General features: G+C 44.5%; 37 protein-coding genes and 3 tRNA genes. 23 read left to right on the top strand and 17 right to left on the bottom strand.

Annotated features, from left to right (window positions below; translation table 11 throughout):
• Positions 1-383: 383 nt before the first annotated feature.
• On the top strand, positions 384-1,961 hold the full coding sequence (locus I2I33_RS18635) for an ATP-binding protein (RefSeq protein ID WP_087422709.1): 1,578 nt from the start codon (positions 384-386) through the stop codon (positions 1,959-1,961).
• A gap of 125 nt (positions 1,962-2,086) precedes the next feature.
• Here I2I33_RS18635 and I2I33_RS18630 read toward each other — a convergent pair whose 3' ends face one another.
• The 4 genes from I2I33_RS18630 to I2I33_RS18615 form a co-directional block, all read right to left on the bottom strand.
• Positions 2,087-2,680, bottom strand: a complete 594-nt coding sequence (locus I2I33_RS18630) for an aminotransferase class IV (RefSeq protein WP_087422674.1) — start codon at positions 2,678-2,680, stop codon at positions 2,087-2,089.
• A gap of 280 nt (positions 2,681-2,960) precedes the next feature.
• Positions 2,961-3,950, bottom strand: coding sequence for an aminodeoxychorismate synthase component I (locus I2I33_RS18625; protein WP_407712233.1), 990 nt, complete (start codon positions 3,948-3,950; stop codon positions 2,961-2,963).
• Between the two features lie 14 nt (positions 3,951-3,964).
• The gene (locus I2I33_RS18620; RefSeq protein ID WP_087422675.1) at positions 3,965-4,720 is read right to left on the bottom strand and encodes a lysophospholipid acyltransferase family protein; all 756 of its coding nucleotides are present in this window, start codon (positions 4,718-4,720) and stop codon (positions 3,965-3,967) included.
• Positions 4,721-4,722: 2 nt separating this feature from the next.
• Positions 4,723-5,949: an MFS transporter gene (locus I2I33_RS18615; protein WP_087422676.1), complete on the bottom strand. Its 1,227-nt coding sequence runs from the start codon at positions 5,947-5,949 to the stop codon at positions 4,723-4,725.
• 110 nt (positions 5,950-6,059) lie between these two features.
• On the opposite strand from I2I33_RS18615, the gene I2I33_RS18610 reads away from it, so the two are divergent.
• Positions 6,060-6,659, top strand: coding sequence for an anthranilate synthase component II (locus I2I33_RS18610; RefSeq protein ID WP_087422677.1), 600 nt, complete (start codon positions 6,060-6,062; stop codon positions 6,657-6,659).
• A gap of 129 nt (positions 6,660-6,788) precedes the next feature.
• Here the strand turns inward: I2I33_RS18610 and I2I33_RS18605 are convergent, their stop codons facing one another.
• The 3 genes from I2I33_RS18605 to I2I33_RS18595 all read right to left on the bottom strand — a co-directional run bounded on the left by I2I33_RS18605 (position 6,789) and on the right by I2I33_RS18595 (position 10,124).
• Positions 6,789-8,456: a B12-binding domain-containing radical SAM protein gene (locus tag I2I33_RS18605; protein ID WP_087422678.1), complete on the bottom strand. Its 1,668-nt coding sequence runs from the start codon at positions 8,454-8,456 to the stop codon at positions 6,789-6,791.
• Positions 8,457-8,659: 203 nt separating this feature from the next.
• Positions 8,660-9,508 carry a mechanosensitive ion channel family protein gene (locus I2I33_RS18600; RefSeq protein ID WP_087422679.1) on the bottom strand — a complete coding sequence of 283 codons (849 nt, stop codon included), beginning with the start codon at positions 9,506-9,508 and terminating at the stop codon, positions 8,660-8,662.
• Between the two features lie 22 nt (positions 9,509-9,530).
• Positions 9,531-10,124: an ACP phosphodiesterase gene (locus I2I33_RS18595; protein ID WP_087422680.1), complete on the bottom strand. Its 594-nt coding sequence runs from the start codon at positions 10,122-10,124 to the stop codon at positions 9,531-9,533.
• Positions 10,125-10,270: 146 nt separating this feature from the next.
• Between I2I33_RS18595 and I2I33_RS18590 the strand changes: the two genes are divergently transcribed.
• Entirely contained in the window at positions 10,271-10,801 is a 531-nt protein-coding gene (locus tag I2I33_RS18590) for a C40 family peptidase (RefSeq protein ID WP_087422681.1), read from the top strand.
• A gap of 226 nt (positions 10,802-11,027) precedes the next feature.
• Here the strand turns inward: I2I33_RS18590 and I2I33_RS18585 are convergent, their stop codons facing one another.
• From I2I33_RS18585 to I2I33_RS18575, 3 genes are read right to left on the bottom strand one after another with little or no spacing between them, the layout of a single operon-like run.
• Positions 11,028-13,478, bottom strand: a complete 2,451-nt coding sequence (locus tag I2I33_RS18585; protein WP_087422682.1) for a DsrE/DsrF/DrsH-like family protein — start codon at positions 13,476-13,478, stop codon at positions 11,028-11,030.
• Positions 13,479-13,497: 19 nt separating this feature from the next.
• Complete coding sequence (gene trxA, locus I2I33_RS18580; protein WP_087422683.1) at positions 13,498-13,800, bottom strand: thioredoxin; 303 nt, start codon at positions 13,798-13,800, stop codon at positions 13,498-13,500.
• A 59-nt stretch (positions 13,801-13,859) separates the two neighbouring features.
• A complete protein-coding gene (locus I2I33_RS18575; protein ID WP_087422711.1) occupies positions 13,860-14,156 on the bottom strand; it encodes an ArsR/SmtB family transcription factor in 297 nt (98 codons plus the stop codon).
• Between the two features lie 211 nt (positions 14,157-14,367).
• Here I2I33_RS18575 and I2I33_RS18570 point away from each other — a divergent pair, with 211 nt between their 5' ends.
• The 8 genes from I2I33_RS18570 (at position 14,368) to tpx (ending at position 19,904) form a co-directional block, all read left to right on the top strand.
• Positions 14,368-14,784, top strand: coding sequence for an EamA family transporter (locus I2I33_RS18570; protein ID WP_087422684.1), 417 nt, complete (start codon positions 14,368-14,370; stop codon positions 14,782-14,784).
• Positions 14,781-15,455: a response regulator transcription factor gene (locus I2I33_RS18565; protein ID WP_087422685.1), complete on the top strand. Its 675-nt coding sequence runs from the start codon at positions 14,781-14,783 to the stop codon at positions 15,453-15,455. The genes I2I33_RS18570 and I2I33_RS18565 overlap by 4 nt, the downstream gene beginning before the upstream one ends.
• Entirely contained in the window at positions 15,452-16,504 is a 1,053-nt protein-coding gene (locus tag I2I33_RS18560) for a sensor histidine kinase (protein WP_229128377.1), read from the top strand. Before I2I33_RS18565 ends, I2I33_RS18560 begins: the two co-directional genes overlap by 4 nt.
• Positions 16,505-16,562: 58 nt before the next feature.
• Positions 16,563-17,315 (top strand): methyltransferase family protein, encoded by a 753-nt coding sequence (locus I2I33_RS18555; protein WP_087422687.1) that lies wholly within the window; start codon positions 16,563-16,565, stop codon positions 17,313-17,315.
• Positions 17,316-17,413: 98 nt separating this feature from the next.
• Positions 17,414-18,271 carry a PhzF family phenazine biosynthesis protein gene (locus I2I33_RS18550; protein ID WP_087422688.1) on the top strand — a complete coding sequence of 286 codons (858 nt, stop codon included), beginning with the start codon at positions 17,414-17,416 and terminating at the stop codon, positions 18,269-18,271.
• Between the two features lie 694 nt (positions 18,272-18,965).
• Positions 18,966-19,039 (top strand) — tRNA-Arg (locus I2I33_RS18545).
• Entirely contained in the window at positions 19,025-19,234 is a 210-nt protein-coding gene (locus tag I2I33_RS20560; RefSeq protein ID WP_410492007.1) for a DUF6790 family protein, read from the top strand. Before I2I33_RS18545 ends, I2I33_RS20560 begins: the two co-directional genes overlap by 15 nt.
• Before the next feature lie 166 nt (positions 19,235-19,400).
• Positions 19,401-19,904, top strand: coding sequence for a thiol peroxidase (tpx, locus tag I2I33_RS18540; protein ID WP_087422689.1), 504 nt, complete (start codon positions 19,401-19,403; stop codon positions 19,902-19,904).
• 45 nt (positions 19,905-19,949) lie between these two features.
• On the opposite strand, the gene I2I33_RS18535 is transcribed toward tpx, so the two are convergent.
• Together I2I33_RS18535 and I2I33_RS18530 are read right to left on the bottom strand one after the other, a co-directional pair.
• Positions 19,950-21,326, bottom strand: a complete 1,377-nt coding sequence (locus I2I33_RS18535) for a tryptophanase (protein WP_087422690.1) — start codon at positions 21,324-21,326, stop codon at positions 19,950-19,952.
• A 250-nt stretch (positions 21,327-21,576) separates the two neighbouring features.
• Positions 21,577-22,881, bottom strand: coding sequence for a DEAD/DEAH box helicase (locus tag I2I33_RS18530; protein WP_087422691.1), 1,305 nt, complete (start codon positions 22,879-22,881; stop codon positions 21,577-21,579).
• A 235-nt stretch (positions 22,882-23,116) separates the two neighbouring features.
• On the opposite strand from I2I33_RS18530, the gene I2I33_RS18525 reads away from it, so the two are divergent.
• Complete coding sequence (locus I2I33_RS18525; protein WP_087422692.1) at positions 23,117-23,365, top strand: DNA-binding protein; 249 nt, start codon at positions 23,117-23,119, stop codon at positions 23,363-23,365.
• 149 nt (positions 23,366-23,514) lie between these two features.
• Positions 23,515-24,693: a class I SAM-dependent rRNA methyltransferase gene (locus tag I2I33_RS18520; RefSeq protein ID WP_087422693.1), complete on the top strand. Its 1,179-nt coding sequence runs from the start codon at positions 23,515-23,517 to the stop codon at positions 24,691-24,693.
• Positions 24,694-24,725: 32 nt separating this feature from the next.
• On the opposite strand, the gene I2I33_RS18515 is transcribed toward I2I33_RS18520, so the two are convergent.
• Genes I2I33_RS18515 through I2I33_RS18505 form a run of 3 tightly spaced genes read right to left on the bottom strand, consistent with a single transcriptional unit; the run spans position 24,726 to position 28,613 of the window.
• Positions 24,726-26,120, bottom strand: coding sequence for a TlpA family protein disulfide reductase (locus tag I2I33_RS18515; protein ID WP_162613879.1), 1,395 nt, complete (start codon positions 26,118-26,120; stop codon positions 24,726-24,728).
• A gap of 19 nt (positions 26,121-26,139) precedes the next feature.
• Positions 26,140-27,219 carry a TlpA family protein disulfide reductase gene (locus I2I33_RS18510; RefSeq protein ID WP_087422695.1) on the bottom strand — a complete coding sequence of 360 codons (1,080 nt, stop codon included), beginning with the start codon at positions 27,217-27,219 and terminating at the stop codon, positions 26,140-26,142.
• Between the two features lie 29 nt (positions 27,220-27,248).
• Positions 27,249-28,613 (bottom strand): TlpA family protein disulfide reductase, encoded by a 1,365-nt coding sequence (locus I2I33_RS18505; RefSeq protein WP_087422696.1) that lies wholly within the window; start codon positions 28,611-28,613, stop codon positions 27,249-27,251.
• A 168-nt stretch (positions 28,614-28,781) separates the two neighbouring features.
• Between I2I33_RS18505 and I2I33_RS18500 the strand changes: the two genes are divergently transcribed.
• The 8 genes from I2I33_RS18500 (at position 28,782) to I2I33_RS18465 (ending at position 41,669) form a co-directional block, all read left to right on the top strand.
• The gene (locus tag I2I33_RS18500) at positions 28,782-29,357 is read left to right on the top strand and encodes an RNA polymerase sigma factor (protein WP_087422697.1); all 576 of its coding nucleotides are present in this window, start codon (positions 28,782-28,784) and stop codon (positions 29,355-29,357) included.
• Positions 29,358-29,501: 144 nt separating this feature from the next.
• A complete protein-coding gene (locus I2I33_RS18495) occupies positions 29,502-29,756 on the top strand; it encodes a hypothetical protein (protein WP_140402631.1) in 255 nt (84 codons plus the stop codon).
• Complete coding sequence (locus tag I2I33_RS18490; protein WP_087422698.1) at positions 29,737-30,870, top strand: FecR family protein; 1,134 nt, start codon at positions 29,737-29,739, stop codon at positions 30,868-30,870. Before I2I33_RS18495 ends, I2I33_RS18490 begins: the two co-directional genes overlap by 20 nt.
• A 120-nt stretch (positions 30,871-30,990) precedes the next feature.
• Positions 30,991-34,635 (top strand): SusC/RagA family TonB-linked outer membrane protein, encoded by a 3,645-nt coding sequence (locus I2I33_RS18485; protein WP_162613880.1) that lies wholly within the window; start codon positions 30,991-30,993, stop codon positions 34,633-34,635.
• 75 nt (positions 34,636-34,710) lie between these two features.
• Positions 34,711-35,742: a hypothetical protein gene (locus tag I2I33_RS18480; RefSeq protein ID WP_087422700.1), complete on the top strand. Its 1,032-nt coding sequence runs from the start codon at positions 34,711-34,713 to the stop codon at positions 35,740-35,742.
• A 17-nt stretch (positions 35,743-35,759) separates the two neighbouring features.
• Entirely contained in the window at positions 35,760-39,194 is a 3,435-nt protein-coding gene (locus I2I33_RS18475) for a SusC/RagA family TonB-linked outer membrane protein (RefSeq protein ID WP_087422701.1), read from the top strand.
• A 19-nt stretch (positions 39,195-39,213) separates the two neighbouring features.
• Positions 39,214-40,713, top strand: coding sequence for a RagB/SusD family nutrient uptake outer membrane protein (locus I2I33_RS18470; RefSeq protein ID WP_087422702.1), 1,500 nt, complete (start codon positions 39,214-39,216; stop codon positions 40,711-40,713).
• Between the two features lie 11 nt (positions 40,714-40,724).
• Positions 40,725-41,669, top strand: a complete 945-nt coding sequence (locus tag I2I33_RS18465; RefSeq protein WP_087422703.1) for a hypothetical protein — start codon at positions 40,725-40,727, stop codon at positions 41,667-41,669.
• Between the two features lie 58 nt (positions 41,670-41,727).
• Here I2I33_RS18465 and glmM read toward each other — a convergent pair whose 3' ends face one another.
• Positions 41,728-43,110 (bottom strand): phosphoglucosamine mutase, encoded by a 1,383-nt coding sequence (gene glmM, locus I2I33_RS18460; RefSeq protein ID WP_087422704.1) that lies wholly within the window; start codon positions 43,108-43,110, stop codon positions 41,728-41,730.
• A gap of 131 nt (positions 43,111-43,241) precedes the next feature.
• Complete coding sequence (gene gcvH / locus I2I33_RS18455; RefSeq protein WP_087422705.1) at positions 43,242-43,616, bottom strand: glycine cleavage system protein GcvH; 375 nt, start codon at positions 43,614-43,616, stop codon at positions 43,242-43,244.
• Between the two features lie 299 nt (positions 43,617-43,915).
• Between gcvH and I2I33_RS18450 the strand changes: the two genes are divergently transcribed.
• Positions 43,916-43,989 (top strand) — tRNA-Asp (locus I2I33_RS18450).
• 19 nt (positions 43,990-44,008) lie between these two features.
• Positions 44,009-44,085, top strand: a tRNA-Asp gene (locus I2I33_RS18445).
• The last annotated feature ends 182 nt before the right edge of the window (positions 44,086-44,267 follow it).

Below are 44,267 nucleotides of genomic sequence, written 5' to 3'. Positions count from 1 at the left end.
ATAAAATCACTATATTTGTGAATAAAATTTAATAATAATAATGGCATACCTGTAGAATTTTATGCACGTGTATAAAGGGATGATCTGGCTATTTCTGGGGAAAATTTAAAGGGGGGCAATTTAAGTTGGATTCTAGGGGTCAATTACATTGGAATTTCCAGGCTGAAAGGAATTTAGAATTTAAAATTTAAAATTCCACTTTTAGTTTTCACTTTTCCAACTACCCCCTCTAACTCCCCCTTGCACAGGGGGAGCCGGAGGGGGTAGTTAAAACGCCAGCCCCGTGCGGCTGGAATCTAAAATCTAAAATTAGTAAATTCTTTTATCTCCATCATAACCAAGTTTTTCGTAACTTCGCGTAAAAGAAAACAAACATGGCAACCATGAATCAACCACCATCCTTCCCCCGCAAAATGCCCATCGGCATACAGAGTTTCGAGAAACTACGTCGCGAAAACTACGTGTATATCGACAAGACAGAAATCATGTACCGCCTCGTCAGCACCTCGAACCCTTATTTCCTGAGCCGTCCCCGACGTTTCGGCAAGAGCCTCATGCTCTCGACCATGGAAGCCTACTTCCTTGGCAAGCGCGACCTCTTCAAGGGCCTCGCCATCGAGCAACTCGAAACGGAATGGAACACCCACGCCGTGTTACACCTCGACCTCAACGCCGAGAAATACGACTCGCCCGAACGGCTGCACGACATGCTCGAATTCCAGCTCCGGGGATGGGAAGAAACATATGGAACGGGAGGCAAGGGCATCACCCACTCCGCCCGGTTCATGGAAGTCATTCAAAAAGCGTACGAGAAAACCGGGCGCGGCGTGGTCATCCTCATCGACGAGTACGACAAACCGCTACTCTACAGTTTCCACGACGAGGCATTACAGAAAGCCTTCCGCGAAACGCTCACCGCCTTCTACACCGTGCTGAAAAGTACCGACCAGTGGCTGCGATTCGTGTTCATCACCGGTGTCACCAAGTTCGCCCAGATGGGAATATTCAGCAACCTCAACCAGCTGGTTGACATCAGTCTCACCCGACCTTACGCCACCCTCTGCGGCATAACACTCGAAGAGATCGAGGCCAACTTCGAACCGGAAATCGAGCAATTGATGGAAAGCCACGATCTCCCCCGCAAGGAACTGTTAGAACAGTTAACCCGCCGCTACGACGGTTACCGTTTCTACGAGGAGAACGTTCCCAACGTGTTCAACCCGTTCAGCCTGTTGAGCGTGATGACTTTTCACGCTTTCAAGAACTACTGGTTCGCCACGGGTACTCCCACCTTCCTCACCGAGATATTGAAAAAGACCGACTTCGATCTGCGGGAACTCGACGGCATAGAAGTCTCTGCCGCCTCCCTCTCCGACGACCGAGCCAATATCAACAACCCCATCCCCATGATCTACCAGAGCGGCTACCTCACCATCAAGAAATACGACAAGGAATTCCAAATATACACCCTAGGATTCCCCAACGACGAGGTGAAATACGGGTTCTTGAACTTCGTCACCCCGTTCTACACCCCCGTGGCCGAAACCGACACGAGTTTCTATATCGGCAAATTCATCCGGGAACTACGAGAAGGTGATCCCGACGCCTTCCTCACCCGCCTGCGGGCCTTTTTCGCCGGGATTCCCTACGAGCTGAACGACCGCACGGAACGCCACTACCAGACGATCTTCTACCTCGTTTTCAAACTCATGGGACAATTCTCCGAGGCTGAAATACGAAGCGCCAAGGGACGAGCCGATGCCGTCGTGAAAACCGCCGACTACATCTACGTCTTCGAGTTCAAGCTCGACGGCTCCGCCGACCAAGCCCTCGCCCAGATCGACGACCGGGGTTACCTCATTCCCTACACCGTTGACGGCCGGAAACTCGTCAAAATCGGTGTCAACTTCGACCCCGCCCAAAGAAACATCGGGGAGTGGAAAAAGGAAAATAAAAACTAAAAACTACCCCCTCTAACTCCCCCTTACACAGGGGGAGGACACGCTCCATTGTTACATTGTAGCGCTTTCTTGCGTCCGTTTCTCCCCCTTTCCAAGGGGGAGCCAGAGGGGGTTCAATCTAAAATCTAAAATCTAAAATCCAAAACCTCCACCTCATCCTCCAACCCAATCATCGCATTCACCAGCAACGCCCGCCGAAAACAACGAATATCCTCCACCCGGATCGGGCACGCCTGAATCCTCCCCTCATCCAACAAACTCTGCCGCCTAGTCCCCTCAAGCAAACAAGTCTCCGGCGTGTAAAGGCCGCCACCCGCATCCTCGAACACCACGTTCGTAAAAGAAGTATCGGTCACCCACCCGTCACGCACGATCAACACGTCATCACACTTCCCCCGCTTTTCCAGCAAACGAGCAAACACCGACCGATCCGTCGATTTGTAGCGGTAGTCCACGCCATCCCCGTTCACCAGTCGCAAACTCCTGATCCGCCTCATCACGTAAGGCTGAAAACTCACCTCCCGGACCTCCGAATCATACACCACCCGGCACTTCACCAACCCGGAACACATCGCAGCCGGAACAACCATCCGCCCGACCTCCCACGCAAGAGGCTTCCCAAAAAAGGCCTCCACCGTCGCCCTTGCCCTTTGTTCGTGGGCTTCCAGATTATAAAACTGCCCGTCCAGCACCTTGATCGTCTCGATAAAACGCTCCATAACAAATTTATTTAGAAACTTATATACAAATTCATAGCAAATTAACTCCCTCCCGGCTTCGCCGTACTCCCTCTATAAACAGAGGGAGAGCTAAGTAACTCTCCGTCTTTAGGATGAAGTACCAGCTCCTCCTCTGTTCTCCCTCCCCATCCCCCCTTCGGGGTACTTCCCCTCGGGCAGGGGAAGAAGGAGGTGGCACGAAGTGACGGAGGAGTTTGAGCATGAAAACAAACATGACCTTCATATACTACAAAGTGGTATATAATTACCTTTATTAAAATTACTTATCGAACGGAAGATACACCTTTGCCAGCACCTCCTCGTACTCCGCCCGGCAATCACTATTAATCGTGATTCCCCCGCCACTACGGAAATAATACCGCCCGTCACGCACCTCTATATAGCGAATCATCACCGCCGAATCCAGCCTCTTCCCGTCAAAATACCCGAAGACACCCGTGTAAAACCCTCTCCGTTCACCCTCCGCCCGGGCAATAATACGCAACGTCGAAGGTTTCGGCGCTCCCGAAATAGACCCGGCAGGCAACATCCCGAAAACCACCTCCCCCAAACGGGAATAATAATCCCCCGTCAACCGTCCCGTCACCTCCGAACTCACTTGGAGAATCTCCCCCCGGCTCACCCGCAAACGATCGATATACCGGAAACGCCGCACGCCCACCCGTTCCGCCACCCGGTTAAGATCATTCCGGATCAAATCCACGATCGTGTTATGCTCCGAACGCTCCTTGTAATCCTCCAGAATCACCCGCCCCGCATCAGGCACCGAGGCATCAATCGTTCCCTTCATCGGGTAAGAAGAAATCACCCCCTCATCCACCCGCACGAAAATCTCCGGCGAGAAACAGACAAATCGCCCCGGAACCAACAAACGGTAAGGCGACCAGGCCCGGTGGAAAATCTCTTCCAACGTCCAGTCAGTCTCCAACCCCGTCGCCACCGTCAGGTTCAACAAAAAAGAATCGCCACGAGCCAATCCCTCCCGCACCACGGCAAACTTCTCCCGGTAAACCTCGAATGCCACCGGATTCGGAGAAAACACTTTTTCCGACACCTCCCCCGGCATCCCTTCCCCCACCGGGGAATTAGTGACACCTCCGGCCTCGAAAAGAATCTCTTGCTGTCCCAGCGGATCGGACACGAAAAAGCCTTCCGACAACTCGAAATCAACACCGAACAAAAACGGTTCCCGCCGGGCTCCCGCCTCATTCATGCACGCCCGGACCTCGTTAGCAGTAATCATATTCATAACCCAAAAAACGGTCAGTACCCCCGACCCCTCACGTAAAAGAAATGTTTTAAAAACAAAGGTTGCTCCTCACCCGGAGCATTATAAAAACTCTCCAAGAAACGATTGAACGGTTGCCGTCCCTCTGCGGCATAACGCACCGCATCGTCAGTAATATCCTCGAAAGTAATCGTCACGTCACGCCGAGGCACGAAAAACAACAAGTTCGCCAACACGTAAAAAATCCCTTTCAAATAAGTCCACGCGAAATTCGGTGAACGCCCCGTCTTGGCTCTTGACCACATGCTCCCCCACAAACCCCGTATGCGCATACCCACGACACGCGTTCCCTGCGGCAACTGGCAGCACACCTGCCAAGCCCCCTGTTTGTTCCCCACACGCTCCAACCCGCTATTCGTCAACTGCCCGGCCGGGTAAAGCAACACGTTATGCCCCGCCGCCAAAGCATCAATCACCACCCGGTTCAGCCCCGCCACGATCTCCACCCCCCGGCGGCTCTTCTCCAAATCCGGTACCCGCACCGCATTCATCAAGTGCAATACCTGAGCCACCACCGGGATCTTAAAATACCCTTCCGTCACCAACGGCGACACATCCACGTAACGTAACAACTGAGAACAAACAATCTGCGGATCGACCGACGCCTGATGATTAGGCAAAAACAACGTTGCCCGCCGCTCGGCCAGTAACCCCGCCCCCTCAAGGCGCACCCGGTAACGGGCGCTCAAAACGCCCCGGTAAAAGGCCGCCACTACCTTTTTATAACCCATATCTAATTCTTTAGTCTAAACTTCTTAAACCTTACCCTCACCTCCTCCACGCACGAGAACAAAATAATCGTGATCGCGAACGTCAGCACGGCAAGAAAAATAAACACGTACTTCGTGTCGAAAAACATCGTCATTCCCCCGAAACACCCCGATGCCATCAACATGAACAGAAAAGTGATCAAGTTCGAGTAAGCCAGCATATCCCCCAGCTCCCGCCCCTTCACGTTCGCTTGAATCCAAGCATCCAGCGGTACCTTGAACATCCCGCTGAAAAACGCAGCGAAGAACACAAGTATTCCGAACGTCACCCCGTGAGCATCAAAAACGAATATCGCCAGCAACGTCAATCCCGTCGTGATCCCTCCATACGGCACCAATCCCAACTCCACGTCCCGACGGGACAACACCCCGGCAAGATAACATCCCGCCCCGATTCCCACGGCAGCCAACGACATCACGATACCCGTCTCCGAATCGTTCATCCCCAAATCCGAACGGCAGTACACGATAAGCACCATTTGGATCATCGAACCGATAAACCAGAACGTGGCCAGTCCCACAACCACCAGATTCAACCCCTTGAACGCCAACGCCCGCACGAACATATCTTTCACAAACTTCACGGGATTCAACGTCTCGTGGCTCTCCTTCATCGGTTCGCTCTCGTTCGCTCGAATCGTCAGACTCGACAACCAACCGAACAACGCCACCCCGAACAGGATCACGCACAGCACCGGGATCGTCACGCTCTCCGACAAAAAGGCCGCCATCAACGTCCCTGTCAGAATACCCACGAAAGCGAACATCTCCATAGCCCCGGAACCGTAAGAAATCCCCTCTTCACCCCCGATGTCACGAATCAGCCCGTACTTCGAAGGAGAAAACAGCGCACTCTGCAATCCCATCAACAAAATGGATGACAACACCAGTCCCGTCGAGTGCGTCAGGAACCCGGCCGCAGCTACGACCATAATCAGCATCTCGGCAAACTTCGCCCAAACCACAATCTTTCGCTTTTTATATATCTTCGCCAATCGTCCCGCCAACGGGGAAAACAGCAAATACGGTATCACCAATGCCGCCGATGCCAGCGTCACCACCATCGACTCGTTCTCCTTCCCCACCCAAGCAATGCAAATAAAACACGCCAACGTCTTCAGGAAATTATCATTCAAAACTCCCAGATAATTCGTGAAAAACAGGGAAAACCAATTCTTTCTCTTCGCCATAATCACAACTTATATGATAAAACACAACAGCCAAAAGTAGTTTATTTTCCCCCGAATTCCTACTTTCGCGGGAGAAAACAGGTCATCAACCTCACAAAGAAAGCCACGGCATGGAGAATTCAAAAATAAAAAATATACTTGTCATTGATAATCATGACTCGTTCGTCTATAACCTCGTCCAAATCCTCCGGGAAAACGAACACTGCCAATTCGACATCGTTTATAACGACCAAATCGACTTTTCCTCGCTCAGCCGCTACGACAAGATCCTATTATCTCCCGGACCGGGAATTCCAGCCGAGGCCGGAGAACTTCTCGCACTCATCGAGCATTGTAAAACCACTCACGACATCCTCGGTGTATGCCTCGGCCATCAAGCCATCGCCGAATCCTTCGGTGCCAGCTTGCAACAACTGCCTCTCCCCAAACACGGCCACGAAAGTCCCCTCACAATCGTCGATCCCACCGACATTCTCTACCACGGCCTCACCTATCCCGTGCAAGTAGGACGGTACCACTCATGGATCGTGAACCCTCACACGCTCCCCTCATGCCTCCGCATCAGCGCCCTCGACGAAGAAGGTCACATCATGTCCTTCTACCACACAACCCTCCCCATCCGAGGCGTTCAATATCACCCCGAATCCATCATCACCCGCCAAGGCTGCCAAATGATTAATAACTGGATAAACGAAGAAAAGAGTTTATAAGGTTTATAAGGTTCATAAAGTCACGGGTGTCCTTCGGACAATGTTTTAAGGCAGTTCAAGCTGCCGTTGACAAAGCGCCCCGCAGGGGTCCATAAACCTTATGAACCTTATAAACTTTATGAACCCCAATCATTTGCCCCCGCAACCGGAATCTAAAATCCCCTCATTTTTTTTCCCCACGTACAATGGCCTTGACGCCGATTTTCCCCGATCGAAACCGAACCAGAATTCCTCCTTTTTCCCCGGTAAATGATATACCCGCATCACACTCTCGTATTCCCCCATCACGTTCACCACATCCCCCGGAACCTCTTTACTCCACGGTTTCAGCCGCTTACTCGGTTCCTTAGCAAAAGGAATCCCCGCAACAATCCATGCGACCGAAATATCAGTCAGAAACATCGGGTACCGTTCCTCGCAAAACTCGTACAGTAACGCCCCCCGTCGTTCCAAACTAAGCGGTTGCTCCAACAACTCCCGTTCCTCCATCCAGCGCAGAAAATCCGACAGGAAACATTCATCATGCCCGATCAACTTACGGGTCACCTCCTGCCATGCCAAAGCATTATAAAAACCATCAATCAAACGAGACAACAACCGGGCTTGACGCAAATCGGCCACCGACATCGCTTTCGTCTGCAACACCTCGTACGGCACGTCCGGGGAATAGACAATTCCCAAAGCCTCTGCCTCCGCACGCATTGCCGTTCCGGGTAATAATTTCAACAACTCCAACTGGATCTCTCCCGTTCCGAAACCGGCCAGCACCCGCACATCCTCGATCATCTGTTCCAAAGAATACAATGGTAACCCGGCAATCAAATCAGCGTGTACCACCAAATTAGGTAATGACGCCAAATAACGCAGCCCGTCCAAAGCCGCCTGCAAATCACCGATTCGCCGACAAGCCTGTAACACATTCTCCCGTAAACTTTGAATTCCCGCCTCCAGATGCAACAACCCGGCAGGCAACTCCCGCAACAACTCCTTCACCTCATCGGAAAGCAACGCCGGATGAATCTCCAAATGAAAACGCATCCCCGGAGCAAACTCCCTGAACAACTCCAGCAAACTGATCGCCCTTCGGGAAGACCCGTTAAAAGTACGATCCAACAACCGAATATCCCGAATGCCATGATCCCGAATAACAGTCAGGCGTTCCCGAATACGCTCCACGGACAACACCCGCACGGGTTTCTCCGCCCCACTCACGCAAAAAGCACAAGTATTAAAACACCCCCTCGTCGTTTCCAACTGCACGAAGGGTTTCGTCCAATCGAAAAAACGACTGTGTTCCGGAATCATCAATTGATCGAACTCCATCACCCTCGCCAATCCCCCATCATGATACACACCCTCCGCATCCAACCAACACAGCCCCACAACCTCATTCCACCGGGAAGGACAATCGTACACCCCCAGCCACTCGTGAAATCCCAACTCACCCTCTCCCCGAAACACGCAAGCCACGTGCCGATTCCGACACAGATACCCCTCATTATCCCCCAGCATCTCCGGTCCCCCGAATATAATGGTACATTCCGGTAACAACGCCTTCACCCGAGCCGTGATCTTCAACAACACCTCATGCGTGAACAACCACGCCGTCGCCGCCACCACATCGGGCCGGGCCGCCACGATCTCGGCCACCACACTCCCCACATTTGAATTGATCGTCGCAGAAACCTTCCTCCATTCCACATTCCCCTCCTTTCCTTCCACTTGAGCATGAATAGCCGGAAGAGCTAACGAAGAATGAGCATACGAAGAATTCAAATCCAACCAAAGAAGTAACATAACAATTTCAATTTTAGTGTTCGCCTCCGGCGAGTTACAAGTACCTTTCCCCCTCTCCTTCCCTACCCCGCAAAGCTAACGCTTTTTCCATAAGAAAAAAAGTTCCAGAACAACACAAAAAAATGGTAGTTATTTTCCAATCACTACCACTTCTATTTAAATAACTTGTAACCTGTAACCCGTTAACTTGTAACGGCAGAATCCTATTCTGCCTGTTTATGCAAATGCACATCCAACTGCGGGAACGGGATATTCAGATTCTCCTCGGCAAACGTCTTGTACACCTTCTCGTTCATATCAAAATAAACACCCCAGTAATCCCCGGCGTTCACCCAAGCACGAACCACGATATTCACCGAACTCTCTCCCAAAGAAGTCAAGGCAATAAAATAAGCCGGGTCCTTCAACACACGTCCATCCGCATCCAGTAAACGGGCAATCACGGCTTTCGCCTTCGTGTAATCATCCCCGTAAGCAATTCCGAACTCCCAATCCACACGGCGAGTAGCCTCCCGTGAATAGTTTTTCATCAACCCCGTTGACAAACCGCCATTCGGGATAATGATAATCTTATTATCGGGAGTCGCCAGAATCGTGTTAAATATCTGAATCTCCCTCACCGTACCACTCTGTCCCTGAGCCTCGATCGTATCTCCGACCTTAAACGGCTTGAACAACAAAATCATTACCCCTCCGGCGAAATTCTGTAACGTACCGCTCAATGCCATACCAATGGCAACACCGGCAGATGCAAACAAGGCTATAAACGAGCTGGTCTCGATACCCAACACTCCAATCACCACGATAATCAACAACAACGTTAACGTGATATTCACCAAACTCTTCACGAACGTAGACAAAGAAGCCTCCACATGACGTTTTTCCAATATCTTCGCCAACAACTTGTTCAATCGCCGGACAATCCAGCGTCCCACAAGGAACACCACGATAGCCAACAAAATCTTAGAACCGACCGATATTCCCAAATCGATCATCTTAGTTAAGAACACATCTAATGACACATTAGAAGGACTTGTCAATAATTCTTCCATACACCTAAATTTATATTAATGATTAACAACTTATATCCGCCTCCAACATCATACGACATTTCTCTTGAACATCCGGCAGGAAACGATCGAACAACTCCTGTAACCGATCCTGATTCCTCTCGAAAAAGACGATGGCTATTTCCGGATCAACTCCCAGATTCTTGTACTCCACCATGATTTCCAGCGAACGTTTAATCCCGGAAAGGGATGCATAACGCACCAATCGATTCGTCAGAATAAAATGCCAAAGGAACCCTTTAAACCGTTCCGGCAAATGACGATAATTCAAGACTAACGCCCCATAAAAACCACAAGCAAACCACCTCAATGACCGCCCGGAATAACGTCGAAAATCCCTTGCCAATAAATGATCAAAATAAATATCCGTCAAAACGCCGGAATAACGTCCGAAATCACCTCGCAACATATCTATTGCCTCCCGAACCACGGGATGATGATCCGTGTAATCATCAATTTCCCGGTGTAACAGAATACCCTCCCGAAAACCCGACGGATAATTCTCGTAAGCCCGTCCCTTAACAGCATCCCCGACAAAATTCCCGATCTGAACTCTCCGATCATCTCCCGAGAGGAATATATGTGCTAAATAATTCATTCCTTGGTTTACGTTTTTATCTAATAACAAGTTTCAAGTTTTTCGGACTTTTTTTAACACGAATCCAAAAGCAAAAATAACAAAAAAAGACAAACCCTTCTCCCGAATTCCCTATCTTTGTTGACATTATTGGTAACTAATTGAATATGAATAGAACATTTAAATTTAACACGCTATACATCGGGATTCTTTTACTGGTCTTCGCCTTCTCATCCTGTACCTCATCCAAACAACTCGCCATCCAGAAAAGTAAAACCGCACAGCTATCCCGCAAGCTGGGTTTCACGGTGAATCGGAAAGACGATCTACCCCTACTGGAAGAGGTCAGTCGATGGCTGGGAACTCCCTACCGGTATGGTGGAACCACCCGCACGGGTGCCGATTGTTCGGGTTTCGTGGGAGCCGTGTATAAAAACGTTTACCATAAATCCCTACAACGCACGGTTGTTAATATCTATAATAAAGACTGCCAGCGTATCGGGAAACGCCGTTTGAAACCGGGTGATCTTGTCTTTTTCAACTTCTCCAAGCGAAAGAAAAGAACCCTCAACCACATGGGTATCTACCTCAAAAACGGTTACTTCGCTCATGCTAGTACATCAAAAGGTGTCATGGTCAACCACCTAAGCGAAAATTACTATAAAAAAGGCTGGCGTAAATCCGGCAGGGTATGGTAGATCAAGTATAAATAAAGGGGGCGTGTCAACATTTTTTTATCCTCAAAAAACTCCTCCGTCACTTCGTGCCACCTCCTCTATAAACAGAGGAGGAGCTGGCGACTCTTCCCGAAGACAGGGAGTATTTCAGCTCTCCCTCTGTTTATAGAGGGAGTACCCCGAAGGGGGGAGGGAGTTTGAAAAATGACTTTTGACACTCCCCCCTTTCATATAATAAAACCTTCAATCAAACAAACAGATTCACGTTTGCATCCTCCGCCCGCTCCAGATAAGTCGCCACACCTCCAACATTCACCCCATCAATCAACTCCTCTTTCGTGATCCCCATCACATCCATGGACATCTGGCAAGCAATAAATTCAACTCCATTGTTCCGGGCCTGTTCAATCAAGCTCTCCAGCGAATCGATTTGTTTATTACGCATCACCTTCCGCATCATCCGAGTTCCCATCCCCATCATATTCATCTTCGACAAAGACAACTTACGACTTCCGGCAGGCATCATCATTCCGAACATCTTGCCCATCGTGTCTTTCTTCACGGCATCGGCACGCTCTTCCCTGATCACGTTCAACCCCCAAAAAGTGAAAAACATCGTCACCTTCCGTCCCGTCGATGCCGCCCCGTTCGCGATAACAAACGACGCCAAAGCCTTATCCAGATCATCACTGAACACGATCAGAGTCTTGTTGTTCCCTGCTCCTTCCTTCACCACGGGACAAACTCCTGCCCCTTTCTCCAACACGGCCGTAATTATACCCTTTTCTTCCTTCACATCCACCAACTGATTGCCCGTCATTTTTGCCCATGATGCCACATCCCGGGAAAATCCCTGATCGGTCACTTTAATCTCCAAACGTTCCCCAACCTTCAATCGCTCCATCCCACCTTTCAACTTCATCACGGGTCCCGGACATTGTAAGCCGCAAGCATCTATCGTAAGGGATTTCTTCTCCACTACTTTCTCCGGAGCTTTCACTTCCACCGGCTTTTTCGGTTCCGGTTCCGAATATTTTATCGGATTACATTGTTCCGCCATCGCGGTAGAATACGTCCGGTATCCTCCATTCAGGTTCACCACATCATAACCGTGTTGCATCAATACCCGGGCTGCAATATACCCCCGCAACCCGATGGCACAGAACACCACGATTGTCCGATCTTTCGGCAATTTTTGGTATTCTCCACGTGAACCATCCAAGGAAATATTCACGGCACCCTCGATACTTCCCATCGCAAACTCCTCGGTCGTACGCACGTCCACCAGCATCACTTTGGATCGGTCCATATCTTTCAATTCCCGCCAACTAATCATCTTCACTTTTCCACTCAGCATATTATCCGCCACGAATCCGGCCATATTCACCGGGTCTTTCGCCGACGAGTAAGGTGGCGCATATGCTTGTTCCAATTCCATCAAATCATAAATTGTCCCACCATTCCGAATTACGGCTGACATCATTTCCAATCGCTTATCTACCCCATCAATACCCACGGCTTGGGCGCCCAGCAACTTTCCATCTTCCGGCGAGAAGTTAATCTTTATATCCATCATAATCGCACCCGGATAATACCCGGCATGAGATGCTCCATGCACGATAGCCTCTTTATAAGGAATTTGCAGACGATCCAACATCTTTGCAGACAACCCGGTTGCCCCCACGGTCAAGTCGAAAACTTTGGCAATGGCCGTAGTAATAGAGCCTTTATATTTTTGATGATTACCATTCACCACGTTATCCGCACAGATACGTCCCTGTTTATTGGCTGGTCCCGCTAAAAACGCCAGAGCCGGACGACCACTCACCGGATTCGGGAACTCGATTGCATCACCCACGGCATAAATATCCGGCTGGGAAGTCTGTAAAAACTCGTTCACCTTAATTCCTCCCATCTCCCCGATCTCCAACCCAGCCTCACGTGCCAGTTTCACATCCGGGCGCACCCCAATAGAAAGCACGACCATATCAACCTGCAACACCAACCCGCTTTTCAACACCACGTCAATACCGTCCTCCACGGGGCGGAACGCTGTCACCGCCTCCTGCAAATGCAGCCCGACACCTTTCGACTTAAAATGCTGGTGTACCGCAGTAGCAATCTCGTAATCCACCGGAGTCATCACCTGATCAGCCATTTCCACGACCGACACTTGAATCCCATATTCATGCAGGTTCTCCGCCATCTCCAACCCAATAAATCCGGCCCCCACGATCAGTGCCCGTTTCACGTCATGCTCCTCGATATACTCCTTCACCCGATCCGTATCATTCACGTTACGTAAGGTAAAAATTCCTTCCGTGTCAATCCCCTCTAACGGTGGACGAACCGGAGCCGCTCCCGGAGACAAAATCAATTTATCATACGTCTCTTCATAAAGTCCTCCCGAATCCAAATTATGTACCGTGATTGTTTTCTTTTCCGGGTTTACACGCTCCACCTCCGAACGCACCCGAGCCTCAATATTAAATCGTGCAGCAAAACTTTCCGGTGTTTGCACGAAAAGTTTCTCCCGCTCGTAAATCACCTCTCCGATATAATAAGGTAAACCGCAATTGGCATAAGAGATATAATCACCTCTCTCGAACATAATAATTTCAGCACTCTCATCAAGCCTACGCAAACGGGCTGCCGTCGAGGCACCACCCGCCACACCACCAACAATCAAATATTTCATACACGCTTAGATTTTAGGGTTATATATACTTTTCAATTATTTCCTGTAACTGTGATGCTTGAACCACCCCGCTATTATTCCACAACACCTTTCCTTGTTTAAACAGCATCAACGTGGGTACCGACTGGATATGATACAAATACACCGGTTGCCGGTTAGCTGGCACATCCACGTCTATCTTCAAGATGATTACCTTATCCCCCAGCCTCTTTTTCACATCCTCCAAAATCGGATGCATCATCTTACACGGCCCGCACCACGTGGCAAAAAAGTCCACCAATACCGGCTTTTCTCCATTAATCAACTCATTGAATTTATCCATAATATCACGTTTTAATTTATATTACTTATAACGTCCGTTCCCCCGTAAAGTTCACGGACTTACTTCGTGCATTTCATCATGCACCGCATGGCCTCCGTGACATGATCACTCGCCATACTATAAAAAGCATTACGCCCCTCCCGCCGAATCAGTAGAATTCCCTTCGCCTGCATATCTGTCAGGTGATGCGAAATCAACGCCTGACTACATCCCATCCGGTCACATATATCCGACACGCTCATCTCACCGTTTTTCGAGAGTAAGCATATAATTTTCAACCGATTCGGGTGTGCCACTGCTTTCAACACGTACGCCAACTTTTCCAATTCTTCCTGTGTAAAACATTCTGTTTCCATATTCTCCTTTTTTGAATACACAAATATATAAATATACATTTGAATATACAACACTATAAAGAATCTTTAACACGCCTCATTTGCCTTAAATATCTCTCCATCTTCAAAATTTCTACAATATTCCCACCTAATTTTGTCATAAAAAACAATATATAATAAAGTTATCTCGCTAAAATCCGTAATTTTGTAACCAACAAATGATCATTGACTTATGTGGAAATATTACGCATTATTATCGGCCCTTTTTGCTGCATTAACAGCAATATTCGCGAAGATCGGGGTAAAAGACATAAATTCAGATCTGGCAACAGCCATCCGTACCTCCGTCATCCTAGTGATAACTTGGGGTATAGTGTTGTTCGGCACACACATGGGAGAAATAAAAGACATCAGCCGTCACGCTTGGGTATTCCTAATTCTTTCCGGGATAGCTACCGGGCTTTCATGGCTCTTTTATTTCAAAGCATTGCAAAGCGGGGAAGTATCACGTGTTGCCCCGATAGATAAATTAAGCGTAGTCATCACCATTTTCCTCTCTTTTATCCTATTAAAAGAACCGGTTAGTTTAAAGGGCATCATCGGTGCTTTACTCATCACGGGTGGAAGTATTCTAATGCTTATCAAATGAAACTACTAATCATTGAAGACGAACGGGATTTGTCAAACAGCATCGTGACCTATCTCAGTTCAGAAAATTATCTATGCGAACAAGCATTCACGTATAATGAGGCAAAAGACAAAATCAATTTATACGACTACGACTGCATACTTCTGGACTTGATGCTACCGGGTGGAAACGGGCTTGATGTCCTTCGGGAAATAAGGCATAGAAACAACCCGGTTGGGGTAATCATCATATCTGCCAAAGACTCTTTGGACGACAAAATAAGCGGTTTGGAAATCGGGGCAGATGATTATCTCGCCAAACCATTCCACTTATCGGAATTAAGTATGCGTATTTACGCCATCATACGCCGGAAAGAATTTTCCAGCAACAACCTCTTACAAAGCAATAACATCACGATCAACCTGCTGAGCAAGTCCGTGTCGGTAAACAACCAACTCATCATACTGACACGCACGGAATATGAACTATTACTTTTCTTTATCAGTAATAAAAACAAAGTCATTTCCAAAAGCGCCATTGCCGAACACTTGAGTGGTGACATGGCTGATATGTTGGATCGTCACGATTTTGTTTACACGCACATCAAAAACCTAAAAGCCAAACTGGCCGAAAAAGGTTGCAAAGAATCGATTAAAAACGTTTATGGAACCGGATACAAATGGTTAGAATGAAAAGCCTCCTCAACAAAACATTGACACAGTTCATCGTGTGTACCATCATCATTTTATTGCTGGCGACACCCCTGTTTTATCTCTTGACCAAGCACTATTACGCAGAAGACATGATTGATATTATAGAGGCCACGCAACAAAATCAACCCATTCCGGAACTCGATCTAGAACAGGACATCATGCAAGGCGTGATGATACAATTCGCCTTAATCAGCGGGGTATTAGGCATTGCCATTATACTCATGACCCGTTTCGTCTCCAAACGTTTATGGAAACCTTTCGAAGATACGCTAAAACAACTTGAACATTTCAAGCTGGAAAGCGAAACTATCCCTCTGTTACCCGCCAGCGACATCAAGGAATTCAACCAATTGAATCAATCGTTAAACCGAATGATGACCAACAGTCTAAAAAGCTATAAAGTCCAAAAAGAATTCACCGAAAATGCCTCGCACGAACTCCAAACCCCATTGGCAGCTTTTCAGAGCAAACTGGATGTTCTGCTCCAGTTCCCCGATCTGACGGAACAACAAGCAGAAATGATGCAGGGATTATACCAAATATCCGGCCGCTTATCACGCCTGAACCGAAATCTTTTGTTATTAGCTAAAATAGACAATAAACAGTACAATCAGATGAGTGTCATCAATGTGATGACAACCTTAGAAGAACTTCTTCCCTTTTTGGAAAATATGACCGAAGGAATCACGCTTCACAAGGATTTTCAAATCCCGGAATTGATCGTCAACGGAAATAAATCCTTACTGGAAAGTATGATTAACAACTTGATCGTAAATGCCGTCCGATACAATCTACCGGAGGGAGAAATAACCATCACGATAAAAGAAAACGAGTTAACCATTTCCAATACTTCCAACGAGATGCCCTTAGATAGTAAACTTATATTCAATCGTTTCTATCACCCCACTGAAAAGATACAGGGAAATGGACTGGGACTAGCTATCGTGAAAGCAATCTGTGACTACCACAGTTGGAGCATCCAGTATCACCACGAAAATAATAAACATTATTTTACAGTACACTTTTAAATCTTCAAATTTCCCACAAAATCAGGTTCTACTTTTACTGCCATAAAATAAATTTATTATGGCTTTACAAGAAGAATTAGAATTACAAGGAAACTGGTTGTTCAGATACAGAAGTATCTTGCCGATCACAATTTTAAGTATTGGAGTATTGGTCTATATCTACACGATCCATGCTCCGGGAACACTCTTCAATAAAATCGAATTTTATTGGCACCACTACGAAAACCTGTGCTTATTTATCAGCTTAGCAGGAATCTTTATCCGGGTGTACACGGTCGGACACACTCCCGCCGGCACTTCGGGCAGAAACACCCAAAACCAAGTAGCAGATAGCTTAAATCAAACGGGTATATATTCTATCGTCCGTCATCCGCTTTACTTGGGTAACTTCCTAATGTGGTTGGGGATCTCCTTACTAACCTGCAATATCGGGTTTATCTCCATTTTCGTACTGGCCTACTGGCTTTACTACGAACGTATCATGTATGCGGAAGAACAATTTTTACGAAACAAATTTGGTGTTGCTTATATCAACTGGGCTGAAATAACACCAACGATCTTACCTAATTTCAAATCATTCGTCCCACCCACCCTGCCTTTTTCATGGAAGAAGGTTTTGAAGAAAGAGAAAAACGGTCTCTTCGCCTTATGTCTTATCTTCATGGGATTTGACTGCATCAAGGTATGGCTGGAAAAAAGTACCCAATACAATTATCTTCTAATAATACTAGCCATCGCAAGCGGCATCCTCTACTGTATTTTAAAATATTTAAAGAAACAGACCCGACTGCTGGACGAAGAAGGACGCTAACAACCCCCCCCCGTGTTTATTTGTTTATCACGGGGTAAATCATCTATTCCCAAAAAAGTTTTTAACTTCGCAATAGATATTAAGCAATTATTTATGCGATGAAAATATACGTGGTAAGTGCATTCAGCATGAATGGTTCCGGAGGAAATAAAGCCGGCGTCCTACTCGATGAGTTTATTCCCGATTCTAGTAAAAAAATTGCATTAGCAGCAAGTCTCGGTTATTCAGAAACAGTTTTCTTATCTGCCTCCAACAAAGCTGACTTCAAATTGGAGTATTTTACTCCTAAAGGTGAAGTACCTCTTTGTGGTCATGCCACTATTGCTTCTTTTGTCGCTCTTCGGAATCTCGGAAGACTACAAAAAACAGAATACATTATTGAAACTGCCGCAGGACGATTGAAAGTGTGGATAAACGATGACGGGCTTATCTTTATGGAACAGAACAAGCCCTCCTTTTTCGATATTATTTCTAATGAACGACTTGTCCGATGTTTCCATCCTCTTTCTTTAGACGAACGTTTTCCGGTACGTATCGTTTCAACCGGATTGAGAGATATAATTATGCCGATTTCAGCACCGAATGTATTGGAAACTATGGTCCCGGATTTCAATGAAATATCTATTTTGAGCAAAGAAATGAAATGCATTGGAATTCACTGTTTCGCACTCACGGAATCTGATATAGACAATGCATCCACAGCCGTTTGCCGGAATTTCGCTCCACTTTACGGTATCAACGAAGAGGCCGCAACAGGAACCTCCAATTGCGCCTTAGCTTGTTACCTTCACAATCTTGGGATAAGACCACAAAGGTACATCTTTGAACAAGGACATAATCTTTCTAGTGTTTCCAGAATCATTGTTGAGCTAAAGACGGATTCTGATATTCTTGGCGTCAGAGTTGGTGGAGACGGGATTATAGAAGGCATACTGGACAAAGATATTATATCTTAATTAACCAACTATTCTGGATCAACCTGCATTTTAAGGGCTTCAAGCATAAATATTCGTAGATCTAAAACAAGAAGTATGGAATGTGCTTTACTCCTCTAATAGAGATCTAAAATTTCAATTTGAGCATTGAACCCCTCCACAGAAATATTGGTATATTTATTCTCGCAAAAGTTTAAAGCCTGTTTAAATTTTGTTGAACAAAATCTCGTCGTTGTTTGATCACCTCTAGGTCATGCCAATGTTCCTTCAATGTTCCTATATGTCTCCGTCTCGATTCGTGCCGCACTCAAATGTATTTTCTCCGGCGATCACTCGCAAGTGACACGGAGAAAGCACGGAGAAAGCACGGAGAAGACCTAGCCAAACAATAGTGTAACAGCGTATTATAGGAGTAGCAACTCTCTTATTGCGTTAACTTACTTGTGTTGAGGTAGTTGATCTTAAAAAAGACATATGGGCTCGAAAATTCCTCTTCTTGCAAGGTCGTTAGATAAATCCTATTCATGGTCATTTAATGATGCGGTAATCTTAAATCTTTGAATGACCTAGCTTTTGAATACCTAACACCCAACATTTTTATCTTATCAACACGAAATTTCAACAAGTTCTTAGTTTAAACTAAAAAAATGCTTTCCAAAGTTTGTATTTATACGATAAACCGCTATCTTTGCACCGTCAAAAATAAATGACACTCGGTTCGGTAGCTCAGCTGGATAGAGCAACGGCCTTCTAAGCCGTAGGTCTTGGGTTCGAATCCCAACCGGATCACAAAAGGCGATTACGAAAGTAGTCGCTTTTTTGCTAGTAACCATTATTCCTTTTTCAACATTTCTAATCAGTGGCGGATCATTACACGTGAAGGAGATATATAAAAAACGAAACCTCAACCCGGGTAACACGTGGATTATATTACCAGACTTCCTAATTCCCCTCACGCTCATATCTTTATTCTATTCTAAATAACTCTATAATAAAACAACACTTAACAAAGACAAAATTTCATTCGCTTTCGTAAAACTTTATTCTTAAACTTTCGTAAAACAAGCTATGAATTTTCTTTTTGTGAAACAAGATTAAAATTATATATTTGAAAAACGATAATAAGTCAAACATTAAAATTTAAAACACTATGGCAAAAATAACATTAGCAGGCAATAGTATAAATACAAAAGGTAATCTACCTTCAGTTGGTTCTGTAGCACCCGATTTCTCATTAGTAAAAACGGATTTATCTGAATTAACCTTGGCAAGCGAAAAAGGTAAACGCGTTGTTCTAAATATTTTCCCCAGTCTTGACACCAGCGTATGCGCAACATCCGTACGTACGTTCAATAAACTTGCTGCTGAAATGGACAATACGATTGTATTGGCAATCTCTAAAGATCTTCCTTTTGCACACGCTCGTTTCTGTACCACAGAAGGAATTGACAAAGTAATTCCTCTTTCTGCATTCAGAGATCATGCTTTCGGTGACAAATATGGAGTGGAAATGGTAGATGGACCTTTAGCCGGATTATTGGCTCGCTCCGTTGTCGTTATTGATGAAAACGGAAAGATCATTTACGAAGAACTCGTTCCGGAAATCACTCACGAACCTAACTATGATGCTGCTTTAGTCAGCTTAAAGAAATAGTTTATGAACTTTACAAACAAAAAGGGGCTTTCGCCCCTTTTCTTTTTATTTAGCACGCTCCAACTGAACAGTGAAGTGACGCATTAACGGTGCTTCCCAAGTAATTTGGAAACCACGAGTAATCTGCTCACGACGATCAAATACATTCTTCAAAGCAACGGCAATCACGTCCATGTGGTTGTTCGTGTACACTCTTCTCGGGATAGCTAAACGAAGAAGATCTAAACCACCGAAACGATTCTCACGAGTTACCGGATCACGGTCAGCCAAAATATAACCGATCTCGCAACCGCGAATACCTGCCTCCAAGTACAATTCAACAGTCAACGTTTGGGCCGGGAACTCTTCTTTCGGGACATGAGTCAACACTTTAGGTGCATCAACAAACAATGCATGACCACCTGCAGGACGTTGGTAAGGAATTCCGAACTCATCCAAACGCTTTGCCAAATACTCTACTTGTTTGATGCGAGTTTCCAAGTTATCAAATTCGGTATTTTCATCCAAACCGATAGCTAAAGCGTTCATATCACGACCATTCATACCTCCGTATGTCAGGTAACCTTCATATTGTACGCAGAAACCTTTAGCTCCCTCAAACCAGTCTTGGTGACGAGTTGCGATGAATCCACCCATGTTCACGATTGCATCTTTCTTCGCACTCATAGTCATACCGTCTGCGTTATCGAACATTTCTTTCACGATCTCTTTAATCGTCTTGTTCTGATAACCTTCCTCACGAGTTTTAATGAAGTAAGCATTCTCAGCGAAACGAGCAGAATCGAACAATACACGTTTGCCATATTTATCAGCGATAGCACGAACTTCCTTGATATTCTTCATAGAAACAGGTTGTCCACCAGCCGTGTTATTGGTTACAGTTACAATGATAAACGGAATCTTGTCAGCATGTTCTGCCAGTACTTTTTCCAATTTCTTCGGGTCAAGATTTCCTTTAAAAGGAACTTCCAACTGGGTATCTTTTGCCTCGTCGATCGTCACATCCCAAGCGATAGCCTTACGACCTTCGATGTGACCTTTCGTCGTGTCAAAATGAGAGTTACCCGGTACAATATCACCCTCTTTTACAAGATAAGAGAAAAGTACGTTCTCGGCTGCACGTCCCTGATGAGTCGGGATCACGTAATCGAATCCGGTCAAACGGGTAATCATGTTTTTCAGATTAAAGAAAGAAGATGCTCCGGCATAACTTTCATCACCCAACATCATTCCGGCCCATTGGCGGTCTGTCATAGAACCGGTTCCCGAGTCGGTCAACAAGTCAATATACACGTGTTCTGCACGTAATTGGAACACGTTATAGTGTGCCTCTTTAATCCATTGTTCTCTCTCTTCACGAGTACTTTTACGAATGGGTTCTACCATTTTAATCTTCCACGATTCTGCAAAAGGTAATTCCATAATCTTTAAACTTTAAATAGTTAATGATATAAATTAATTGTAATATAATTCTCAAGAAATGACCGGAAGGCCATTAATAACATAAGCATGTAAATGGGGGTACGAAAGACCTCCACCTTTAACAAACAAAGGTGTCGCGCTTCTTAATATTCAAGAAAAGTTTACTGACTAATATGACGCTTTTATCTTTCATCGTAGCAAATTTGGGAAAAATAAAAAAAAAGACCAAGGAATTCTTGATCTTTTTTTATTACTTCTTCTTTTTCTTTGCCATTCGTTTCTTCATCACGTTTCTCCGGTTATCCTCGGCAGTATATGTATTTTTCGCCTTCTTAGCGTGGAAAGCCCCGCCTCCTTGCGGTTTCCCTCGTTGGTAAACAATATTATTGGTCTGCACCTGTTCCTCTTCCAGCAGTAACTGAGAAATTTCCAACTTTTCAGGCAAATCAAGTATTTCAACTTCTTGATTAATCAGACGTTCTATATCCATGAAACGATCCTCCTCGATTTCCGACACGAAACTGATCGCGGCTCCTTCTTTTCCCGCACGAGCCGTACGCCCGATTCGATGCACGTACTCTTCCGCCAAAGAAGGTATATCAAAATTGATCACGTGACTCACATCCTGCACGTCAATACCGCGGGCAGCCACGTCAGAGGCCACCATGATACGGGTCTCCCCCTCCTTAAATGACCTCAACGCTTTCAAACGGGTATTTTGTGCCTTATTCGAGTGAATAACACTTAACTCACCTTTCCAGTGATCGGCCAAACGCTCCACGATACGATCCGCATTTTTCTTCGTCTCGGTAAAGATCATCACTTTCTTGAAATTCTCCTTGTCGGCAAGCAACAACTTCAACAAATTGATCTTCGTCGAAATATTCGGCACATCATAACGATATTGTTTCACGTTCTCCACGGGAGTCGCCTGACGAGCCACTTCCACCCGCACCGGGTCATTCAAAAAATCACGTGACAGACTCTCCACAGCCTCCGAGAAAGTAGCGGAAAACAACATCGTCTGATGTTTCTCCGGTAACACCTCGAAAATCCCTTTCAATTGCGGAAGGAAACCCAAATCCATCAACCGATCGGCCTCGTCGACCACGACCGTCTTGATCATTTTCGTACGGATGATACCGTTATAATATATATCCATGAAACGCCCCGGCGTAGCCACGAGCAAGTCCACTCCTTCGAACACCCGATCCTGTTGTGTCCGGATATTCGTTCCCCCGTACACACCCACGCAACGAATGTCCATGAACTCCGTCAACAATTCAACGCTCTCACACACCTGCACCACCAATTCCCGCGTGGGAACAATCACCAATGCCCGCGGAACCAATCCCTGCGCGTAATGCAGTTTCATCAACATCGGGATCAGGTAAGCCAGCGTCTTTCCCGTACCGGTCTGGGCGATACCGATCAAATCCTTCCCGGAACGACTGATTGAAAATACTTCTTCCTGAATAGGAGTCGGGTTCTCGAAACCAGCCTCTTCCAACGCCATCAAAATTTGCTTACTTACATTTAAATCCTGAAATCCCATACATGTTACGTTTTTAAACTATACGGTTACAAAGGTACAAAAAGTAGTGTCTCGCACGAAATAAATTTATTTATAAAATAAATTGCATCTAAATACCCAAAATAAACCACTAACACACAACATAATACACAGAAATACTTTTGTAACAAAAACGAGAATGATAAACTTTTCATTTGCTTTTATCAAAATATATTTCTAAATTTATTGCACATAAAACCTCTAAAATTACTACGTTATGACTTATACTATTACTTTTAACGAGCTGAGAAAAATCAAAGACATGCTACCTCACGGAAGTATGCAGAGAATTGCAGAAGACTTGGGTATCAGTACAGACACCGTACGTAACTACTTCGGAGCCGATAATTATGACAACGGGGGATCGAGTGCCGGGATACATGTTGAACAAGGCCCTGACGGCGGACTTGTCGTTCTGGATGACACGGCCATTCTGGACAAGGCAAAGGAACTTTTGAACGTGTAGCAAAAAGATTTTAACACCGGGAAACTGCAAAATAGCATTCCCGGTATTTTTTTACCGCTTTTTTATCTACTTTTGCCCCGTCAAGTCACAGACAAACTTGTAACTTGTAAACTTGTAACCAGTAACGTCGCATCGCGACACGAATAAGTATGAGCAAAATAGTTCTAAAAGCCGGTAAAGAAAGGTCTTTATACAGACTGCACCCGTGGGTCTTCTCGGGGGCAATAGCCAAAATCAAGGGAGACGTGCAGGAAGGCGACGTCGTTCAAGTGTATAACAGTGACGACGAATATCTCGCCACGGGCCACTACCAGATCGGGAGTATCGCCGTGCGTGTACTCACGTTCAAGGAAGAAGAAATTGACTATAACTTCTGGGTGGAGCGCATCCGACAGGCCTATCTGACACGTGTAGCCATCGGTTTGGCGACCAACCCGAACAACAACGTGTACCGCCTCGTTCACGGGGAAGGTGACGATCTTTCCGGACTTGTTATTGACTATTACGCGGGGGTTGCCGTCGTGCAATTCCATTCCGTGGGAATGTATAAAGCTCGGGAAGAGATCACGAAAGCCCTGTTGGAAGTCATGGGGGATAAACTCATTGCCATATACGACAAGTCGGAAGGAACCCTTCCTTTTAAGGCTGGACTTAACCCCAAGAATGACTACCTGTACGGTCACACAGACAACTTCACGGCCATCGAAAACGGGTTAAAATTCAACGTGGACTGGCTGGAAGGTCAAAAGACCGGATTCTTTGTCGATCAACGGGAAAATCGACGTTTGCTCGAACAATACGCCCACGACAAGAATGTTCTCAATATGTTCTGTTACACGGGTGGTTTTTCATTCTACGCCATGCGAGGTGGGGCAAAACTCGTACATTCGGTGGATGCCTCGGCCAGAGCCATCGAGCTAACCAACCAAAATGTGGAACTCAACTTCCCCGGCGACACACGTCACGAGGCATTCGTGGAAGACGCTTTCAAATTCCTTGATAAATCACACAACAAATATGACTTGATCATCCTTGATCCTCCCGCGTTTGCCAAACACCAAAACGTGCTGGACAATGCCATTCAAGGATACAAAAAGCTGAACCGTAAGGGAATCGAGGTTGTAAAACCCGGTGGGTTAATCTTCACCTTCTCCTGTTCACAGGTTATGACGAAGGACCTCTTCCGCCAAACGGTCTTCACTGCGGCAGCCAACACGGGTAGGAAAGTCAAAATCCTGCACCAACTCACGCAGCCAGCCGATCACCCAATCAGCATCTATCACCCAGAAGGAGAATATTTAAAAGGATTAGTATTGTACGTGGAATAAATAACGGAGTGCTAACTGGCACTCCGTTATTTCTACTTCCCTAACACACTTTCCAACGTTTTGATCACCTGGTCTATATTATTTGCTCCACTAACACTCAACACGATATTTCCCTCCGGATCTACCACCACCATCTGCGGTAATCCTGTCACGGACTCAAATTGAGACGGATCTTCCAAACTAGCCTCTTTTGCCAAGATATTATTCCACGCCATTCCTTCCTCTTCCAACGCTTTCAACCATTTTGCCCGATCCGCATCTTTGGAAACCCCCAAAATATCAAACTTCCCGGTAGCATGATACTTTTCGTACAACTTCTTTATTGTCGGCAACAATCCCCTACAAGGCCCACACCACGAAGCCCAAAAATCAAGTAACACGTACTTTCCCCGGTAATCTGCCAAACTCACCTTCCTACCTTCCGATGTTTTCGAAGAAAAATTCCCCATCACCTTTCCCGCTCTCGTCATGTACATTCTTTCCATACGCTCTGAAAACTTATTCAATGCGGTATCCCGCTTCATTTGCTCGTCCAGTTCCATATGCAACCCAATGCAATAATCGAAGTCAGAGACACTTCCCGCATAATCAATCAACTTCTCCCGGGTCATGCCCTCTCCCAACCGATTACATACCGTGTTATAAAACTCCTGGTTCATAATCCGGTACACCTCGTTCATCAATCGTCCTCCTTTCTCTTCACCCGAATCTAACGAGTTAATCTGTTCCCGCCACACGTACGGGTAATAATAAAAATAATACACGTAATCCGGAGTATACATTTTCGTGTACAAATCCAACTCTTCCATCAACCTGCCTGAAAATTTCCCTTCCTTTTCCAAGTTCTGCACGATCATTCTCTTCAGCATCAACGGCATATTTGCTTTCACCAACACTTCCTCCAAACGCCCTTTTTCCATCATACGGTTCACCACGTCCATGTATGCTGAATCCCGGTTCATCTTTAATCGCTCCAATTGTTGATTCACCTCCCTCATCAAAGTAGCATCCTTATCCAACCACGCCTTCATGTAATCACTTGTCATCTCCAATTTACCCCTCGTGTATTCCCGGCTGACATTCTCCAGTTCATAAAAATACGTACCAGCAATATCACCTTCTACCTTAATATTCAAAGGATCCGTATTCAACACGGTCACCGTAACATGATCTTTATCCCCGACAAAAAACCACGACGAATACCCCAACTCGGTTGCCAAGCGAAACACTTTCGGAGCATGATGTACCTCGTACACGGCTTTCCCCGCTTTAAAATGTAAAGGAATCACCTTATCCCAGACAAACTGATGCAGTTCCGACAACCATACCGGTTCTTCTCCCTCATGGAGAATTTCAATTTTTTGTCCTCTCGCCGCCATCGTACAGATCAGTACCCCCCACAGCAGACTATATTTCAATATATTCATAGCACTCATCGTTAATCAATTACTTATTTATACTTTCGATCGCCACCTTGTAAATATCCTCTCCCCGCAACTCTTTCGCCACGATCCGACCTTGCGGATCGAGTAACAGGATGAAAGGAATCGCATCCCGACTAAATATCTCGTGTAGCACCCCTTTCGTATCCCGTAAATTCACGAAATGTTCCATCTGTTTCTCCTTCACGGCATTTCGCCAGTCGGACTCCTTCCTGTCCGTGGAAACCGAGACAACCTCCAATCCCTTATCATGCAACAAATCATAAGCTTTATGCACGTTTGACATCTCCCCGATACAAGGGCCACACCATGATGCCCAAAAATCCAACAACACATATTTTCCCCGGAAAGAACTAATCGCTACTTCTTCCCCGTTCAAAGAAGGTAGTGAGAAATCAGGAATCACCTGCCCCTCGGCCGTTTTTATCACCGACTCCCGGTAGGCCACCAAATCCTTGTACAAGGGATGTCCCACCAGTTCCGGAGCATCAAACAAATGTAAAGCCTCTCCCAGCTGATCCATCGAAAAACGTTTTCTCGCACTATCCAAAATCATCAACATCGCTTTCGAATTCGGGAACTTTACCAGCATATCCATAATCACGTCATTTTTAAACGTATCATTATTCACGTATCGCAAAGGAATCAATGTCAACCGCTCCATCCCCTGATAATAATCCAGAATAGCCGATTCACGTCCCCCCTCCACGATCATATACTTCTTTGTAAGTTTATACCCGGAAGGATTAAAGAAATTAGGCTCCTCGTGTAATAAAACATTATAGGCAAACACTTCCGTGGAATCCAACATGAAAAACTTCGACACCGCCTTCTCCTTAACACCCACACCCACGTACTCCGGTCCCGTGTATTCCCCGGTAAAACAAACCTGCTGACGGTCATCCAATATAGCGGAATCCCCTTTTTCAAATTCCAATGCCTGCTCATTAAAGCGATACAGGTAAACCGTGTCTCCCGGTAAACTTCCGTTTCCATAGATAGAAACAGTTAAACGATAGGTAGGATCGGAACATCCCGTAAACAGACATCCCAAACACCCTAATAAAAATATAATAAGTTTCATGAAAAATCAATTAAAAATATATTTACACTTTATCTCACCGGAACCTCTTTCAGAATCCGGTATATCAACCCGTAAGAAACGCCGGGTAAACCGTTCCACACCAGTTCTCCGGCAGGATTTATAATCGCAAAATGCGGTATTCCGCTGATACACAACATCTCGTTCAACTCGCTTTTCTTACCTGTCAGTCGCAACTGTACCCCCTTCATCTCTTTCTCCCGCACCATTTTTACCCATTTTTCCCGATCGGCCAACTTATCCACGGACAAGGACACGAATTCTATATTTCGCCCTTGCAAGCGTTTTTCCATCTCTGCCAAAAAAGGTATTTCATTACAACACGGCCCGCACCAGGTGGCCCACACATCCAGTAAAATCCACGCCCCCTTGAAAGAAGACAAATCCACCCGCTCCCCGTTCACGGTCTCTCCCGACAACGAGGGATACAAATTCTCCGGCACCAATTTCCGATCCTTCCGGTCAGCATCCTGCTTAATCAATTTTTCCCGTAACACACCGGCATAACGAGGAGCCAATCGTTCCACGCATTTATCAAAATCACCCCGACCATCCGGCCGCACCCAATAAAGGATATTATCCAAATTCGTGTAAGCTATTTTATCCCTCACCGCTCCTTTCGGAAAATACTTTGCCAACTTCACCTCGTTCTCGTATATCCGGTCCCCCTTTCCCTGTAATTTACCGGGATCCTCGATCCGTAAATAATCCACGTACACTTCAACCATCCGCCAGTAGGAAGGAGAATAAACCACCCGGTCATCTTTCGCATCCGGGATCACTTCGGCAAACTGGGCCAGAACCTCTCCGGGAAACTCTTGGAAAGTTGTCTTTGAAGACTTAATACCATTTTCTTCCAACAAACGGTAGTATTTGAACTCCGTCCGCATCACCTTCTCGAAATTCTTCCGATCGGCCGGATATTCTTTCAAATAAGTAGCCAACCAAACATTCATAGAATCACAAACTCTTTCCAAATTCAGCCCCTCGTACTCCTTGGGTAACATTTGCGGGATTAACCGGGCATACTTCAATCGCTGTTTCAACAAATCCGCTTTCCGTAACCAGTTATTCCGGGCCGCACACACACTTCCGTCATCCTTCAATTCCAGCTCGTTGTTTTCATGTAAAACGACTTCCAATGAATCCCCGGCCTCAAGAAATAAGAAACACTCCTCGTTAGACCATAACCTTTTTCCATACATATTCTCACCCTCCAAGGTAATCCAACGGGTTTCACCTTTTTTCAAATCATAACGCTCGTCCCCGAACAAAACAAAAGCCTCCCGCTCCGCCACCAGTTTTATTTTCACCGGTTGCCCGAAACACAGCAAGGCCATGTTCAAACATACAATACAAAACAATACTTTCTTCATAAAAAAATCAATTTGGTTTTAAGGTTGATTTATTCAATCATATCGTAAAAACAATTTACCCAGTGAAAGTGTCTAAAACAATCAAAAAATAATAAATCAACCCCTAACCACATTTTTTCAATAACAATTCATACAAGATCGACTAAAAATCTATAAGTTTGCAGTGGTATGAAATCATCTGAAACAGACATAACATTCTTAAACAAACTGAACGCCCGTGATCACGAGGCATTCAAACAACTATTCCGGGAATATTTTCAGGATATTGCCTACTATTCCAGCAAAATTCTGAAAGACACGGATGTTGCCGAAGATGTCGCCCAAGACGTGTTCATCCGGTTATGGGAAAAAGAGAACTATTTCGAGAATTATCTTGCACTAAAATCCTACCTTTACCTCTCTGCCCGTAACGGTTGCCTGAACTACATCAAGCATCATAACATCGTACTCGAACACGCTCAAAATCTCGTCCAAGAAGAAACCGACGAGCAGACATGGGACACGATTGTCGAGAGTGAAATTATCAGTTTATTATCAGACTACATCCGCCACCTTCCGGGCGAGTGTGCCAAAATCATGGAACTCGTGATGCAAGGTTACAACAGCACCGAGATTTCCACCCTGACCGGAGCCTCTTCCAGTACGGTCAGATCACAAAAACAACGGGGTATATCGCTATTGAAAAAAATGGTTTCCCCGGAACTATATACGCTACTCGTACTTTTCCTACAACAAAATAATTAACCCCAATTCAACACGTATCCCTTGTACAAGGGAACATTTGGAGATAAACTAACCTATTTAATTTCAATTACAAACCCGTAGAAATAGGATTACCCAAACTACCGTACCATAGTTGTATGTTACATTTGCTTAAACTCTCTTAAAATGGCGGCGATATGCGGGCGACAAGGCGGCAATAAGGCGGCGACAGCGCCTAACAACCGCCCAACAGTCACTCAACAAGCACCCCACACGCCAGTGTATCCCAAACTTTACCTCTATTTATCCCAAACCTCCGGCACACGTCCGGATGAAACAAAAACACGAAAAAATAAAAAAATATCATTTTTCTTTAGACACTTTCCCGACATGAGTTGTTTTAATAACAAAATCAATAGAGATGAAAAAAGTCGAAGATAAAATAAAAAAAGCCCGAAGGATCGCCCGTCAAATAGAACAGGCGCTATCGGATGGGAACTGGGAACAAGTGGCTCCCGATTCTCCCCGGCTCCGAGAGGAAGTGGGAATACCCGCACGGCTACATGAAAATATAAAACGACACGATAGTTTCGACACGGAAAAAGCATTGAACAAATTCATCACCGCCACCCGTCCCACACGACGGTTACCGGTGTTCTACAAATACGCGGCAGCTGTGGCTTGCCTCATGATACTGGGTGTAGGTTACTATTTTTACCAAAATGCCGGAACAAGAGACACTCCATCCCGATTGCTGGCACAAAGCGCCTATCTCGTACTCGATGACGGCAAACAGGTTGAATTAAATCAGCAAATACAAATGGACTATAACGGTCTGAGAATCATCAACACAGATGAAGGAAAAGTTTCATTTCAACATGAGAAAGAATTCCTTTCCTCAACTCCCAACAAACTGGTCGTTCCGGAAGGCACAGAGTACTCGCTCCAGCTAAGTGACGGAACAAATGTCCATCTGAACGCAGGTAGCACGCTGGTCTTCCCGTCCGTATTCGAGAAAAACGCCCGAGTCGTTGAACTCTCCGGGGAAGGTTATTTTGATGTGACACATTCCGACATCCCCTTTATTGTAAAAAGTAAATCAATGGATGTCAGAGTACTTGGAACCACATTTAACATGACAGCTTATCCCGAAGATCCCGTGGTGTCTACCACCTTGTTGACCGGGAAAGTTGCCGTCACCTGTCATTCACAAACAGACACAACCACACACACAACCGTGCTGACACCCGGACTACAAGCCCGTTTCCAACCACGGGAAGGTGTGTTACAAATAGATTCCGTTGACGTGGAAGAGCAAACAGCTTGGCGAAGAGGTGAATTTACATTCGAGGATGTCAATCTAGGCAGCATCATGACCATTATCGGGAGAAGTTTCGCCCTAAACGTTACCTTCGATGACCCGGAATTACAAGATATAAAATGCTTTATCTCTATTCAACGCGACAAAGGATATGAAGACATTTTGAAAATTATTCACATGGCCACGGGTGTTAAGTTCAAAAAGGACGGAAACGAAATCCGGGTATATAAATAAATTGAGGAATGTTGACACCATCCCTCAATTATAACAGATTAAAATATTAACCAATAAATTAACCTTAAAACCATTACAAAGCTATGAAATAATTTAGTGTTTTCCTAATAAACGATGGTGATGGGTGCTAGAAAATTCATTCTCTTGACAATTTTTGTGGTCCTGTTAGGGACTTCAAGGGAAGCATGGGCTCAAAAAATCAGCATTCACATGAATAACGCCACGCTGGAAGAGGTGTTGAAAAAGATCAAGAAAAAGACCAAATATGACATGATGTACCAGATGAAAGATGTAAAAGAAATCGACAGCCGCCAATCCGTTCATTTTGACGAAACGGAATTGCAGGAAGTCCTGGCCTTCTGCCTGCAAGGACTCCCGTTAGATTTCCACATCTATAATCAAACCATCATTATCACGAAAAAAAACACGGTTCCCCTTCCCGCGATGCGCACCATAAAAGGAGTCATCCGAGACGAAGACGGAATCATACTCCCCTCGGCCACCATTCTAGTAAAAGGAAGTAGCCGAGGTACCATTTCAGACAAAAACGGACAATTCTCAATCCGGATTCCGGAAGGAGAAAACACGATACTCATCACGAGTTACGTGGGAAAAAAGACCTGCTACACCCCGATCACGCAAGATAATTCATACACAATTACCCTACTGACGGATGTTTCAGAGGTAGAAGATGTCATCGTGAACGGTTACCAAGTCATCGCCAAAAACGAAATGACCGGGGCGACTTCCACGGTTAACGCCAAAGACATTCGCACTCCGGGAGCAACCTCCTTGGAGGCCGCCTTCCAAGGAGCATTGAACGGATTGGAAATCATGATCCCGTCCGGAAACATCGGGTCCACGGGACGCATGAAAGTGAGGGGAACTTCAACGATTATCGGTAACCCGGAACCACTGATCGTAGTGGACGGAATCATCCGGGAAAACATCTGGCCTTTTGACCGGAATACACTTTACGACCTGTTAAATGAGAACGATCTCAGCAACTCGGCACGTTCCAGCATCATGGGCAACAACTTGTCGGGAATAAACGTGGATGACATTGCCAGCATCACACTGTTAAAGGATGTTTCTGCCACGGCCATCTACGGGATCCGGGCCTCCAACGGGGTGATTGTCATCACCACGAAACAAGGCCATTCCACTCGACCGGGCGTGAGATTCCGAAGTGACATCACGTTTAGCCCGGTACCCACATATCACAATGCCAAGGTAATGAACTCGGCACAACGGGTCGAATTGTCAAAAGAAATGATCGAGGCAGGCATCCCCATACCCAGTTTTCCGGAAGAAATCGGGTACGAGGCCGCCTACTTGAAAATGATCAATAAAGAGATTTCTTACACTGAATTTAACGAGGAAGTTACCCGACTGGAGCAAACAAACACCGACTGGTTTAAAGCACTAGGCAGAACTGCCATCAGCCAGAATTACCACGTCAGTTTCAACTCGGGGAAGGACGGGATGGCTTACTACTCATCTTTCGGGTACCGGAAGGAAAACAGCGCATACGTCGGGAATGACCGGGAAACCTTTACCGGGATGTTGAATTTTAATTACAACTCGTCCCCGAAATTCAAAATCGCAGTAAACCTCTCCGGGTATCACATCACAACTTCCGGCTATTACACGGGAATTAACCCGGAACAATATGCCCTGACAACCAGTCGCACGATTACCAGCGATCAGTTTTACACGAAAGGTAAGGCTACTTTACTATCATATCGAAAAAACGGAACATATCAATCCGTCAGAAATCGTGTTCACTTCAATATGCTACATGAATTACGACACACGGGAAACGATAATAAAACTTCAGAAGTTAATCTAAATGCACAATTCACATGGAATCTCCTGCCCTATCTGAATATATCGGTTACACCCGCGTACTCGCAAGGGACGAACGACAGCCAGTTGTGGGCAGACGCACAATCTTGGAATGTCGCCCAACTCCGGGGATGCGACTATAACGCCACCCTTTCCGAAGAGATACAGAATCTCATGGAATACATCAGCCCACTCCCAACAGGCGGTATATTGGATTATACACGAAACACCCGCCGTTCTCTTACCGTGAAGGGGCAAATCAATTTCCGGAAAACATGGGGAGAAGAAACATTCCATTCGGTAACCGCCACACTCGGTGTCGAAACCCGGAAAAATAAATACGACGGGAAACAAGGGATTGAATGGGGTTACGCACGAGGGAAAAGGAACACATTATTACACGATTACCGTTCCCCGTCAGATAAGTTTCAACAAGTACAGGAGCAATTCCCCGGAATTGGACTTGTCGAATCATCCGATATATCCCAAACCGAGCATGATATGACGCTCGTTGACCGGGTGGAAAACACGTTCTCCGAGTATGGCACGATTGGTTACACGTACGACAGTCGTTACACGATCTGTATCAATGTCAGAAACGACGCATCCAACCGTTTCGGAGAACACACGAACAATCGTTTCTATCCCGTCTGGTCCACCGGTGTTCGCTGGGATATGCACCAAGAAAAGTGGTACCCGGCCAAACCGTGGTTGAACGCAAGCACGTTACGGGTTTCTTACGGAAAACAGGGAAACGTGGTAGCCAACGTGTCACCGAAAACACTTGTCAGTCACGTGCCAAGTGACCCGATCACAAACGAGAGTTACCTGCAATTGGAACAACTTCCCAATCCAAATTTGAAATGGGAAAAGACATTATCTTGGAATGTCGGGATTGATTTATCGCTATTTCAGAATAACATGGAGATTTCATTCGATTATTACAAGAAAGAGACCTCTGACATCGTGGTGGAAAAAGAGATCCCGATTGAGAACGGGTTCCGCAAAATGTACATTAACAGCGGTGCCATCGATAGCGAGGGATATGAATTACAGGTCAAGTTATCACCACTCTCCACACGTGATTGGAGTTGGACAGTCAATTTCACGGCTGCCTATATGAAAGACATTTTAAAAAGGAGCTACACGGATGAGCCTGCCTTAGAGCGTTTCACGAACGGGAACGCCGCACTGGACGGGTTTCCGGTATCAGGTTTCTGGTCGATTCCCTTCATCGGGCTATCGCCTAAAAACGGGGCCCCGCTATTTGCCGTCATGGATCAAGTCGGGGGCGAAATGCAGAAGGTGTCCGGTTCTTTGCTCGATTACCTCGTGTACAGCGGGGATAGTGAACCCCGTGTTTCAGGTGGTATCAGTACAACCGTACGTTATAAACGTTTCACGCTGAACGCCATGTTCAATTATCAACTGGGACACTACAAGCGTCTTAACCCGTTTATCACAAGTTCCAATAATGGAATGTTGTCCATTCCGGGAGCCGACATGAACGCCTCCACGGAACTACTGACCCGCTGGCAACAGCCGGGAGACGAAACACACACTCGTATTCCCGCACTATCCACACGGGATGAAGATGTATCCCAGTATTTACCGGACAATTCGTTGAGTCTTGGAAATTATGACGCCGTGTATCGTTATTCACTATATAACCGGAGTACGGAGCGGGTGGTGTCCGCCAGTCATTTACGCTGCAACCGGATCTCGTTAAATTATCAAACGAGAATTCCTCGTATCACAGAAATAAACTTGGGTATAACGGTAACTAACCCGTTTATCATCAAGAATCGTCGTTTGGGAGATCAAGATCCCGAAGTGATGAGCATGAATGCAGATTCGTACACCCCGACGATGAAACGACAACAGAATTATTCAATCAGTGCAGAATTTATTTTTTAAACAATAATATAAACCAAAATCAATTTAATGACAGAAAAATTATCAGACCAATCATTAAACCTTAAAACCAATTTTATGAGAACAAGAAACTATCTGTTAATCATTTGCCTCTTCTTGACATTCTGCCAAGGATGCGTCAAAGAACTCCACGAGCTACCCCCTCGCCCGAGTCTCGTTGTGAAATTAAACGGGGTGGAAAAAGATTCAATTGTTATCGCCCCCGGAGAAGAGATCAAAATTGACATCGACTTTATCGCGAATCAAGGATTCATCCAAGAAGTGTACGTCAAGGATAATGCCGGAACATATTTAAAAGGTTTCCCGCTGACGATGGATTCGACCGAGTTACACAACAAGAGCCAGTATTCTTATTCGTTTCGGGCAAATGATTACCTGCCGGAAGAGGGATCACATTACCAAACGTACAATTTTCAAGTGGTGTGTAAAGACAATAACCAACCGAAACAGTTGATTAATAAAACCATTACCATCTTGGTTGCCGATGAATTAAAATCCTATACAGTCACCTTAGGGGCGCAAGGCAACACGGAACATGGCCATTTTCTTAAATTTTGTACCGGAGAGGTTTTCACCCTAGAACAAGTTCAACAAATGAGCATGGAAGAACTTATGGAGATCGAATTGTGCTATTTCTATGGAGAAGAAGATGAAGTGGAAACATATTACCGTGAGCAACGCTTATATCCCTTACTCGGAACGCATAATACGTCTGCCAGTTGGGGTTTTATCATGAATCAATATGATATCATGGCTCCTTACAGAATCCCAACTTTAAATGCAGCCATTACAGAAGGAAGTTACGCACAAAATAAACTTGGATTTATTCAAGCTAGTATCTCGGCATCTCAAACTTACATCGATGTATATAAATACACGACGGACATTACGCATGGAGTCAGCATAGTAGAAAGTACACACCCGACATGGGAAGGTATTTATGTCATTAACTTACAAAGATTTAGTCAATGGCCTGACAGAGACCTCTATGATACGAACAAAGCTGTTTTCCGTGTCAAAGAATTAGTACCCGGTAAGGACGGATACATTACTTTGGAAGTTAAGGCTTCACCCAAATACCTTTATTAATTTAAACGAAAGTTCAAATGAAACTCACATATATAAAACCATCCGTAACCCGGATATTATTTATCCTGTTGTTCGCCTTGTCGAACAACGTGTTCGCACAAAATAAAGAAATAAAAGTAACGGGAACAATATATGACGAAACCGGTAGCACGCTCCCTTCTGTTACCGTTACCGTGAAAGGACAAAAAGGCGTGGGGGTTCTTTCCGACAATGACGGAAAATTTACGATCACTGTACCGGAAGGTAGCACGCTTATCTTTTCATTCGTGGGAATGAAATCACAAGAGGTAATTGTTAATGCCAAACAGGTTCCTTACAAAATCACCTTGAAAGAAGATACCAAGGCTTTGGAAGAAGTTGTCGTTACCGGGTATCAAACGTTGAAAAAACATGAAGTTGTCGGCTCGACATTCACGGTGAAAGGCGATGATATACGTGTTGCCGGAGTGACCAGTATTGATGCCGCACTACAAGGAGTTGTCCCCGGAGTGAGCATCACGATTCCCTCGGGAATGATCGGAACATCCCCTCAAGTGAGAGTTCGCGGAACTTCCACTGTCATCGGAAATGCCTCCCCGGTATGGGTTATTGACGGTATCATTCAAGAAGATCCTCTCCCCTTTGCCGGGGCGCAGTTAAATGACATTCTTAGTTCCGGAGACCTCAGTAGCTCTATGGCAAGTATTTCCGGGAGCAGTATTTCCGGCCTCAACCCGGACGACATTGAAAGCATCACGTTCCTGAAGGACGCGTCGGCCACGGCTATTTACGGGGTAAAAGCAGCCAACGGGGTGATCGTGATCACGACCAAAAGAGGCTCCAACACGAACGGAAGAATTAACGTTAACTTCAGAACGGATATTTCCCTAACGCCCAGAAGAACGTATGGACAGACAGACCGGATGAATTCTGCTGACCGTATTGCTTTATCTAAAGAAATTGTGGAATCCGGAGTTCCTTTTAGCCAATTCCCTCAAAATGTAGGCTACGAAGGAGCTTATCTTCAATTGATAAACAAAGAGATTTCCATGGAAGAATTCAACGAGAAAGTAACCCGTATGGAAAAACAAAACACAGACTGGTTTAAACTTCTCGCTCGTAATGCCGTCAGTCAGAATTATTCATTAAGTCTAAGCGGTGGAAATGATAAACTCAATTTCTATGGTTCCGTGGGTTTCAATAAATCATTGAGCAGCTATAAAGGTAATGACCAAAGTAATAAAACGATAAATTTCAGCGTGGATGCAAAACTACGGGATAATTTACGTACTAAATTCCAATTCTCTGCCAGTCAATCCGAGACGAACGCTTACTACACGGGAGTTAACCCGGAAGATTATGCACTGAATACCAGTAGAATTTTAGGACCGGACGAATGGTACTCCATTAATGAAGCAAAAGCCTATTTTCAATTAGATGATGGCTCCGCGATCCAAAGAGATATTCGCTATAATTTCTTAAATGAACTCGAACATACCGGAAACGAGAATAAGAATACTAAATTCCAAATCACAGGTAATTTGATCTGGAATATTACACCAGAAATCAAATATGAATTAACTACCGCATTTACAAGAAATAGTTCAGAAGCTAATGTTTGGGCAGATGACCATTCTTATGCTGTTTCAAAAATCCGAGGAGCCAATTATGGAGAGCTTGTAACCGGAGAATCCGATTCATGGTTAACCTTGGCATCCGTGTTACCTTATGGCGGGATTTTAAACTACAATTCAACTAACCAACAAAGCTACACGGTTCGTAATCAACTTAACTATGGAAAACTTCTTGATAGAGAAGGTGACCATGCTCTTAATGTAGCATTAGGTCATGAGGTCAGGGGAAATAGCTACATCGGTCAAAGTGGAGTTGAATATGGATATATGCCCAATCGAGGCAAAAGCGTGGATTATAATTATAGTCAACAAGCAAACAAATATTACGTTCTAAGTATTTATAAAGACTGTAATTACAGGGAAACCGCTAACGTTCCGGCATATAATGATCGTCATTCGACTACACTTACAGACCAAATTGAAAATTATATGTCTTTTTACGCCACATTAGGCTATTCTTATGCAAGCAAGTACACGTTATCTTTTAGTTTTAGACAAGACGCATCCAATAAATTCGGACAAAACACCAATAATCGTTTTAACCCCGTGCTATCAGCCGGAGTCAGATGGAATGTAAGCGAAGAAAATTTCATGCGTCAGTTCGGTTGGTTATCCAACTTGACCTTGAAAGCATCCTACGGTTCTCAAGGGAAAGCTCCGGATATTAGTCCTTACTTAATTACAAATTTCAATATTGCACCGGATATATTAACCGGAGATCAATTTCTATCTATTAAAAATCTCCCGAATAAAGATTTAAAATGGGAAAAAACCAAAAGCTTTAACGGAGGGATTGAACTTTCCATACTAAACGACCGGATATACGGAAGTATTGATTTTTATTACAAAAAAACAGTAGATGCAATCACATACGTAAACATTCCGATAGAAAACGGAACTCCCAACATGGCAATCAACAACGGCTCTATCATTAATAAGGGTTACGATGTTTCATTGACTGTTATCCCCATACAAACGAAGGATATGAGATGGAGTATCAATGCAACTTCCGGCTTTAACCGTAACGAGGTAAAAGATAACGAAGACAATGCAACCCTCGAAAAAATTACAAATGGAAGTGTCATTATTGATGGTTTTGCTTTGAATAGTTTCTGGTCATTCCCGTATATTGGCTTGTCTGATCAAGGTGTACCTAAATTCGCCATTATAGACCAAACTCCCGGAACTAAAACAAGGGTTGAATCGGGAACACTACTCGACTACATGATATACAGTGGTGTCAAAGATCCTGTATTTAGCGGAGGGTTATCCACGTCTTTCAGATACAAACAATTCACGTTATCAGCATCTTTCAATTTCCAACTAGGACATCACAAACGCCTGAACCCTTTCATGAGAAGTCAAGCAACAAGTGGAGGTATCGGACAATTACGTATTCCCGACCCAGAGAAAAATGCAAGTAAAGAACTCAATAAACGGTGGAGACAACCGGGTGATGAAAAATACACGAATATACCGGCAATATTATCTTCTGACGAGAATCTGGCAAATTATCTTCCGGACAATTCACTTAGTTTAAGTAATAACGGGGAAATCTACCGTTACCAGATGTATAATTTATCAGATCTACGAGTTGTCAAAGCTAATCACTTGAGGTGTAACAACATTTGTCTAACATATGCCTTACCCCGAGATATTCTGGATCAGATAAGACTTTCCAACTTGACATTTGCATTAACTGTTACAGACCCCTTTGTCATCAAGAGTAAAGGACTTGGCAAACAAGACCCTGAGACCTTGAGTACAGATGCAACAACAATCATTCCGGTCGTTGATCGCCAACGCAAATTCTCGTTAAGTATAAGTCTTGGTTTCTAAATTTTAAAATTCAATTACCATGAAAAATATTATACAGAAAAGCATTATACTCTTAGCTACAATCAGTCTATGCTCTTGTAGTGACTTTCTTAAAGAGTCATCACAAGACGAAGTTATTCCCTCAACAATAGAAGATTTGGATCAATTATTGGCATACGAAGGATATCCCCGACGAGATCTCTCCTTAATGCCATATCTGGATTTACTAGATGATGACGTAACCCAATACATCACATCCAGTAACGCAAATCCTATTGTTACGAAATACAGCCCTTTATATTTATGGGGTGGACGTTCTGCCGAAAGCAATGAAAAGATGTTTGAAGATTTCAACAATCTCCCCAACCCAACTAGCGGCATTACATCCATTGAAGTAGATTCATACGCAACCTTTTACAAAATGATTGCCGGTTGTAATGTCGTTATTGACATGATTAATGAGGTTGATGGAGAGGAGAGCATGAAAAAAAGGGTCGAGGGGGAAGCTCTTGTATTACGTTCATTTTATTATTTTAACCTCATAAATCTTTACGCTTACCCATATAATACTCCTAATGCACCTCAAGGACAATCTGCCGGAATTCCGTTAAAATTAAGTAGTGCTATTAACCAAAATTCAGTTTCACGTAGTACGGTTGCTGAAGTATACAATAGCATTATTAATGATATTGAAAAGGGTATTAACCTATTGACAGAAGTTAGTTCCGTTGGAACCAAATTTCGTGTCGGAACCCGAACAGCACATTTATTAGCAAGCCGTTACTACCTTTTCATGGAAAATTGGGAAAAAGCTGCTGAACATGCTAACGCGATATTTTCCATTCCGGGAGGAAATCTTTACCTTTTTGATATTACAACAGTAACTTATCCGGCAAATACAGATGGTCTAGATTTTCCTCATCCATTTACCCTGGATAATCCGGAAATCTTATTCTTTTATGCAGAAGATTCAGAACATTGTATGGTACAATCAATTTACAGCTCTGATTGTTTTATGGCATCAGACGAATTATTAAATAGCTACGCTAATGACGATCAACGCTTAAAAAGCTATCTTAGTCCTCGTAATGGGCGAGAAAAATCATCTAAATTCGCTACCGATCTCGAATTCGGAGCATGTTTACGTCTAAGTGAAGCTTATTTAAACAGAGCGGAAGCCTACGCACATATGGCTAAAAAAGGACAGAGCGAATATTTGGACAAGGCAATCTCCGACTTGAATACATTAAGAGAAAAACGTATCAAGAACTATTCGTCACAAACCTGGACAAGCAGTACGTTCAATCACAATGCTGACAAACTTATCGAAGAGTGTAAGGCAGAACGTCGACGGGAATTATGCTTTGAAGGAAATCGCTGGTTCGATTTACGACGTTACGGAATGCAATCCTTTTCTCACGATATTGACGAATCTCCAAATACCGGAGATGAATACACGGTAGAAATTGGAACAGCTACCCCCAAATGGGTATTACCCATCATGCAGGTACATAAAGAAAGTAATCCAGCTCTAAATTAAAATAGATAGTTATGAAAAAAATAAATCTATACATATTAGCACTGTGTGCATTGTTTCTCTTTTCTTGTAATGACGAAGACGATGTAGTAATCTCCGAGAAAAAAGAAAATCGATTCGATCTTCCCCAAGGAAATCATGATTTTGATGATCAAATCGTAGAATGGAATAATAAATATGGAACTTACGTATTATATAAGTTTTCCAATCCAGATATAAATTACCAATTCACGTCTAACGCAAAATATGATGTTCGTGAAGAAGCAGATGAAGAAGGAATTCGTGCTGCTGTACAATTCTTAAAAGAGGACTTTTTTGATTTATATACGGATGAAGTTAAGAAACATCTATTCCCATCTAAAATCCTAATGGCAGGTATGCTATACACGCAAGACAACTACGTCCCACTTTGGGATACAATCAGTGATGGCGGGTTTGATTTTCAAAGAGGATACATGGTAAGAGGTGTTGACCACATCACTCTCCCCCACGTGGATAAAGATTTTGCCCAACGAATAAAAAATCCTCAATACAGGAAAAGATTGAAACTTGCAATAAATCGAACATTCATTCAATTTTTGATGAACCCTCTAGATGATGTTATCGCTAAAATAGATCATGAAAATATCATCAATACATTCGGAGCCTATTCTCTTATATCAGAACAATCTGCACAAGAAGGTGTTACAGATCCTTATTCCAGCAAGAATAGATGGTATCAAGAAAAAGACTTGTACCAATTAGGTTTCTTAGAATACGGCACATACTGGTATTTCTGGGAACCATTTTATTGGACGGCACCAGACAAAGACGATGATTTTTATTCTTTCTTAGAATTTATATTTACACAAACAAGAGAGGAATTATATACAAACCCGCTTTACACAAATTATCCACCGATTAAGAAGAAGTGTGATCATTTATTAGAAACATTTGCAAAACATGGTATCACACTATAATTCAAGAGAAAAGAATAGAACGAAAAAGGAGCCTTGCAAAAGGCTCCTTTTTTATCCATCAATACAAGCTCTTCGCAACTTTTATAACGTCTTCTGCCAATTGATTAGCGGCTACCTCGTCTTTTGATTCGGAATAAATCCGGATAATCGGTTCGGTGTTGGATTTCCGCAGGTGTACCCACCCGTCCTTGAAATCAATTTTCACACCATCAATATCGGTAATTTCTTCCGAGGCATATTTCTTTTTCAATCCCTCCAATATCTTATCGACATCCATATCGGGAGAAAGTGTTAACTTATTCTTCGAGATAAAATATTGCGGGTAAGTTGCTTTTAAAGCGGTCATACTCTTTCCTTCTGCCACAAAATGAGAAAGGAATAAACCGACTCCCACCAAAGCATCACGCCCGTAATGGCTTTCCGGATAGATGACTCCACCGTTTCCTTCACCGCCAATCACCGTGTTGGTCTCTTTCATCTTAGTCACCACGTTCACCTCCCCCACGGCTGCGGCATTGTATTGTTGCCCGTGAGCCAACGTTACGTCCCGCAAAGCACGGGAAGAAGAAAGATTAGAAACAGTATTTCCCGGTGTATGTTTCAACACGTAGTCAGCAACCGCTACCAGCGTGTACTCTTCCACGAACATCTCACCGTTCTCGCAAACTAATGCCAGACGGTCAACATCCGGGTCAACCACAATACCCAAGTCTGCCCCACACTCCTTGATCTTCTCTGAAATCTGGGTCAAGTTCTCCGGAATGGGTTCCGGGTTATGAGCAAAGCGTCCCGTGGGCTCGCAATTCAACTCGACCACCTCTCTTACACCTAAAGCTTTCAGCAAAGCGGGAATCACGGTTCCTCCCACGGAATTCACCGCATCCACGACAACTTTCAAATTCGCCTTGGCAATAGCTTCCCGGTTCACGAGTTTTAGATCCAACACGTGCTGAATATGATAATCCGTGTAATCCTTGTGGGTAATCGAACCCAATTCGTCCACTTCCGCATATTCAAATGACTCCTGCTCTGCCATCTGAAGGACTTTTGCACCATCCTCGGCAGAGAGGAATTCCCCCCGGTTATTTAATAATTTTAAAGCATTCCACTGTTTCGGGTTATGGCTGGCCGTTAGAATAATTCCTCCGTCAGCCTGTTCAGCAGTAACGGCAATCTCCGTGGTCGGGGTAGTTGCCAAACCGATATTCACCACGTCATGCCCCAGACCGGACAAAGTAGCCTCCACTAATTTAGCATACATCTCCCCGGAAATACGGGCATCCCGACCTAACACGATTTTAGCTCTTGTTTTCCCGGCCCCGGTCTTCAACCAAGTAGCGTAAGCCGAAACAAATTTAACAATATCCAAGGGAGTTAGGTTATCACCCGGACGTCCACCGACAGTTCCCCGGATACCGGATATAGATTTTATTAATGTCATAACAATTGAGAATTGAAAATTGAAAATTGAAAATGACGATCATTCAATTTTGCAACCATGAAATAAAATAAAGGGACTGTATCCGTTACCCCTTATCGAGATAACACGTACAGTCCCCTTTATCAATAAAATTAGATAGATGCCTTGTAAGCGTCAGCGCTTAACAATCCGTCTAATTGTGCTTCGTCTTCAACTTTTACCTTGATAATCCAACCTTTTCCATAAGGATCTTTGTTTACCAAGTCAGGTTGATCTTCCAGTTCTGAGTTGAATTCCAATACCTCTCCGGAAATCGGCATATACAAATCAGAAACAGTTTTTACAGCCTCGATACTACCGAAAGTATCTCCAGCCTCCAGGTTGTCACCTTCGGTCTCAACCTCAACAAACACGATGTCACCTAATTGACTTTGTGCATAGTCAGTGATACCAACATATGCTTCCTCACCCTCAACACGAATCCATTCGTGTTCTTTAGTGTACTTTAATTCTGCAGGTACGTTCATTATCTTATAAGTTAAATTAAATTTGACAACTATTATGTGGCACAAATATAAGGAAAAATTTAAACTCCAAAACTGTTAATTGAAATTTTAGCCTACACTTTATTACTTTTATTAATAACCCGTTCATCCTCAATACAAATCATCCGCACCCCTTTGTTTTCGGGCGCTCAAGAATATTTTTCTTCGTAAGAAAAACGCAATTTTTTCCATTTTTTCGATCTAGAAATATTGCATAATAAGAAAAACTATCTATCTTTGCACCGCAATTGAGAACAACAGCGGTTGTTCGATGCAAAAAAGGTTCGGTAGTTCAGCTGGTTAGAATACATGCCTGTCACGCATGGGGTCGCGGGTTCGAGTCCCGTCCGAACCGCCTTTTTTGAAAATACTTTGGTCTGGTAGTTCAGCTGGTTAGAATACATGCCTGTCACGCATGGGGTCGCGGGTTCGAGTCCCGTCCAGACCGCCAAGAAAAAGAGTTTCGAGTAAATATTCGGAACTCTTTTTTTATTTCCATTCTTTTTAAAGCACATATCGGGCAGATACACTATCCTATCCAATCGAGGATAGTGTTGATAGTGTTTCAAAAAGTGTGTATTTTCCTTCTTTTCTCATGCATGCAAAATTATAAATAGTTCAATAAAATAATCT

It is taken from the genome of Butyricimonas sp. BSD2780061689_150309_C8 (genome assembly GCF_015560935.1).
Lineage (GTDB): Bacteria > Bacteroidota > Bacteroidia > Bacteroidales > Marinifilaceae > Butyricimonas > Butyricimonas paravirosa.
Note: the sequence above shows the minus strand (reverse complement) of the source record. Positions and strands in the feature narration are given on the sequence as shown.

What these genes read in the sequence shown, in the direction of transcription:
- I2I33_RS18635 (WP_087422709.1), top strand. Translation starts at nt 384, where the DNA reads ATGAATCAACCACCATCCTTCCCCCGCAAAATGCCCATCGGCATACAG.
- I2I33_RS18630 (WP_087422674.1), bottom strand. Translation starts at nt 2,680, where the DNA reads ATGGAGCGTTTTATCGAGACGATCAAGGTGCTGGACGGGCAGTTTTAT.
- I2I33_RS18625 (WP_407712233.1), bottom strand. Translation starts at nt 3,950, where the DNA reads ATGAATATGATTACTGCTAACGAGGTCCGGGCGTGCATGAATGAGGCG.
- I2I33_RS18620 (WP_087422675.1), bottom strand. Translation starts at nt 4,720, where the DNA reads ATGGGTTATAAAAAGGTAGTGGCGGCCTTTTACCGGGGCGTTTTGAGC.
- I2I33_RS18615 (WP_087422676.1), bottom strand. Translation starts at nt 5,949, where the DNA reads ATGGCGAAGAGAAAGAATTGGTTTTCCCTGTTTTTCACGAATTATCTG.
- I2I33_RS18610 (WP_087422677.1), top strand. Translation starts at nt 6,060, where the DNA reads ATGGAGAATTCAAAAATAAAAAATATACTTGTCATTGATAATCATGAC.
- I2I33_RS18605 (WP_087422678.1), bottom strand. Translation starts at nt 8,456, where the DNA reads ATGTTACTTCTTTGGTTGGATTTGAATTCTTCGTATGCTCATTCTTCG.
- I2I33_RS18600 (WP_087422679.1), bottom strand. Translation starts at nt 9,508, where the DNA reads ATGGAAGAATTATTGACAAGTCCTTCTAATGTGTCATTAGATGTGTTC.
- I2I33_RS18595 (WP_087422680.1), bottom strand. Translation starts at nt 10,124, where the DNA reads ATGAATTATTTAGCACATATATTCCTCTCGGGAGATGATCGGAGAGTT.
- I2I33_RS18590 (WP_087422681.1), top strand. Translation starts at nt 10,271, where the DNA reads ATGAATAGAACATTTAAATTTAACACGCTATACATCGGGATTCTTTTA.
- I2I33_RS18585 (WP_087422682.1), bottom strand. Translation starts at nt 13,478, where the DNA reads ATGAAATATTTGATTGTTGGTGGTGTGGCGGGTGGTGCCTCGACGGCA.
- trxA (WP_087422683.1), bottom strand. Translation starts at nt 13,800, where the DNA reads ATGGATAAATTCAATGAGTTGATTAATGGAGAAAAGCCGGTATTGGTG.
- I2I33_RS18575 (WP_087422711.1), bottom strand. Translation starts at nt 14,156, where the DNA reads ATGGAAACAGAATGTTTTACACAGGAAGAATTGGAAAAGTTGGCGTAC.
- I2I33_RS18570 (WP_087422684.1), top strand. Translation starts at nt 14,368, where the DNA reads ATGTGGAAATATTACGCATTATTATCGGCCCTTTTTGCTGCATTAACA.
- I2I33_RS18565 (WP_087422685.1), top strand. Translation starts at nt 14,781, where the DNA reads ATGAAACTACTAATCATTGAAGACGAACGGGATTTGTCAAACAGCATC.
- I2I33_RS18560 (WP_229128377.1), top strand. Translation starts at nt 15,452, where the DNA reads ATGAAAAGCCTCCTCAACAAAACATTGACACAGTTCATCGTGTGTACC.
- I2I33_RS18555 (WP_087422687.1), top strand. Translation starts at nt 16,563, where the DNA reads ATGGCTTTACAAGAAGAATTAGAATTACAAGGAAACTGGTTGTTCAGA.
- I2I33_RS18550 (WP_087422688.1), top strand. Translation starts at nt 17,414, where the DNA reads ATGAAAATATACGTGGTAAGTGCATTCAGCATGAATGGTTCCGGAGGA.
- tpx (WP_087422689.1), top strand. Translation starts at nt 19,401, where the DNA reads ATGGCAAAAATAACATTAGCAGGCAATAGTATAAATACAAAAGGTAAT.
- I2I33_RS18535 (WP_087422690.1), bottom strand. Translation starts at nt 21,326, where the DNA reads ATGGAATTACCTTTTGCAGAATCGTGGAAGATTAAAATGGTAGAACCC.
- I2I33_RS18530 (WP_087422691.1), bottom strand. Translation starts at nt 22,881, where the DNA reads ATGGGATTTCAGGATTTAAATGTAAGTAAGCAAATTTTGATGGCGTTG.
- I2I33_RS18525 (WP_087422692.1), top strand. Translation starts at nt 23,117, where the DNA reads ATGACTTATACTATTACTTTTAACGAGCTGAGAAAAATCAAAGACATG.
- I2I33_RS18520 (WP_087422693.1), top strand. Translation starts at nt 23,515, where the DNA reads ATGAGCAAAATAGTTCTAAAAGCCGGTAAAGAAAGGTCTTTATACAGA.
- I2I33_RS18515 (WP_162613879.1), bottom strand. Translation starts at nt 26,120, where the DNA reads ATGAATATATTGAAATATAGTCTGCTGTGGGGGGTACTGATCTGTACG.
- I2I33_RS18510 (WP_087422695.1), bottom strand. Translation starts at nt 27,219, where the DNA reads ATGAAACTTATTATATTTTTATTAGGGTGTTTGGGATGTCTGTTTACG.
- I2I33_RS18505 (WP_087422696.1), bottom strand. Translation starts at nt 28,613, where the DNA reads ATGAAGAAAGTATTGTTTTGTATTGTATGTTTGAACATGGCCTTGCTG.
- I2I33_RS18500 (WP_087422697.1), top strand. Translation starts at nt 28,782, where the DNA reads ATGAAATCATCTGAAACAGACATAACATTCTTAAACAAACTGAACGCC.
- I2I33_RS18495 (WP_140402631.1), top strand. Translation starts at nt 29,502, where the DNA reads ATGGCGGCGATATGCGGGCGACAAGGCGGCAATAAGGCGGCGACAGCG.
- I2I33_RS18490 (WP_087422698.1), top strand. Translation starts at nt 29,737, where the DNA reads ATGAAAAAAGTCGAAGATAAAATAAAAAAAGCCCGAAGGATCGCCCGT.
- I2I33_RS18485 (WP_162613880.1), top strand. Translation starts at nt 30,991, where the DNA reads ATGGGTGCTAGAAAATTCATTCTCTTGACAATTTTTGTGGTCCTGTTA.
- I2I33_RS18480 (WP_087422700.1), top strand. Translation starts at nt 34,711, where the DNA reads ATGAGAACAAGAAACTATCTGTTAATCATTTGCCTCTTCTTGACATTC.
- I2I33_RS18475 (WP_087422701.1), top strand. Translation starts at nt 35,760, where the DNA reads ATGAAACTCACATATATAAAACCATCCGTAACCCGGATATTATTTATC.
- I2I33_RS18470 (WP_087422702.1), top strand. Translation starts at nt 39,214, where the DNA reads ATGAAAAATATTATACAGAAAAGCATTATACTCTTAGCTACAATCAGT.
- I2I33_RS18465 (WP_087422703.1), top strand. Translation starts at nt 40,725, where the DNA reads ATGAAAAAAATAAATCTATACATATTAGCACTGTGTGCATTGTTTCTC.
- glmM (WP_087422704.1), bottom strand. Translation starts at nt 43,110, where the DNA reads ATGACATTAATAAAATCTATATCCGGTATCCGGGGAACTGTCGGTGGA.
- gcvH (WP_087422705.1), bottom strand. Translation starts at nt 43,616, where the DNA reads ATGAACGTACCTGCAGAATTAAAGTACACTAAAGAACACGAATGGATT.